This is a genomic window from Clostridium punense (assembly GCF_017874425.1).
Lineage (GTDB): Bacteria > Bacillota > Clostridia > Clostridiales > Clostridiaceae > Clostridium_J > Clostridium_J punense.
Genome location: NZ_JAGGLL010000002.1, coordinates 1 through 57,671, shown reverse-complemented (window position 1 = coordinate 57,671; position 57,671 = coordinate 1). Strand labels below are relative to the sequence as shown.

43 protein-coding genes and 1 riboswitch (1 of these 44 running past the window's edge) are annotated in these 57,671 nt (G+C 31.0%); of the genes, 34 read left to right on the top strand and 9 right to left on the bottom strand.

The window, feature by feature from the left end; genetic code table 11:
• The 6 genes from J2Z44_RS01480 to J2Z44_RS01455 all read left to right on the top strand — a co-directional run.
• A protein-coding gene (locus tag J2Z44_RS01480; protein WP_021284776.1) for an ABC transporter permease crosses the window boundary here: on the top strand, positions 1 to 1,190 show its 3' end. 1,327 nt of this gene lie to the left of the window's left edge; the window shows 1,190 of its 2,517 coding nt (coding positions 1,328-2,517); the start codon falls outside the window, past its left edge; its stop codon occupies positions 1,188 to 1,190.
• 243 nt (positions 1,191 to 1,433) lie between these two features.
• Positions 1,434 to 2,129 carry a response regulator transcription factor gene (locus tag J2Z44_RS01475; RefSeq protein WP_021284775.1) on the top strand — a complete coding sequence of 232 codons (696 nt, stop codon included), beginning with the start codon at positions 1,434 to 1,436 and terminating at the stop codon, positions 2,127 to 2,129.
• Positions 2,126 to 3,367 (top strand): HAMP domain-containing sensor histidine kinase, encoded by a 1,242-nt coding sequence (locus J2Z44_RS01470; RefSeq protein ID WP_021284774.1) that lies wholly within the window; start codon positions 2,126 to 2,128, stop codon positions 3,365 to 3,367. Before J2Z44_RS01475 ends, J2Z44_RS01470 begins: the two co-directional genes overlap by 4 nt.
• A 183-nt stretch (positions 3,368 to 3,550) precedes the next feature.
• Positions 3,551 to 4,531 (top strand): metallophosphoesterase family protein, encoded by a 981-nt coding sequence (locus tag J2Z44_RS01465; RefSeq protein ID WP_082206975.1) that lies wholly within the window; start codon positions 3,551 to 3,553, stop codon positions 4,529 to 4,531.
• A 382-nt stretch (positions 4,532 to 4,913) separates the two neighbouring features.
• Complete coding sequence (locus J2Z44_RS01460; RefSeq protein ID WP_021284772.1) at positions 4,914 to 5,747, top strand: sulfurtransferase; 834 nt, start codon at positions 4,914 to 4,916, stop codon at positions 5,745 to 5,747.
• Between the two features lie 595 nt (positions 5,748 to 6,342).
• Entirely contained in the window at positions 6,343 to 8,958 is a 2,616-nt protein-coding gene (locus J2Z44_RS01455; RefSeq protein ID WP_021284771.1) for a cation-translocating P-type ATPase, read from the top strand.
• Between the two features lie 215 nt (positions 8,959 to 9,173).
• Here J2Z44_RS01455 and J2Z44_RS01450 read toward each other — a convergent pair whose 3' ends face one another.
• Entirely contained in the window at positions 9,174 to 9,905 is a 732-nt protein-coding gene (locus J2Z44_RS01450; RefSeq protein WP_021284770.1) for a polysaccharide deacetylase family protein, read from the bottom strand.
• Between the two features lie 614 nt (positions 9,906 to 10,519).
• On the opposite strand from J2Z44_RS01450, the gene J2Z44_RS01445 reads away from it, so the two are divergent.
• The 6 genes from J2Z44_RS01445 to J2Z44_RS01420 all read left to right on the top strand — a co-directional run bounded on the left by J2Z44_RS01445 (position 10,520) and on the right by J2Z44_RS01420 (position 16,967).
• Positions 10,520 to 11,893, top strand: coding sequence for an MATE family efflux transporter (locus J2Z44_RS01445; protein WP_021284769.1), 1,374 nt, complete (start codon positions 10,520 to 10,522; stop codon positions 11,891 to 11,893).
• Positions 11,894 to 12,119: 226 nt separating this feature from the next.
• A complete protein-coding gene (locus J2Z44_RS01440) occupies positions 12,120 to 12,905 on the top strand; it encodes a hypothetical protein (protein WP_152513286.1) in 786 nt (261 codons plus the stop codon).
• Between the two features lie 400 nt (positions 12,906 to 13,305).
• Entirely contained in the window at positions 13,306 to 14,145 is an 840-nt protein-coding gene (locus J2Z44_RS01435; RefSeq protein WP_021284767.1) for a CsxC family protein, read from the top strand.
• Between the two features lie 126 nt (positions 14,146 to 14,271).
• Positions 14,272 to 14,880 carry a DUF4489 domain-containing protein gene (locus J2Z44_RS01430; RefSeq protein WP_021284766.1) on the top strand — a complete coding sequence of 203 codons (609 nt, stop codon included), beginning with the start codon at positions 14,272 to 14,274 and terminating at the stop codon, positions 14,878 to 14,880.
• 381 nt (positions 14,881 to 15,261) lie between these two features.
• On the top strand, positions 15,262 to 16,215 hold the full coding sequence (locus J2Z44_RS01425) for a hypothetical protein (RefSeq protein ID WP_021284765.1): 954 nt from the start codon (positions 15,262 to 15,264) through the stop codon (positions 16,213 to 16,215).
• Positions 16,216 to 16,559: 344 nt separating this feature from the next.
• On the top strand, positions 16,560 to 16,967 hold the full coding sequence (locus J2Z44_RS01420) for a bacteriohemerythrin (RefSeq protein WP_209649288.1): 408 nt from the start codon (positions 16,560 to 16,562) through the stop codon (positions 16,965 to 16,967).
• A gap of 152 nt (positions 16,968 to 17,119) precedes the next feature.
• On the opposite strand, the gene J2Z44_RS01415 is transcribed toward J2Z44_RS01420, so the two are convergent.
• Entirely contained in the window at positions 17,120 to 19,588 is a 2,469-nt protein-coding gene (locus J2Z44_RS01415) for an ABC transporter substrate-binding protein (RefSeq protein ID WP_021284762.1), read from the bottom strand.
• A 710-nt stretch (positions 19,589 to 20,298) separates the two neighbouring features.
• Here J2Z44_RS01415 and J2Z44_RS01410 point away from each other — a divergent pair.
• The 3 genes from J2Z44_RS01410 to J2Z44_RS01400 all read left to right on the top strand — a co-directional run bounded on the left by J2Z44_RS01410 (position 20,299) and on the right by J2Z44_RS01400 (position 23,809).
• Positions 20,299 to 20,808: a hypothetical protein gene (locus J2Z44_RS01410; RefSeq protein ID WP_021284761.1), complete on the top strand. Its 510-nt coding sequence runs from the start codon at positions 20,299 to 20,301 to the stop codon at positions 20,806 to 20,808.
• 299 nt (positions 20,809 to 21,107) lie between these two features.
• A complete protein-coding gene (locus J2Z44_RS01405; RefSeq protein ID WP_021281558.1) occupies positions 21,108 to 22,535 on the top strand; it encodes a TldD/PmbA family protein in 1,428 nt (475 codons plus the stop codon).
• Positions 22,535 to 23,809, top strand: coding sequence for a metallopeptidase TldD-related protein (locus J2Z44_RS01400; protein ID WP_021281559.1), 1,275 nt, complete (start codon positions 22,535 to 22,537; stop codon positions 23,807 to 23,809). The genes J2Z44_RS01405 and J2Z44_RS01400 overlap by 1 nt, the downstream gene beginning before the upstream one ends.
• 57 nt (positions 23,810 to 23,866) lie before the next feature.
• Here the strand turns inward: J2Z44_RS01400 and pdxR are convergent, their stop codons facing one another.
• Positions 23,867 to 25,372, bottom strand: coding sequence for a MocR-like pyridoxine biosynthesis transcription factor PdxR (gene pdxR / locus J2Z44_RS01395; protein ID WP_021281560.1), 1,506 nt, complete (start codon positions 25,370 to 25,372; stop codon positions 23,867 to 23,869).
• Positions 25,373 to 25,512: 140 nt separating this feature from the next.
• On the opposite strand from pdxR, the gene pdxS reads away from it, so the two are divergent.
• The 6 genes from pdxS to J2Z44_RS01365 all read left to right on the top strand — a co-directional run bounded on the left by pdxS (position 25,513) and on the right by J2Z44_RS01365 (position 31,272).
• Positions 25,513 to 26,391: a pyridoxal 5'-phosphate synthase lyase subunit PdxS gene (gene pdxS, locus J2Z44_RS01390; RefSeq protein ID WP_031270916.1), complete on the top strand. Its 879-nt coding sequence runs from the start codon at positions 25,513 to 25,515 to the stop codon at positions 26,389 to 26,391.
• Complete coding sequence (gene pdxT, locus J2Z44_RS01385) at positions 26,372 to 26,986, top strand: pyridoxal 5'-phosphate synthase glutaminase subunit PdxT (RefSeq protein ID WP_021281562.1); 615 nt, start codon at positions 26,372 to 26,374, stop codon at positions 26,984 to 26,986. The genes pdxS and pdxT overlap by 20 nt, the downstream gene beginning before the upstream one ends.
• 598 nt (positions 26,987 to 27,584) lie before the next feature.
• The gene (locus J2Z44_RS01380; protein WP_021281563.1) at positions 27,585 to 28,547 is read left to right on the top strand and encodes a CobW family GTP-binding protein; all 963 of its coding nucleotides are present in this window, start codon (positions 27,585 to 27,587) and stop codon (positions 28,545 to 28,547) included.
• A gap of 14 nt (positions 28,548 to 28,561) precedes the next feature.
• Complete coding sequence (locus tag J2Z44_RS01375; protein ID WP_021281564.1) at positions 28,562 to 29,191, top strand: GTP-binding protein; 630 nt, start codon at positions 28,562 to 28,564, stop codon at positions 29,189 to 29,191.
• Between the two features lie 255 nt (positions 29,192 to 29,446).
• Positions 29,447 to 30,487 (top strand): permease, encoded by a 1,041-nt coding sequence (locus J2Z44_RS01370; RefSeq protein WP_021281565.1) that lies wholly within the window; start codon positions 29,447 to 29,449, stop codon positions 30,485 to 30,487.
• Positions 30,484 to 31,272, top strand: a complete 789-nt coding sequence (locus tag J2Z44_RS01365) for a TIGR03943 family putative permease subunit (protein WP_021281566.1) — start codon at positions 30,484 to 30,486, stop codon at positions 31,270 to 31,272. The genes J2Z44_RS01370 and J2Z44_RS01365 overlap by 4 nt, the downstream gene beginning before the upstream one ends.
• A 132-nt stretch (positions 31,273 to 31,404) precedes the next feature.
• Here J2Z44_RS01365 and J2Z44_RS01360 read toward each other — a convergent pair whose 3' ends face one another.
• Entirely contained in the window at positions 31,405 to 31,722 is a 318-nt protein-coding gene (locus J2Z44_RS01360; protein ID WP_021281567.1) for a hypothetical protein, read from the bottom strand.
• A gap of 62 nt (positions 31,723 to 31,784) precedes the next feature.
• The gene (locus tag J2Z44_RS01355; RefSeq protein WP_021281568.1) at positions 31,785 to 32,921 is read right to left on the bottom strand and encodes an SLC13 family permease; all 1,137 of its coding nucleotides are present in this window, start codon (positions 32,919 to 32,921) and stop codon (positions 31,785 to 31,787) included.
• A gap of 187 nt (positions 32,922 to 33,108) precedes the next feature.
• On the opposite strand from J2Z44_RS01355, the gene J2Z44_RS01350 reads away from it, so the two are divergent.
• The 13 genes from J2Z44_RS01350 (at position 33,109) to J2Z44_RS01290 (ending at position 52,145) form a co-directional block, all read left to right on the top strand.
• Positions 33,109 to 38,031, top strand: a complete 4,923-nt coding sequence (locus tag J2Z44_RS01350) for a nucleotidyl transferase family protein (RefSeq protein ID WP_021281569.1) — start codon at positions 33,109 to 33,111, stop codon at positions 38,029 to 38,031.
• Positions 38,032 to 38,094: 63 nt separating this feature from the next.
• Positions 38,095 to 39,453, top strand: a complete 1,359-nt coding sequence (locus tag J2Z44_RS01345) for a lactate/malate family dehydrogenase (protein ID WP_021281570.1) — start codon at positions 38,095 to 38,097, stop codon at positions 39,451 to 39,453.
• A gap of 197 nt (positions 39,454 to 39,650) precedes the next feature.
• On the top strand, positions 39,651 to 39,794 hold the full coding sequence (locus J2Z44_RS01340) for a hypothetical protein (RefSeq protein ID WP_021281571.1): 144 nt from the start codon (positions 39,651 to 39,653) through the stop codon (positions 39,792 to 39,794).
• A gap of 156 nt (positions 39,795 to 39,950) precedes the next feature.
• Positions 39,951 to 41,003 (top strand): flavodoxin family protein, encoded by a 1,053-nt coding sequence (locus tag J2Z44_RS01335; RefSeq protein WP_021281572.1) that lies wholly within the window; start codon positions 39,951 to 39,953, stop codon positions 41,001 to 41,003.
• A gap of 704 nt (positions 41,004 to 41,707) precedes the next feature.
• Entirely contained in the window at positions 41,708 to 43,222 is a 1,515-nt protein-coding gene (locus tag J2Z44_RS01330) for a SpoIIE family protein phosphatase (protein ID WP_209649287.1), read from the top strand.
• Between the two features lie 17 nt (positions 43,223 to 43,239).
• Positions 43,240 to 43,626 carry an ATP-binding protein gene (locus J2Z44_RS01325; RefSeq protein WP_021281575.1) on the top strand — a complete coding sequence of 129 codons (387 nt, stop codon included), beginning with the start codon at positions 43,240 to 43,242 and terminating at the stop codon, positions 43,624 to 43,626.
• Between the two features lie 207 nt (positions 43,627 to 43,833).
• Positions 43,834 to 45,840: a methyl-accepting chemotaxis protein gene (locus tag J2Z44_RS01320; protein WP_021281576.1), complete on the top strand. Its 2,007-nt coding sequence runs from the start codon at positions 43,834 to 43,836 to the stop codon at positions 45,838 to 45,840.
• Between the two features lies 1 nt (position 45,841).
• On the top strand, positions 45,842 to 46,117 hold the full coding sequence (locus J2Z44_RS01315; protein ID WP_021281577.1) for an STAS domain-containing protein: 276 nt from the start codon (positions 45,842 to 45,844) through the stop codon (positions 46,115 to 46,117).
• A 391-nt stretch (positions 46,118 to 46,508) separates the two neighbouring features.
• Entirely contained in the window at positions 46,509 to 48,521 is a 2,013-nt protein-coding gene (locus tag J2Z44_RS01310) for a methyl-accepting chemotaxis protein (RefSeq protein WP_021281578.1), read from the top strand.
• A gap of 318 nt (positions 48,522 to 48,839) precedes the next feature.
• The gene (locus J2Z44_RS01305; protein ID WP_021281579.1) at positions 48,840 to 49,091 is read left to right on the top strand and encodes a hypothetical protein; all 252 of its coding nucleotides are present in this window, start codon (positions 48,840 to 48,842) and stop codon (positions 49,089 to 49,091) included.
• A gap of 292 nt (positions 49,092 to 49,383) precedes the next feature.
• Entirely contained in the window at positions 49,384 to 50,205 is an 822-nt protein-coding gene (locus J2Z44_RS01300; RefSeq protein ID WP_021281580.1) for a CAP domain-containing protein, read from the top strand.
• A 153-nt stretch (positions 50,206 to 50,358) separates the two neighbouring features.
• Positions 50,359 to 51,348 carry a sodium:calcium antiporter gene (locus J2Z44_RS01295; RefSeq protein WP_021281581.1) on the top strand — a complete coding sequence of 330 codons (990 nt, stop codon included), beginning with the start codon at positions 50,359 to 50,361 and terminating at the stop codon, positions 51,346 to 51,348.
• 263 nt (positions 51,349 to 51,611) lie between these two features.
• Positions 51,612 to 52,145 (top strand): transporter substrate-binding domain-containing protein, encoded by a 534-nt coding sequence (locus J2Z44_RS01290; protein ID WP_209649286.1) that lies wholly within the window; start codon positions 51,612 to 51,614, stop codon positions 52,143 to 52,145.
• A 127-nt stretch (positions 52,146 to 52,272) separates the two neighbouring features.
• Here J2Z44_RS01290 and J2Z44_RS01285 read toward each other — a convergent pair whose 3' ends face one another.
• The 4 genes from J2Z44_RS01285 to J2Z44_RS01270 form a co-directional block, all read right to left on the bottom strand.
• On the bottom strand, positions 52,273 to 53,529 hold the full coding sequence (locus J2Z44_RS01285; RefSeq protein WP_021281583.1) for a homoserine dehydrogenase: 1,257 nt from the start codon (positions 53,527 to 53,529) through the stop codon (positions 52,273 to 52,275).
• 122 nt (positions 53,530 to 53,651) lie between these two features.
• The gene (locus J2Z44_RS01280; RefSeq protein WP_021281584.1) at positions 53,652 to 54,527 is read right to left on the bottom strand and encodes a homoserine O-acetyltransferase/O-succinyltransferase family protein; all 876 of its coding nucleotides are present in this window, start codon (positions 54,525 to 54,527) and stop codon (positions 53,652 to 53,654) included.
• A gap of 16 nt (positions 54,528 to 54,543) precedes the next feature.
• Positions 54,544 to 55,824, bottom strand: coding sequence for an O-acetylhomoserine aminocarboxypropyltransferase/cysteine synthase family protein (locus tag J2Z44_RS01275; RefSeq protein WP_021281585.1), 1,281 nt, complete (start codon positions 55,822 to 55,824; stop codon positions 54,544 to 54,546).
• Between the two features lie 470 nt (positions 55,825 to 56,294).
• A riboswitch (SAM riboswitch) is annotated at positions 56,295 to 56,406 on the bottom strand.
• Between the two features lie 541 nt (positions 56,407 to 56,947).
• Positions 56,948 to 57,457, bottom strand: a complete 510-nt coding sequence (locus J2Z44_RS01270; RefSeq protein ID WP_021281587.1) for a ferritin — start codon at positions 57,455 to 57,457, stop codon at positions 56,948 to 56,950.
• Between the last annotated feature and the right edge of the window lie 214 nt (positions 57,458 to 57,671).

The window sequence follows — 57,671 nt, the reverse complement described above, 5'->3', positions numbered from 1 at the left end:
ATGAATCACAGAACATTCATTTTACAGTATCTCCTCAGTACATTAATGAGGGTAAAAGAGTATTCATCGAAGATAAGTTAGTTGAGGATATAAAAAATGTTGCCATGGTGGAAAAAGTATACAAAAGTTATGAGATGAATTATCTAAAGGCAGCTATAAACAGTGAAGGAAAAGTTAAAGAAGTAAATAATATTGAAAATGTGTACAAATCAACAAACTTAGGCAACAACAAAACTGGAATAAATAGTAATGTTGCAATTTATGATGATAATGCTTTAGAAGTTTCTAAAGGGTATATAGAAAGTGGAAATATAGACAAGGAGGCACTAAATAAAGAAAATGGTGTAATTCTTATTAAAAAGAATAGAATTTTTAATGAAAAAACTAAAAATGTGTACTACGGTGAAATTGCATCTCTAAAGGTTGGAGATGAAATAGAGTTAGAAGCTTATGGTGATCTTAATGAAAGAGAAAATATGTCATCAGAAAATTCATTGCAGTTTAATAAAGGTAGTATTAAAAAAGTAAAGATTATGGCTATTTTAAAAGCAGAACCATTTTACTTTTATGGACCAGAAAAGTCTTTAAATTTTATTAGTACTAAAGAAGTTGTAGAGGGCTTGGTTGGGAAAGGTGAACTTAAACCTATAAGCTTGGATATTCAAATTAAAGATCAAAAAGAAGAAATTCAAGCAAAAGAAAAAATTGAAGAACAAATAAAATCAAACCCAGCCTTAATGTTAACTAATAATATTGATGATAATAGGAAAAACAAATCAGCTATATTAATGGTACAAATATTATTATACGGTTTCGTAACTGTAGTATCTTTAATTGGTAGTGTAAATATTATTAATACCTTAACTACTAATATAATTTTAAGAAAAAAAGAGTTTTCAACCTTAAAATCTATAGGACTAACTCAAAAGGGATTAAAGAAGATTATTGTATTAGAAGGACTTTTATATGGAGTAGTAGGAAGTATATATGGTGGTATTATTGGAACGGGCTTATCCTACCTAATGGGTGGAGGAATGAATGCAGCAAGGGAGTTTAAATGGGCAATTCCTTGGAATGCTATAGGAATTGCAACAGTGGCAGCACTAATAATTGGGTATCTTTCAGTTTTGGCACCACTTAAAAGAATTGGTAATGAGAATTTAATTGAAGGTATAAGGGAAGACTTTTAAAGATTTAGAAATTAAAGTGTAGGAGAAAGAGTCGGTGGTAACTGACTCTTTTTCTATGAAATAGAATATTTAACATGTATACTATGGTAGTTACTCATTATCTTTTTCATATGTAAGATTATCTATTAAGAATATAAATATTACTTGTCCTGTGAAATTTTGTAAGTAAAAGTTTATTAGTATAATTAAATAAAGGTTTATACCTAATAATGTTTAGGGTAAAATTATTGATGAGGTGAGTTTATGAATAAATTATTATTAATTGAAGATGATGAAGCACTAGCATTAGGAATAGAATTTACCCTTAAAGATGAAGGCTACGAAGTATTCAGAGGCGCTACTATAGCTGAAGGAAAAAGTTTACTAGAAAAAGAAGAGTTTGATTTAATATTACTTGATATAAATTTACCAGATGGTAATGGCTACGATTTATGTAAATACATAAGAAGAACAAGTGAGGTTCCAATTATATTTTTAACTGCATTAGATGATGAAGTTAATATAGTCTTAGGGCTAGAAATTGGTGGAGATGACTATATTACAAAACCTTTTAGAGTGAGAGAACTTTTATCAAGAATTAAAGCTTTAATTAGAAGAAGTAATAAAGGACAAACTTATGGTAATAAGCTAAGAAGTGGTGATTTGGAGATAAACACTTTAGAAACCACTGTTAAAAAGCGAGGGCAAGAGTTAATCTTAACTGCTCAGGAATATAAGCTGTTATTAATTTTTATGAGTAATCCAAATATACTGATGAAGAGGGATGAAATACTAGGAAGGCTTATTGAAGGGGACGAGGTTTTCTTTGATGAAAATACTCTTTCAGTTTACATAAAAAGAATTAGGGAAAAGATAGAAGATAATCCTAGAGAGCCCCAGTATATAATTACTCAAAGAGGCTTAGGGTATAAGTGGAATGTAGAGGTTGTGAGAATATGAGAAGATATTTTATCAACCCAGAGCTTAAGAGAAGTTCTATTTTTATTGTCATCTTAATGAGTGTTTTTTTCGCTGGGACAGTTTTCATTTTAAAACTACAACAGGAAGCTTTGAAGAATTCTTATATAAAGGTTCTAGGAGCAACAGCAGCAAAAATTGTTGAGAAGGAGCCTAATTTAGAAAAGGATATCATTCCAATAGTATTAGGAAGAGCCACAGCGGAAGAAGAAGCTAAGGGTGAAAATTTCTTAAAACAATATGGGGTTACTAAAGAGCTAGATACTATTATTTTTCCCTATGTTAACCAAACCTCATTAGAAAATTTTTATCTATTAGGATTTGTTTTTCTTTCAATGCTTATAATACTTTTTATTATGAACTATTTGCATCATATATTCTTCTATAAAAGAATAAGAAGACTAACTACAGCTGCTAAAAAGGTTGTTGAAGGGGAATACCAAATAGCAATTAGTGAGGATAAGGAAGGAGATTTTTCAAAGCTTGCAATATCTTTCAATTCTATGAGAGAGATTATAAGAAGCAATTTACATGAACTAAATAGAGAAAAGAAGTTTTTAGTAGATTTGCTATCAGACATATCTCATCAATTAAAAACTCCTTTAGCTTCCATGATTTTATATAATGAAATTATGCTAAGTAAAGACTTGGAAAAAGAGCAAAGAACTACATTTTTAGTAAATAATCAAAATCAGCTGCATAGGATGGAATGGCTTATAAAGAGTATGTTAAAACTAGCTAAAATAGATGCTAAGGCTATAGAGTTTCATAAGGAGAACTGTAGCTTAAATGAAACCATACATGAATCTATTGAAGTCTTAGAAAGTATGGCAAATGTAAAGGGCATTAAGGTAAAGATTCATGAGAAAGAGAATATAATATTTAATCATGATACTCTTTGGCTTCAGGAAGCGTTAATTAATATTATAAAAAATGCAATAGAGCATAGCGAAGTAAATACAGAAGTTTATGTAAGTCTAATAGAAAACCCTGTATATAGAAGAGTTACTATTGAAGATCAAGGGGAAGGTATTAGTGAGGAGGATTTACCTAATATCTTTAAAAGATTCTACAAAGCTAAGGGGGCTAAAAATACTAACTCAGTGGGAATAGGCTTAGCACTAGCCAAATCTATAGTAGAAGCTCATGGTGGTATGATAGAAGCCCATAGCGACTTAGGTATAGGCACTAGATTTATTATAACTTTTTTAAAATACTAAGGTTACTAAAGAACATATGTACAAATGGGGGTACATAAACAGTAGCCTAATTTAAAAAATATAAATTTTATATCGTGCTATTTATGAGTAATGCAGATTAAAGCATCTCAATTTTATCATAGTAAGGCCTTATAAATTTCTTTTTTAAGCACAAAATAACCTATAACTTTAGTTGGAGGTGTTATGTTGAAGAAGTTTATAAGGCTTATCTTATTTCTTATAATTATTTTAGCAGGTTTTCCTATTGTATCCTTTGCTTCTAAAGAAAAAGGAGAAGTCCCCATTTTGCAGATACCTGTAATAAGTGATGTTCATATTGGAGATGGAAAAGCTGAGGATAAAACAACAAAGGTGCTAAAAGACTACAAAACCCTGGCACCAGGTTATAGGGCAATAGCCATAGTAGGAGATATGACAGATTGTGGGTTAGAAGAACAGTATGATAAGTTTAATAAGCTTCTTGAAGAAAATATGAGCCAAGGAGCTGAAAAAATTATTACCATTGGGAATCATGAATTTTTCGAGGGTAGATTTTTCAAGAAGCCTGGACTTACAGATGAAATTTTAACAGATAGATTTATAAGAAAAACACAAATGCCAGGAGTTTATTATGATAAGTGGATAGAAGGATATCACTGTATAGTCCTTGGAGGAGAAAAATCTAACTTATCTGATGAAACTATTGGAGATAAAGCTATAATTTCAGAAGAGCAATATAAGTGGTTGGAGAAAGTCTTACAAAAAAAGGTCAGACCAGATAAACCAATCTTTATATTTTTACATCAACCTATAGATAATACGGTTTATGGAAGTACACAGTGGGGTGGGGGATTAAGTGATGGTAGATTATACAATTTACTTAGAGAGTATCCACAAGCTATATTATTTACAGCACACTCCCACTACCCGCTAAATCATCCTAAAACCTTATATCAAAATAACTTTACCATGGTAAATACAGGAGCAATAAGATATATATTAGGGGAGGATGGGACAGTAAGGTCAGGAGATATGCAGGGACTACTAGTCAATGTTTATAAAAATCGAGTTGAAATTAAAGCTAGGGATTTTGCTAAGGATATATGGATAAATCAATCTACTATTAATTTGCCAGGCAAGCAGTCTTTTATTGATAAAATTAAGAGGAATATTTTAAATAGATAAGTTTAGGGAAACTTAATATGCATTACTCATTAAGGGAGTTTTACATCTGATTTACAAAGAATAAAATACCTTACTAAACCTATGATAAAGCCAAGGCTTAATTAAGCTTGTAGTGGAATTATAACTATGAAATTTATTGAAATGTAAAGCAATAAGGTGATTTTTTATTTTTTCACCTTATTGCTTTTTATGGAAAAATAATTTTTGATAGTATACAGCTTTCACCATTAAGTAGATTTAAATTCTATTAACTAAAGTCTGCTTATAAAATGAGATAAGTGGATTTTTAACGCCTTAAGTGCTATTATAATTATAACTGGGCATATTGTAAATATTATACATGTTAAAACATAATGTGTAAGGAAAAAAAGGAGTTGCTTATATGAAAAATATAGTTGATATAAATTGGTTAAAAGAACATATTAAGGATGAAAGCCTTGTAATTATTGATTGTAGGTTTAGTCTTCAAGATCCAACCTATGGAGAGAAAGCCTACCAGGAAGCACATATACCAAAGGCTGCATCCGTCAATCTTGATAAAGACTTAGCAGGAGAAAAGAGGGAACATGGAGGAAGACACCCGCTTCCAAATATAAAGGAATTTGTTAGTTTTATGGAAAGCTTAGGAGTATCAAACCATTCTAAAGTTTTAATCTATGATGATGGAGACTTAGCTGCACCTTCAAGACTATGGTGGATGCTTAAATATATAGGACTTGACACAATATATATACTAGAAGGAGGCATAAATGCTTGGTTATCTTCAGGGGGAGAAGTTACTAAGGAAGAATATAGAGGAAAAGAACCAGGTAAAATAGAAGTGAACTTAAGGGAAGAAATGCAATGTCCTATGGAATATGTAAAAGCAAACCTTAACAATGAGGATATAGTAATTATTGACTCAAGAGCAAGAGAAAGATATTTAGGTCTTGTAGAGCCAATGGATAAGAAAGCTGGTCATATTCCAGGAGCTAAGAATTATGATTGGACTCTAAATTTTAAAGATGGAAAGGTGCGTCCAATAGAAGAACTTAGAGAAAGATTTGATAAAGTAAATGATTATAAAGAAGTAATAGTTCATTGTGGTTCTGGCGTAACAGGTTGTGCCAATGTACTTTTTCTTGAAGAAGTGGGCATTTCTTCAAAGCTATATGTAGGAAGCTGGAGTGATTGGTCAAGTTACGATGAAAATCCAATATCAACAGAAGAACAGTAGAATGTTAAATGTAGATTAAGAATTGATTGCTATTGTTGACAAAAGGTTATGAATATCATATTATGTTTAATATAAATTAGTATTTAAGACATATTTACTTAGAAAAATATTAAAATACAAAGAAGTATATTTTGGTTTTCTTAAGTTAAAACGTGATAATTATATATGTGTAGAGGGAGTAACTTTATGTTACTTATGAACAAGATTTGATAAAAATAATTTGAGTCAATAAAGATTGTTCATTAGTAACTGAAATCAAAGTCGTCACTGCGGATAACATCCCGGCTTTGATAACTTATTTAGTTTAGTGAGACTCTGCAGCTAGTATTATACTAGCTGTAGGGTCTTTTTTATTTCTTTTTATAAAAGATTAAAGGAGTTAATTACTATAAAAGCGTACTTTTAAATTAAATCAAAATATTAAGGAAAGGAAAATCAATTACTATGGGTTACTTAGGTACATTAAACTTCTACAAATTTATTGAAGCAAAAAGGTCTAAGGTTTTTACTAGAGAATCATAACTTGTATTTTATAAATACTAATTTATAGTCTAATAAAGAAAGATATTATTGAAGTAAGGATGGAATAAATGATATGAATAATTTCTATAACAAAACTGCTGATGAAGCCTTAAAGGCTATTAATGTAACTTCTGGGGGATTAAGTAGTGATCAAGTTAATAAAAGAAGAGAAGTGCATGGATATAACGAATTAATTGAAGGGAGAAAGAAAACAGCTTTTCAGGTGTTCTTTGAACAATTCAAAGATTTTTTAGTCATAATTTTAATAGCTGCTGCTTTAATATCGGCTTTCCTTGGAAAGTTTGAGAGCACAGTAGTAATTTTAGTAGTTGTTATAGTTAACTCAATTTTGGGAACAGTACAACATTTAAAGGCTGAACAATCTTTAAACAGTCTTAAGGCTCTTTCATCACCCAATGCAAAAGTTCTTAGAAATGGAGAAAAAATAGAAATACCGTCAAGAGAATTGATAATTGGTGATATTATGTACCTAGATGCAGGAGATTATATTAGCGCTGATGCTAGGATAATTGAAAGTCATAGTTTGCAGGTTAATGAAAGCTCACTAACGGGAGAATCAGAAGGCGTTAATAAAATAACTGAAGTTATAAAGGAAGAAAATGTAGCAATAGGTGATAGAAAAAATATGGTATTTTCAGGAAGTTTTGTCACCTATGGTAGAGGAATAGTTTTAGTTACTGACATTGGAATGAATACGGAAGTGGGTAAAATAGCCAATCTTTTAGAAACTGCTAAGGAAAGGAAAACTCCACTGCAGATAGGGTTAGATAGCTTTGGAAAGAAATTAGCTATCATAATATTAGCCATTTCTGCAGTGATATTTGGATTAAATATTTTTAGAGGAGAGCCAATTATTGATGCTTTTATGTTTGCAGTATCTTTAGCAGTAGCTGCTATACCTGAGGCTTTAAGCTCTATAGTTACTGTTGTTCTCGCTTTAGGAACTCAAAAGATGGCAAAAGAAAATGCCATTGTAAGAAAGCTTCATGCTGTTGAAAGTTTAGGTAGCATTTCTATTATTTGTTCAGATAAGACAGGAACTCTAACGCAAAATAAGATGACAGTACAAAAGGTTTTTGTGGATGGGAAAATTATTGATCATGATGAGTTAGATCATAACACAGAAATAGAAAAACAATTAGTTTTGATGTCATTATTGTGTAATGATGCTGTTACCATAGAGAATAGGGAAATTGGAGATCCAACAGAAATTGCCCTTGTTAACTTAGGTGAAATCTATGGTTTAGATGAGTTAAAAATAAGAAAAGAGTATGGAAGATTACAAGAGTTGCCCTTTGATTCTGATAGAAAACTTATGAGTACTATGCACAAAATTTCAGGGAAAAATTTAATGATTACTAAAGGGGCCCTAGATGTTCTCTTGGATAGATCTGTTAAAGTAGAAAATTCAAAAGGGATAGCATCATTGACAGAAGAAATAAAAGAGAAAATACAACACACTAATATAGAGTTTTCTAAAAATGGGCTTAGAGTTTTAGCCTTTGCCTTTAAAGAAATAGATGAAAATAGAAAGCTTGAATTGGAGGATGAGAAGGACTTAACTTTTGTAGGACTAATTGCAATGATAGATCCACCAAGAGTAGAGTCAACTGAGGCTGTGGAAAACTGTATTAAAGCAGGAATTAAACCAATAATGATTACAGGTGACCATAAAATAACAGCTTCAGCCATAGCAAAGCAAATAGGAATATTAAAAAATCAGTCGGAAGCTATGGAAGGATATGAACTTGATTCTATTACTGACGAAGAGTTGAAAAATAAAGTTGAAAATATCTCTGTTTATGCAAGAGTATCCCCAGAACATAAGATAAGAATTGTGAGGGCTTGGCAAGAGAAGGGAAATGTAGTCGCTATGACTGGAGATGGAGTTAATGATGCTCCAGCTTTAAAGCAAGCAGATATAGGAATTGCCATGGGAATTACAGGAACAGAAGTAGCAAAAGACGCAGCTTCCATGGTGCTAACTGATGACAACTTCTCTACGATTGTAAAAGCTATTTCTCATGGAAGAAGTATCTATGAAAATATAAGAAACTCTATAAAGTTCTTATTATCAGGTAATACTGCAGGGATTTTATCAGTACTTTATGCTTCTATATGGGCACTACCAGTTCCTTTTGCTCCAGTACATTTACTCTTTATAAATCTAGTTACAGATAGTCTACCTGCAATTGCAATTGGCTTGGAACCCCATAACCCTAATATAATGCAGGAAAAACCAAGAGGAGCTGACTCACCTATACTAGACAAGGCGTTCAATTTAGAAGTGGTTTTTGAAGGTTTGTTAATTGCCCTAGTAACCATGATAGCTTTCCATATGGGGCTTAAAACCGCAGATACTATTACTGCTAGCACCATGGCTTTTTCTACTCTATGTCTAGCTAGGTTGCTTCATGGGTTTAACTGTAGGTCAAAGGAATCTATATTAAGAGTAGGAGTTTTTTCAAATAAATACCTATGGTTTGCCGTTATATTAGGTTACTTCTTATTAATTTTAGTACTGAACTTTAGACCGATTATGGGGATTTTTGAGGTGACTACTCTTAATTTTAATCAGTATTCAATAGTTTATGGATTATCCTTTATGCCACTACTGTTAGTGCAAGTTTATAAATTGATTTTTGTAAAATATACAAAAGAAGTTTAAAATGGTAAATTTATTTAAAAAAGAACTAAAAGTACAGTATGAAATGTAAGAAATTCACTTCAGGATAGCGTAGAATCTAGAGGACTAAGAAAAAGTAGACTCCAAGGTTTATAAGAAACTTATGAAATTTATAAGGTATAGATTACAAGATTAAAATAGTTATAAGAAAATTAAAAGGTATGTTGAAATGTAAAAATTTCAACATACCTTTATCTTTATACTTGTTTTTTCAGTGGAAAGTAGTGTTCAGGGGTATTTTCATCAATAACTCTAAACTCATACCCTTTATCCTTATAAAACTTTATTACTTCAGGGAGGGCTATACAAGTATTTTTATGAGTATAATCACAATGCATTAACAAAATTACTGGTTCTTCAGAATCCACAGATTTAGTTGCTTCTCTATACAGCTTGTAAGGAGGTGTCTTACAATTGATACCGTCGGACATAAAAAGATTCCAGTCATAGACTTTAAAGTTATGTTTATGAAGGTTGTTTAAGAAATTTTCACTTAATTTTCTGTTACTTCCAAAGGGAAATCTTATAATGTTAGTATTTGACCCAGTAAGCTCATTTATAATTTTTTGAGTAGTTAACATTTCAGCAATGAATCTATCCTGGCTAGAATAAATTTTTTGATAATTATGAGTATAAGTGTGCAACCCAATACTATGACCTTCATCATGTATTCTTTTCACCACTTTTTCTTGACCTTTTATTTGATTACCTATAAGAAAAAAGGTGCCTTTAACTTCATATTTCTTTAGAATATCTAAAATTTCACTGGTTAAAACACTAGGACCATCATCAAAGGTTAGGTAAATTATCTTATCATTAACTCCAGGATCCAGAGTATCTCCTTTTGCGGTGTAACAAGGTATAAAGTTAAATAAAAAACACATAGATAATATAGCCACTAAGTAAGTTTTAAAAGATTTTAGTTTCATACTATACCTCCATCTTAAAATAAATATTAAATGTATAAATTTTTATATATAATATAACTAAGGTTATACAGTTATAAATACCACTTCGCAACATATTTGAAAAAGTATTATTATAGTGTAACTAATAGTAAATGCTTTATCAAAAATGGACATACATATCGGAAGATTATGTACAACTAATATTAAAACAAAGCATTTTGTGGATGAGTTTATAGTGCGTAATACTTATTATTTCTAAAATGAATATTAATATCCGAAGCACTTTCTACCATATAAAACAATTTAGTGGACAATCTTATTCAAACAAAATACAATATACTTGTGTAATAAAATTGTAAGTTTAAATATATAAATAAAATAGTGTTTATACATAATAAAAAACAAAAAAACTACAAAAAAATATTATATTATGAATTTTTTTTATAGTCTTAGAAGTAAAAAATAGATGGGTAATCATGGAACTTTGCGAATGCTCTCATTAATTCCTTATTTAAATTAAAATGGCTAGGATATTTGGAGTATAAACATTATTTCCATTAGAAGGTTTAAAGATGAGCTAAATAAATGTATTATTGAAGAAGGTAAGAATTAAAATAAAAGGATGGAGATGAAATATGGAAAAAAGAATAAACTTAGTAGAAGGCCATATATTTGGAAGTCTTATTAAGCTAGCTATTCCAATTATGGGAACTTCTTTTATACAGATGGCCTATAACATGACGGATATGATATGGATTGGAAGAGTTGGAAGCAGTGCCGTTGCTGCTGTGGGGACTGCTGGGTTTTTCACTTGGCTTGCCATGGCATTTATAATGATTTCAAAAATTGGAGCAGAAGTTAAGGTTGCTCAAAGTCTTGGAAGAGGAGATTATAGTGAGGCAAGAAATTATATCACAAGTTCAGTGCAAATCAATATAGTTTTAGCTTTAGTATATGGATTAGTATTATTTATATTTAGAAAACCCCTTCTAGGATTTTTTAAGTTAGGAGATCCAAACATTGTTAATATGGCAGAGATTTATCTTGTAGTAATGATTATAGGTATGGGTTTTTATTTTATAAATCCAGTTTTCACCTCAATTTTTAATGGAGCAGGAAATAGTAGAACACCGTTTCTTATAAATACCATTGGCTTAGTTTTTAATATGGTATTCGACCCAGTATTAATTTTAGGAATTGGACCTTTTCCAAGAATGGAAGTATTGGGAGCAGCTATTGCTACTATTTTAGCTCAGATGGTGGTAACTTTATGCTTTATAATTGTAATAATAAGAAGTAAGGAACAATATTTAAAATTTAATATATTTGACAAGCCTAATAAAGAACATATTATAACTATTTGTAAGCTAGGACTGCCAGTAGGAGGACAAAGCGGGCTATTTACTATATTCTCCATACTGATTGCTAGAGTAATTGCTAATTTTGGTCCCATACCTATTGCGGTTCAAAAGGTAGGTTCTCAAATTGAAGCGATTTCTTGGATGACTGCAGGAGGATTTTCAACAGCCTTAGGAACTTTTGTAGGACAAAACTATGGAGCTAAAAAATATCATAGAGTTAAAGAAGGGTATAATGCTACTTTAGTTATGGCTATAATAGTTGGTATTTTCGCTACTTTACTTTTAACTTTAGGAGGAAGACTTGTATTTTCACTATTTATTCCTGAGGAAGAGGCAATAAAGTACGGAGTGGTATACTTAAAAATTTTAGGCTATTCTCAGCTATTTATGTGCATAGAAATTACGGTAAGTGGTGCCTTTAATGGACTTGGAAGAACTATGATTCCATCCTTTATTAGTGTAATATTTACTGGACTTAGGGTTCCTGCAGCATATCTTTTATCTTCAGAAAGCCTATTAGGTTTGAATGGAGTTTGGTGGAGCATTAGCATGAGTAGCGTTATTAAGGGAGTTTTATTATTTGGAGTTTTTACCATTTTACTAAGAAGAAATAAACTATTTAAAGAAGATGTTGAGTTAGTAGCTTAGAAAATTAAATACAAAGCTTGAAATGTTACTTTTCCCTATACTTCTGAAGCAGAAGCATAGGGGATTTTTTTATGAATAACATGCAAATCAAGTATTTATTTCATAATAGTTTTAGTAGCAATTTTAAAAGGCATGAATATTATATACTGTAAAAAAGATATGGTGACATATTCTATCTATTAGATTCGTAGGAGAATTTGTGGTGATGAGAAAGGGGAGTAAGTATATGAAAAATGATAATAAAAATAATAATGATATGTCACGCTGCAATATTCACTGTGAATCAGAAGTATTAGAGTGTAATACAATTATAAAATGTCATAGTAAACAATATAACAAAGCAGAAGAAAATGTGATAATAGCAAAGGTGCCCATAGTATTATCTCAGGTGGAGTTGGAAGTAAATATAGAGCATGAATTAGAATTGGAAATAAAAACAAACTATACATCATCTGAAAGCAAACATACTGTAATTAAGGAATGTAATATTGTACCTTCAACAAATAACTTATTTGTTGAAGGTTACGTGGAGAAATACATTGAGTATTCAGAGAGAGAAAGCATTGAATCTTTAAGTAGTGGTAAATTAAAACACATGACCATAAGGCTACCTTTTAAGGTTGTAACCCAGGTGCCCTTTGAGATAGAACCAAGGTATGGAAAAGTCACTAAGAAATCAGTAGAAGTACTTAAAAGTATTGGTTTAAATAAAGAAGTTAAGGAGCAGTCTTGGGTTTACTATAATAAACCTGAGGAAAAAGTCTATTGTGAACTTGATTGGGTTAAAATTTTGGAAACAAATATTATTAATATCCTAGATTGTAAGGATAAAGTTGTTAAAAAGAATCAGTTGGGTGAAAAAGTAATTATGAAAATGGCACTTCATATAGGTTTAAAAGTGCTACAAAATCAGTCGGTATTCATCTCAAACTTAGGAGATTGCATAGCTTTGAATAAAGAAAATATGAGTTCTAATAAAGGTCATTCACCAGAGCTAGAACATAAAGAGTAAATACTATAAAAGTTGGTTTAGAAGTGAACTATGATAGGCTCACTTCTTTTTTAGTGAAAAGTATGTTGATAAAGCCTCGATACTACGGTGTTTTATAGTGGAAATGAAAAATAACGGATATACAAATAACATTAACTGTGTGTAAGAGGTCATATGAATATGGTCTAATTTCTCTAGTAAATTCATTTTAAATACATAGTTTTGTCGAAAAAAACAATTTAAAAGTTGTTCTAAATTTTTCTGACAAGCTGTAACAACTTTTATTCTCCAGAATAGTATATTATTAGATATGAAACTTAAGAGTTGAGCAGCAAACACAAACAATCTAAAGATTAAAAATTAGTTAAATAAGATAATCTTAAGTTTTCATATACTTGTAGATGAAAATGGAGATGAAATCGTGTTTAAGAATCATGCAACCTTTAATAATTGTAATTGCGGAGATTGTCCACCAATTGCAGTTGATCCAGTAAATGTAGGAGAATGTAGCAACGAGCATTATCATCCATATGGATATGCAGGTCCAATGGTGGTAAAGGTTCCAGTAGTTCTATCTGAAGTTAAAGTTCAAATAGATTTAGAAAAAGAAGTAGTTTTAGATGAACCAGCTTTTGATATCAAAACAATTGATAAAAAAGTATGCATAACACAATGTCATTTAGTACCATATACAAATAAATTATTCTTAGCAGGATATGTTCAAAAGAATATACAATATTCCACATCTGACACAGAAAATCCAACTAGCTTCAGTGGAAGTATAAGACATCAGGTTATTAATGCTGACTTTAGATGTGTTACAGCAGTAAAATTTGTTAGACAACCTGATTTTGGCAATTCCTATAAATCAAAATCAAACGTTTTAGATCAAAATATGGTATGTCAAGATGAGGGAGAAGACAACTGGATGCACTACAATAAATACTTTGAACCAATCTTCTGTGAAGTAGAATGGACAAAAATTCTAGAGACTGATATTTACAATCGTAACAATCAAGTTTTAGATCAATTCCCAGGAGTAAATTTTTTCACAAACTTTATTGAAAAGATGGTTGTTTATATAGATCTTAAAGTTTTACAAACTCAACAGGTTTTCATTCCAGAACCTGAATGTGAAGTGCAAGTAGAAAGACATTGTGAAGAACAGTATAATTCTTGTGATTGTTATAATGATGTAGAAGTAAGCTGCATACCAGGAAAAGGTATGGTTGCAAGGCCCATTAGAAGAGACAGATATTAGGACAAGCCTTATAAAAGACTTTAAGCAATTAACAAAATTACCTTTTCATTATTAAGAATTTTAGAGAGAGTAACTCTTTTATATAAATAGAATTAATAAATTAGATTAAAAAGGAGATTTTATAATATGAAACTAAATTACAATGGACCAGAAGACCATAAATATGAAGATAAAAAATGTGATAGATGCGATTACCATGAGCCATGCTGTGAAGATCATAAATATGCTCACTGCTATCCAAAGAGCCCATGTGCTTATGGAATATTGTTTGAGTGCAATAATGGAACTATGGCTAAAATACCATCAACAACAACTGCAACTGGAGCACCAATAAACTGGGTACCAAGATCCTTAGGTTGTGTTTCAATTGATACAAGTTGTTTAAAAATGCCAACAGTAAAATTTGATTTCAACTGTATAATTCAATATAGAACAATAGCTGCATCTACAGTTCCATCAACTTTAACTTTTGGATTATTTAAAGTTTGCGATAATAATGGAGAAGAAATTCCATGCGGAACTTGGGAATATAGAGTAAACTTTGTTGATACACCAGTTGAAGAGCTAACAACCTCTTTCTGCTTTAGTTACTGTGAATGTGCTAGCTGTCCAAACTGCTGCACTTACTATGTAAGAATTATTGAAGCTAATAACCCAGCAGTAGGTGGCGGAATTTCTAATATTCTTGATGTAATGGCTCCATCACTTTCAGTTATGGCTAAATCAAGCTGCTAATCAGCTTAAAATAAACTTTGGAAACCCTTCGGGGTTTCCTTCTCAAACAAATAACATCAGTTATTCAATGACTTTGGCTGAGATAATTAATCTTCAACCAAAGTTTATTTTTAGTCAAACCTTAAATTTAAAATTTGTTAAAATCCTAATGAATGTAATACAATTTTTCCTTTAAAATTTCAAGTAGTTTATAGGGGTGCATGGTAAAACTTGTTTTGTTGATTTTCAAAAAGCATTAAAAGAATGATCATAAAATTAGTAAAAGAATTAAGTATTAATTCTATTTTCCTATATAATATGCAATAAGTATAGAACTTAATTTTATAAAGAAGGTAATTATTTACCCTAGTTTTCTAGTAATAATTATAAGGAGCATTATAAATGACAGAAAAGAATAATATTACCTTAGCATTAGAACATATAGCTAAAACTGTACCAAAGGAAAAACAGCCACAGGCAATTAGGTTACTATTTGACATTGCAAGAAAAAAGGCACGAGAAAAAAATAAAGAAAAAAAGGATGAAGTAGTTGAAGTAGACAAACTAGAGGGAATTGGAGAAGCAAAAACTATGAAAATAGACTCAGAAAACATAGATAAGGAAGATAAAGAGAAAAATTATAAAGGAGGAGAACAGTCAGAAAAAAATAGTGTTACCCCAAAGGATCAGTTTCAGACCATTACAAATATAAAGCAATGCATCAGTGAGGCTATGGAGATTAATATGAAACCTGAAACTGTAGTAGGTGTATTTCCAGTGGTATTATCAGCAATGGATATAGAAATTGCCTTAGAAGCGGTTACTAAGTTTTCAGAACAAATTTTTAGCATAGAAGATGTGGATAAAAAATTAATCATAACTTCTAGTGATTTAGTTCCATATTCAAATAAGATGTTTCTAGAGGGAGTTATTGAAAAACAAGTTAAATATACTACAGCTGAAGAGATAAAAATAAATAAAGTAATTGGTAGTATTAAAAAAGTTATACTAAAGCAACCCTTTAAGTGCGTTGTAGAATTAAACTTTTCTAGAGAACCTAAGTTAGGTGAAAAGAGTGGTGATAAAATACTTCCAATTAAGGTGTTTAATTCTACAGAGTTAGATAATACCATGGAAGGTAAAGGCACTTCACAGCAATTTAGCGATGAAATATACTGCAATCTAGAAGATATGAAAATAAGTGAGTTTAATAGAAAACTTGAAGCCACAATTGTGAAAAACTCTCCAGAGAAATTTTCTACCTTTGATACAATAAAAGAAAATACAGTAATAAATATAACTCTTACTATATTGCAAAGACAGCAGGTGTTTGTAGGAAAGCCCTGTGAGGTATAAAATCTCCTGAAAGCGCTGTATAACAGTTAACTTTGGATACCTTAAAGATTTGTATAAATGCAAATCTTTATTAAATTTTGTCATAGTTATATATTACATGGTTTTAATAAGATGATTATCTAGTTTTGAGGAAAGAATTAATGTATAAAATTGATTTTATACAGGATTTAATAATAATCCTTAACAAAATAAGATGCTTTCTTCCAAAATAAAAAATTAGTGAAATAAGAAACAAAAACAGAACATTAATTAAAATGTAACATAGATTACTGAATTTATATGAAAAAAGTGTTATAATAATGTATTATGAACTTATGCTATATATTTTGCTAGGAGGAATAATTATGTTTCAATGGAAGGAAGAGTACAAACTAGGTGTTGATTTTGTAGATGAACAACATAAAAAATTGTTTGAGATAAGTAGTAGAGCTTATGAACTTTTAAATAATAGTTTAGCAATTGATAAGTATGATAGAATAATGGAAATAATATCAGAACTAAAAGACTACACTGTTTTTCATTTTTCTCAAGAGGAAGAATATCTCATAAAGAATAATTATAAAAAGCTCCTATCTCATAAGATTGAACATGATGCTTTTATAAGAAAATTCGCAGAGATTGATTTAAATAAGGTTGAATACCAGCAGGACGCTTATATTTTAGATATACTTGAATTTTTATCAAAATGGATTATTGATCATATTTTAATTAGAGATAAGCATTATTCTGAAACTATTAAAAAAGAAGCTTAGGAAATAACTTTCCCAAGCTTCTTTTTAAAAATTATACATATATAGACTTCCATAACGGAATTTAATTTTATTTATGTTTAATAGTATTAAGAAACCCAAGATAAGTTTCACGTATAAGTCAAGTCTTCACTTTGGTCTCTCTGTATATATAGTTAAGATATAATTACATCATCATAATTATATGCACCAGTAATACTTTGTCTTAAGCCAAGCACTTCTTTTTTGTGAACAAATGCCTTTTGTGGGTGATATAAGAAAATCCACGGAGCATCGTCTACAACTATGTTTTGAATTTGCTTATACATTTCTAATCTCTTCTGAGGATTAATAACCTTTTTAGCAAGGTCCAGTAATTCCATAACTTCTTTGCTATTGTATCTAGTAAAGTTAGTAGGGTTTTCATAATTAAAGATCGGTTGAAGGAAGTTATCCAAATCACCAGTATCTGCAATCCACCTACTCATGAAACCATCACAGTTTTTAATCACATCGGCTTTCATGTATTCACTAGCTTTAACTAACTTAATATCACACTTTATACCGATGGAGTTTAAGTCTTCCACGATAAGTTTAAATACTTTTCCATTGGTAGTATCTTCAGTGTCTGTATCACGCAAGTTAATTTTAAAAGTTTTATTTGTAAGTCCTTCCTTTTGAAGAATACTTTTTGCAAGTGATGGATTATAATCATAACCTTTGCCAGTAGTTCCATTTAACATAGCAGGTGGAATTGGGCCTTTTGAAGCAATCCCTAGTCTTCCAAGAACTTCTTTAACTATCCTATCTTTATTAATTGCTAAGTTAATTGCTTTTCTAGCTTCTTTGCTATGAACAAGAGGGGATGAGCTCTCTAAATTTAAGGCAAAGTAAGCGGAACCAAGCACCCCAGCGACTTTAGGCTCTAAACCTGTTTTAGATTTAATTTCACTAATTGCATTATCAGTATCAGCAACTATAAAATCGTAATCACCGTTTATAAACTTATTAATAGAATCTGAAGTATTAAAGTTAATTTCAACTTTATCTACATAAGGAGTACCCCCATAATAATCTTTAAAGGCTTCTAAAATACATATGTTATCAGTAAACTCTTTAATAACGAAGGCACCGCAACCAGTTATATTTCCTTTTAAAGAATCATCTTTACACATTATAGAAGTAGCAACTTGTCCTAAATTTAGTAAAAATCCCATATAAGGAGACATTAATTTTAATTTTACTCTATACTTGTCTAGGGCTTTAATACCTGAAACGGAAGAAGCTTGCCTTGATATAAATTCATGAGCACCTTCTAAGAAGTCTAGGTACCAAGCATTATCAGCTTTTAAATTAGGATCTAATAATCTTTGTAATGAGTATACAACATCTTCAGAAGTTACTTCTTTTCCATTGTGAAACTTTATACCTTTTCTTAAGTTGAATATCCATGTAAGACCATCTTCTTCTACATACCAGCTTTTAGCAATTCCAGGAAGGATATTTCCTTCAGGGGAAAGAGAAATTAGCCCACTATGAACATTAGATAGTATTTGGTTACCATCCATATCAATGCAATTAGCAGGGTCAATACTAAGTGGTTTTCCCTGGCATGTACGAAGCACAGTTTCCTTTTTTTCTTCACTAATTTTTATTTCATTTAACAATTCATTAGTAAGAATTTGCATATCTTTTGATACATCATCTAATGCAATTAATGAGGTTTTGGTATATGCAGTGTTAAGGGATGCATATTGAGCCATTTGCTCTAAGTGAGCAGCAACCTTTGTCATATCTTCAGTAGCATACATAATTTTTTCTAAAACGTTAGTTTGAGAAGCTGTAGCATTACTAATTTCTTTAACAACTTCAGTAGTGCTAGTTACAGCCTCAGTGATTTCGTCAAAAACCTGAAGAGTATTATGGGCTATTTCTGTACCCTCATTTACTTTCGAAGAACTTACTTTCATTGCATCAAGGGTTTGTGCAACGCTATTATTTATTTCCACTATATTTTTAGATATGTGTTCAGCAGACTCAGCACTCATTTCGGCTAACTTTTTTACTTCTGTAGCAACTACTGTAAAGCCTTTTCCTGCTTCGCCAGCTCTTGCTGCTTCGATGGCAGCATTTAGTGCAAGTAGGTTTGTCTGCTTTGATATACTTTTAATAATCTCTAGCATGTCATTAATTTGAGTTGCTTTATGACTTAAATTATTTACCAAGGAACTTACATTATCTACAGAAGACTTGATTTCATCCATAGCATCGATTGATTTATGTACAGCTTCAGTTCCTTTTCTTGCAGTAACAAGAGTCTCTTCTGCAATAGATCTAGTATTGTCAGTGTTAGCCATAACTTCTTCTGCAAAAGCACTATACTCTCTAACACCGTCAGACACCTTTTCAATAGATTCCATTTGTACCTCAACTTGACTTGCAATATCATTTATCATAGAAATAAGATTTTCAGTAACAGAAGTAGCATCTTCAACCTTATTAACTATTCTTTGAGAAATGCATTGTTGATTATACTTCAGCATAGGCAAATTACTGCCAGTAGAATTAATCTCTGTTATACTATCAAAAGCTATAGATGAGTTCATATCTTCTGAAGCAACAGTTTTTTTCTTTTTCCCAAACATATTGTACCTCCATAAAGTATTATCTATAAAAAGCTAAATGTTAAAATTAACATAGCTTAATTTTAATTATTAATGAGACTTCCAATTTCATTTCCTATGACTTTTAAGTTTTTAGGGAATAAAAATAAAGCTATAGATAAGGAAATTCTTTTACTCAAATCCTTAGGGACATATTGATGGAAGTGCTTTGCTTCTTCATAACCCTATAACTTAGGTAAACTATAAGGTTGAGGCAAAATAAAATTATTATGTAAATATTTGTTGAAAAACTAAACTTTTCCAAGTTTTCAACAACTAATTATATAACTATAGTTTAATTAAATCAATAATCAATTAAAAAAGTTATCCTATTATGTATAATTATAAGAAAAAATGATGTTAACTATACTATTATCGTTTATAAGTTACAATACTAAATAGAAGAATGTAAGATTTAGAACTTCATATTTTTAATTATTTATAAAGTATAATTTGATGATTGTAATTATATAATCTAATCTGAGTTTTTTTTATAATCTTATACAGAAAGCACAAATATTCATGGTATAATCATAGTAAAGGTTTAGCAACATTTTCGAAGGTTAAGTCTGCCATATTCTTTAAGCAGTTGGTGGTCAGATTAGGTAAGTTGACTTGGTGGTATTCTAAATTTGCTTCAGAAGTTGCTGAACAAAGGGAATTTGTCAATTATTTAATAAAGGGGGAAAAGTATGGAAGGGTTTACAATGGATAATGTTATTATACTTCTAGTTGCACTTGGCTTATTAATTTTAGCAATAAAGTTTGTAAAAGGAATAATAAAAACCATTATATCTTTAGTGTTAATTTTAACTTTAGGAGTAAGTGCCTATAATATTTTTATTGCTAAAAAACCTATAACTTATGAAATTAACAGATATAAAACAGATTTTGCTTATGTAAAGGCAATGAAGAATTTAACTTCAGAAGCTTCAAAAGCTATTGAGGAAATTAAAGAAAATAAAAGTGTAAATGAAAATGTAAGTAAGTTAATGGAGATTAAAGAGAAAGCAGAGAAAGTTGAACATAGTGAAGAAGCAACATTTATTCATAATAAATACATGAATGGCTTTGAGGCAGTAATTGCTGGAGCTAAAGGATATGAGGCTGCGAAAGGAGCACAAGCTCAAGTAGCAAAACTAGACCAACTTTCAAAGGAGCTTAATGTAAGCTTTATGGATGTGATTCTTTCAAAAAAATAGATGATTGTTTAAAGCCTTTGAAGGATATTTATTCTGTTCATTGGCTTTTTTATTATATTGTAAACTAGAGAATTACTCTAGTTTACAATATAATGAATTTACTTTTTTACTATTTTAAAGTTGTTCACGTATATTTAATATATTGAGTTAGAATTGTTAAGAGCATAGCAGAATAAGTATAAATGAAATAGGATTTTATTGTAATTTTGGGTAAAAAGAGGTACCATAATTATAAGATACTGAATATTTCGAACTTATATCATAATTTATGTACAGTTCATGTAAAAGGGGGGCATCACATGGAACTAAAATATAGTAGTTATCTTACAGATATAAAAGAAGATTTAAAAGTATTGATAGAGAATCTTTCTAAAGATTTTAATTTTGTATCAGTACTAGCTACAGACTGCACAGGAAAGGTTTATGCTGTTTCTAGAAGAACTTCAGCTATTTCAGCAAATGGCAGCAATGAAAGAGGTTTTGTTGTAAGAGTGCACAATAGAGTAAACTACGCAGAGTATTCCTTTAATGAAATATCAAAAGATAATATAGAAGAAATTGCTTCTACTATAAGAAAAGATCTAGTTCAAATGACAAATAAGGCTAAAGAAGTTTTGGAATTAAACCAATATGAAGTAATTCAGGAAGAGGAAATTAAGAAAGTTTTTGAAAAACCTGTAAAGGTAAATCCAAGAGCTTTAAATGATGAAGAGGTAATAAAAAGACTTACAGGCATAATGAATAGAGGTTTAAGCCAAGATGAAGCTATAGTAGATTACAGAGTTAGATTTGAATATCTTCATGTAAATAAGCTATATCTTTCTAACAACAAAGAATTAGAGCAAAGCTATATGTGGGCAAATGGAGCTAATATTTGTATTGCTTCAAAAGATGATAAAACAAAGTATTCTTATAAAGGTTTTTCAGGCTTAAAGGGTGGAGAGCTTTTAGATGAGATAGAAGCTTCTGTAGAAATAGTTGTTAATAATACCCTTGTGTTATTAGATGCAGAGCCAATGCCACCAGGGGAATATGAAGTTATTTGTGATCCAGATGTGACAGGACTTATTGCTCATGAAGCTTTTGGACATGGAGTAGAGATGGATATGTTCCTAAAAGACAGGGCTAAATCCAAGGAGTATTTAGGTGAATATGTGGCTTCAGAGTTAACTGTTATGCATGATGGAGCTAAGGGCGTTGAAGAGACATCTTCTTATAGCTTTGATGATGAGGGTGTACTAGCTCAGGACACCATAATTATACAGAATGGTATTTTAAAGCAAGGTATTGCTGATAGCCTTTCAGCTCTAAGTCTTGGAGTTGCGCCTACTGGAAATGGAAAAAGAGAATCTTACGAAAGAAAGGCTTACACAAGAATGACAAACACTTATTTCTCACCAGGAAAACACAAGCTAGAAGATATGATAGCTTCAGTTGAATACGGCTTTCTACTTGAGCAATCAGCAAGTGGAATGGAAGACCCTAAGAACTGGGGAATTCAGTGTATGGTTAATGTGGCTAAGGAAATAAAGAATGGGAAGTTAACAGGGAAAATTTATTCTCCTGTAATTCTTACTGGCTATGTTCCAGATCTTTTAAAATCTATATCTATGGTCTCAGAGGATTTAGAAATGGGTGGAGCAGGCTTCTGTGGAAAAGGATATAAGGAATGGGTTAAAGTATCTTGCGGAGGGCCATATATTAAGGCGAGAGTGAGGTTAGGATAATGGTTGAAAGAATTATAAATGAATTAATAAAAGTTAATATAAATATATATAAAATAAATATTGAAACATCAGAAAGTGTAGAGCTATTTTTTATTAAAAAAGCCCTAGATATGAATAGAAAAAAGAAGGTTACAAATTATAAAGTAACAGTTTATAAGGATTTCGAAGAAAATGGAGAGACTTATAGGGGTTCTTCAGAAGTGGACATATATCCCACTATGAAGGATGAAGAGATAGGGAATATACTAAAAGACGGTTTATATGCAGCAGGGTTTGTGAAAAATAAATTTTATCCATTAGTAAAAGGAGAAAAGTGTGGGGAAATAACCCTTCCATCAAAATTTAATGGATATAGCTTAGAAGAGGGGGCACTTGCCATACAAAAGGCCTTATATAAAAATGATATTTATGAAAAGGGAGGCATAAACTCTTCAGAAATATTCCTAAATAAAACTACAAAAAGAATAGTTAACTCTGAGGGTGTTGATGTGACTTTTGTGAAATTTTCTTCTGAAGTTGAATGTATTACTCAATGGATTGAAGAGCAAGACGTAGAGCTTTTTAATGTGTTTAGATATAGTGATTTAGATGAAGAATTAATTGCTGATAGTGTTAAAGATGCCATAGAGCTTACTAAATGGAGAGTTAAAGCAAAAAATGCAGTAAAAACGGGGAACTACAGAGTTCTTTTAAGAAAATCATCCCTAAAGAGTATGTTCTCTTATTACACTGACAAGGCAAGTGTTGGAGCAGTTTATAATAATCTTTCAAATTTTAAGCCTGGCGAAGGAGTCCAAGGAGAAGAAATTAAGGGAGATAAGGTGACTATAACTCTAAAAGGTTCTGCACCTTATGATAATGATGGACTTAAGCTTCAAGAAGTAACTATTATCGAAGAGGGAGTTTTAAAAACTTATCATGGAAATACAAGATTTTCTCATTACTTAGAGGTAATACCTACAGGTAATCTAGATGAGACTGTAGTTAAATGTGGGGAAAAGTCTATAGAGGAAATGACAAGGGAACCATATTTAGAATTGGTTGCTTTTTCAGACTTCCAAATGGACTCTTTAACAGGAGACTTTGCTGGAGAGATTAGACTTGGTTTCTACTATGACGGAGAAAAAATAACTCCAGTAACTGGAGGTTCAATGTCTGGTAATATTAAAAATTTACAAAATAACATGTTCTTATCTAAAGAGGTTTATAAAGATGGAAGCTTTACAGGACCTAAGATGTTAGAACTTATAAATGTAAATATTGCTGGAGAATAAAATAGAACAGGGAATTCTGCATAAAGCTTGAATTCCCTGTTGTTTTTTTCAATATGACTAGATCATAGGGCTCATATAAGTTCGACTTTTAGATTTATTTAGTAATTTAATAATAGAGTATTCAAGCACTTTCATTCCTGCTTTTATTTCTTCTAGATTTGTAGCTGCATAGCTCAATCTTATAGTATTGTCATTATTTCTATAATTGTTCACATAAAAGATTTTACAAGGTACTATAAGTACATCTTCTTTTACACATTCAAGATAAAGTTTTGTAGCCTCAACACCTTGGGGAAGAGTAATCCAAAAGTTAAGCCCGCCCTTAGGCTCAGTAAAATTTATTCCATATTTTTTTAGCTCATTTAGGTATTTTAACATAGCTTCATATTTTTCTTTGTAAATATCCTTCATATAATTTATATGATCTTCCCAGTGGCCCTTTTCAAAGTATAAATGAAGTGCTCTTTGTATCAATCCAGAGGAAGAAATATCCGTTGAATGCTTTGCCTTAAGAAGTTCGCTAGAAAGATTTTCAGGAGATATTATGAAGCCTATTCTAAGACCAGGCATTAAAAGCTTAGAAAAGCTTTTGATATAAATTACTTTATCCTTTGTGTCAAGTGATTTTAGGGAAGGACTTTCATCAAAGTTTTCAAAAGAAAGCCCCGCAAGAGAATCATCTTCTACTAGGTATACTCCGTATTTTTCAGAAAGCTTCAGTAAACCTTGAAGATTTTCCTTAGAGTAGGAAATTGTAGTAGGACTTTGAAATCTAGTCATTACATAAATTAGTTTAGGGTTATACCTAATTATTTGTCTTTCTAGAACCTTCAAATCTATACCACTTTCATTAATAGGAACTCCTACAATTTGCGCTCCTCTAGATTTAAAAACAGAAACTGCTCCTGTATAAGTTGGGTTTTCCGTAATAACATAATCACCTGGATTTAAAAGCGTCTTCCCAATAATATCTATACCTTGCTGAGCACCAGACACTATTTGAATATATTCTTTTTTTACAGTTATATTAGTATAAACCTCAAGAAAGCTACAAAGAGATTCTCTTAAGGGTTCGAAACCATTACTTTCTTGATAGCCAAAAGCATAGCCCTTATCCCTATCTAGTACTTCATTTAAACAATTTTTAAAAGCCTCAATAGGGAAAATACTAGGATCGGGAGTGGTACTGGCAAAGTTAATGGTGTTAGAAGAAATTTCTATTTGACCATTTGACATAAGTTTTATATCTTCATGCTCTAAAAATTCATCTTCCTCTAGGTTTGTCATAGAAGAAGCTTTCTCAGTAGGCTTATCTTCTAGATTTAGTACATAATATCCACTTCCTTTAATGGCTTTTATATAACCATTTGCTTCTAACTGTTTGTAAGCATTTACTACTGTCACATTATTAACGCCTAAATCATTAGCAAGTTTTCTTATAGGAGGAAGTTTTTCTTTGGGTTTTATTTTCCCACTTTTTATTAGATTACCTATGGAGCTTGAAAGCTGAAGATACATAGGTGTAGTTATATCTTTATTTAATTGTATCGATACATTAACCATAATTTTCTTTTTCCTTTCTAATTGTATTGACTTAAAAAAGAGTGTATGTAATAATTGGGTGAATTTAACCGTGCATACAATAATTGTAACGGTACAGTTATTATATAATACCATTATATATTTGTAAAGGAGTGTATATTATCATGGAAAGATATGAATTAAACAAAAACCTTGCTCAGATGTTAAAAGGTGGAGTAATAATGGATGTAGTTAACGCAAAAGAGGCAGAAATTGCACAAAAGGCTGGAGCAGTGGCAGTTATGGCCCTGGAGCGTGTCCCATCAGATATTAGAAAGCAAGGGGGAGTTGCTAGAATGTCTGATCCTAAGATGATTAAAGAAATACAAAGTGCTGTAAGTATTCCTGTTATGGCAAAGGTTAGAATTGGACATTTTGTAGAGGCTCAAATTTTAGAAGCACTAAATGTGGATTATATAGATGAAAGTGAGGTTCTAACACCAGCAGATGAGGTTTTTCATATAGACAAAAAAGCTTTTAAGGTTCCTTTTGTTTGTGGAGCTAGAAATCTAGGAGAAGCTCTTAGAAGAATTGGGGAAGGAGCATCCATGATAAGAACAAAAGGAGAAGCAGGAACGGGAAATGTAGTTGAAGCTGTAAGACACATGAGAACTATGATTTCAGACGTAAGAAAAGTTCAACTTGCATCACAGGAGGAATTGATGACCATTGCAAAGGAAATGGGAGCACCCTATGAGCTGATTTTATATGTAAAAGAGCACGGAAAGTTACCGGTAGTAAACTTTGCAGCAGGAGGAATTGCAACTCCAGCGGACGCAGCATTAATGATGCAGCTAGGAAGTGATGGGGTATTTGTTGGTTCAGGTATATTTAAGTCCTCAAACCCTGAAAAAAGAGCGCAAGCTATAGTTAAAGCTACCACTTACTATAATAATCCTGAAGTTCTTGCAGAGGTGTCTGAGGAGCTTGGAGAAGCAATGAGCAGCTTAGATATAAGAGAAATTCCAGAAGGTAATTTATATGCAAATAGAGGATGGTAAGGAGAATTCTATGGTTACAGTTGGGGTGCTAGGAATTCAAGGGGCAGTTAAAGAGCACTTAGAAAAGCTCAGGCTCATACCAAATGTGGAGGCTATTACAGTTAAAACTCATCAGGAGCTTAATAAGGTTCAAGGGATAATAATTCCGGGGGGAGAAAGTACCGCAATTGGAAAACTCTTAAAGGAGTTCTCACTGATGGAGCCACTTAAGCAGAGAATAGAGCAGGGACTTCCAGTTTGGGGAACCTGTGCAGGGATGATACTTCTTGCTAAGGAAATATGTAAAGAGCCAACTGGTCATCTAGAAGTAATGAATATAGCAGTTAAAAGAAATGCCTATGGAAGTCAATTAAACAGTTTCAGTACTACAAAAATTATAGAAGAAATTTTAGAAAATCCTATACCTTTAGTATTTATTCGTGCTCCCTATGTAGAAAGGTTTTGGGGAGAAGCACGAGTTATAGCTGAAGTAGAAGGTAACATTGTAGCTTGTAGGGAAAATAATATGTTAGCAACGTCTTTTCATCCAGAATTGACTGAGGACTTAAGCTTTCACAGATACTTTGTGGAGCGGATGATTTTGGGTAAAGAATAGATGCTTGTGAAGGTTAGAATCTAATAGACATCCTATGGGAAAAAATATAAGAAGAAAGAAGTAAATGCAAATTATTTGCATTTACTTCTTTTTGGTTGTATTATGGTATAGAAAAGAGTTTTGGATAAATTAGGTGACATTGTCTTATAGAAAATAAAAGAGAAGAATCAATATATTTAGGAAGTCTATCCAATTTTCCTCAAACCTTTTGTATATATAAGGTCTAATTAACTTTCTACATCCAAGCAGTTGTCAAATATAGAGGACTCTAAAGGTTATAATGTAGTTTATTTATTAGAACATATATATTAATAAAATAAGATTTTATCATTGAAGTTCATAATATCCTATCTTATGAATAAATGTAGCTTAGCAGAAATATAAATTAGAGGAGACAAACTTGCTTTTATCAGAGTTATATAGGTGAGCTTTTATAAAAGTTAATATAACTAGTCTAGTTAGACATGTAGATCTTATAAATTTTATAAACAAATATTAAATTAACATCTACATAACTAGCTCTATTAGTTTAAAACTGAGATTTTTAAAATCAAATAAAAAAGAAATAAAATAAAAGTTAAACATGGAGGAGATGAACTTGAAAACAAAAATAGATATTTTCTCAGGATTTTTAGGAGCAGGGAAAACCATGCTCATTAAAAAACTAATAAAGGAAAAATTACAGGGGGAAAACCTTGTTATTATTGAAAATGAGTTTGGAGAAGTAGGTATTGATGGTAGTATTTTAAAGGACTCTAATGTTCAAGTAAAAGAAATAAATGCAGGGTGCATTTGTTGTACTGTTACTTCCGATTTTAATAAATCCATTAAAGAAGTTATAGAAAGATTTAAGCCTACTAGAATAATAATTGAACCTTCGGGAGTAGGAAAGCTTTCTGATATATTAAAGGTTTGTAGAGGAGAGGATATAAGAAAGCTGGCAGAGATTAATATGGTAATCACAGTGGTAGATGGAATGAAATATCACACCTATATAAAAAATTTTAGTGAGTTTTACAAAAATCAAATTCAACATGCTAATACTTTAGTAATCAGTAGAAGTCAAAAATTATCCTTATACAAGCTCATAGAAGTAGTAGAGAACTTACAAAAAATTAATGGTAAAGCAAATATAATTACAACTCCTTGGGATAGTATAACTGGGGAAAAAATAATTGCCCTTGGAGAAGGCAAGGAAAAGGATAACTTAGAAGTGGTAAATTTAGTGAAAAAGCCAGTAGCGTTAGTTGGCGTAAGAACCACTGTAAACCATAAGGCAAATGAAGTTTTCCAAACAGTAGGCATCGAAACACCAAAGACTTTCAGTAAAAAATCCCTTGAGAATTTCTTGAAGATTATGGAAAAGAATTCAGCATATGGAACAGTTTTAAGAGCAAAAGGAATTGTAGAAACTGAAGATAAAAAGTGGGTACAGTTTGATTATGTACCAGATGAATTTCAAATTAGAGAAAGTCATGCGGAATATACAGGAAGAGTATGTATTATTGGTAGTGGATTAAATAAAGAAGCAATAAAAAAGCTATTTCTTAACTCAAAATAGGAGTAGTGATTATTATGAAAACAGATATTGAGATTGTTACAGGTTTTATAGGTTCAGGAAAAACTAAGTTTATTAATGCCCTTCTAGAAAGTACATTAAGTAAAAATGAAAAGGTTATTGTAGTACAGCTTGAAACAGGGGAAACAGAAATAGAAAGAAAGTTCAAAGAAGATAACAGGGTAAGATTCACAACTTTAACTTATGGAGAGTTTTCAGAAAAAAGATTTAGTCACATACTGCAAAGAGTTACACCTCATAGAGTCATAATTGAATTTAATGGCACCGAAGATATTAATGAATTATTGGAATTAATTCATTGTAAAGAAATAAAGAAATTTTCAAAGTTAACTTCCACTTATTTTATATCAGAAGCAGCAACTCTTCAGCCATATTTAAGTAATATGGGAAGATTTTTAATGCCTTGTATGCAGTTAAGCAATTTAGTAGTTATAAATAATACAAAGTACATGGAAGACAACTCTGTAGCAAGGTTAAAAGAATTTATAAAGGAATATAAAGAATTTGTTCCAGTTTTAGAGGTTAAAGATATAGAAAATATAAAAGAAATAGTAAAATATAGCAAGCTATTTCATAGGGGAACTCTAAAAAATTGGGATGTATTTTTAAAAGATTTATTTAAATAAGAGCTTTCAGCGTTTTATCTATAGAAATTAAAAGCAACACTTGACTTATATATGAAATTTATATTGATTATGTTAGGGTTTTGAGTATAAATAAATCAAGATTACAAGATAAAATCTTGTATAGACAGCCACAGTGAAAACTAATATTATCCAACAATTTACTTTGAATAATTATTAATTGAAAAGTAATTGTGATAGTAGGGATTCAGTGTAAATATGTCTATATAGTAAATGAAAAATTAAAGGAGAAGAGTAGTGGAGAATAGAGTAATTTATGAAAAAAGATATGAACTCTTTATTTACGCAGCTATAGTGGGAATTATTGCTATTAGTTTACTAAAGCTAAAAACACTAGAAATTATAGATGGAGCCACACTTCAAAACTTTGCAGCTATATTTATAAGTATTATTCTAGAAGGAATTCCTTTTATTTTATTGGGAGCTTTAATTTCAGCTTTAATTCAAGTGTTTGTGTCAGAAGAGGCTATAGCTAAAATTATCCCCAAGAATAAAATTTTAGGATTTCTAGGAGCCTCCCTTTTGGGATTTATTTTCCCAGTCTGTGAATGTGCTGTAATTCCAATAGCTAGAAGATTAATTAAAAAAGGCCTTCCTTTAGGTTTAGGGGTAACCTTTATGTTAGCAGTGCCAATAGTAAATCCAGTGGTACTACTATCAACTTATTATGCTTTTTATGACAAACCCTCTATGGTATTAATGAGAGGTGGCTTTGGAATTCTGGCAGCAATAACTATTGGGCTTTTAGTGTCACTAACTGAAGATGGGAAATCATCACCCTTGAAAAACAAGGGATATAGAGAGGAATATGGCTGTTACTGTGGTTGCGATAGTAATGATGTCTTAAACAAGTATAAATCTAAACTTAATATAATTTTGGAACATAGCATTAGAGAATTTTTGTCTATAAGCAAGTATTTAATCTTTGGAGCTTTTATATCAGCAGTTTTCCAAACCTTAGTTCCAAGGGAACTAATATCATCATTAGGTAATAAGCCTATGGCTTCCATTGGTATAATGATGGCACTTGCTTTTCTTTTATCAATTTGTTCAGAGGCAGATGCCTTTATTGGAAGAACCTTTTTGTCACAATTTACTACGGGATCAGTATTAGGATTTTTGCTTCTTGGACCAATGTTAGATATAAAAAACACCTTTATGCTTTTAGGTAATTTTAAAGGGAAAGTAGCTGGTAAACTTGTAGTTTATATTGGATTAATAATTTTTATAATAGCTGCTTATACAAATGTTCTAACTGGTTTTGGGGTGATTAAATGAAGAAGTTTAATTTTGAAGAATTTTTAATATTTATAATACTATTGGGATTTTCAACTCTTTTTTACTTTTTATTATTTACAGGAAAAATAAATAATTTTATCAGTCCCAAAATGATAAAATATATAATTTTTGCTTTGGTGGTATTTACCATACTAACCTTCTACCAAGGAAATAAGGTTTTTATCCCTAAAACCGTTAAACCAATTAACAAGAGTTTTACCATACTTCTTCTAACTATATTTATAGGCTTTGCGGCAGCTGAAAAAGGAGTGAATCTATCTATATCAAATAATAAAAGTGTAAATCTGCCAAGCTATGTTAAAGGTGATAAGTTTAAAAATTCAGCTTTAGAAAAAAATAATAAGACTACAGAAGATAAGTTAAAGGAAACCCTATTTTCAACTGATGGAAACACTATAGTAATAGAACATAATAATTTTTATAAGGCAGTTAATGATATAGGAATGAATATAGAAAAATATAGAGGAAAAAAAGTAATCCTTAGTGGGTTTGTGTTCAAAAGAGAAGATTTTAAGCCAGACCAATTTGTTGTAGGTAGGATGTCCATGGCTTGTTGTGCAGCTGATGCTCAGGTGATGGGCTTAATGTCAAAATGGACTGAAACTCCTAATTTAGAAAAGGATACTTGGGTTAAGGTGGAAGGAATTATTGGAAGCACAGAGGAGAAGAGCGCAGAAAGTGAAGGAACTTTAATACTACCTTTAGTAGAGATTGTAAATATAGAAAAAATAGAAACACCAGAAAATATATACGTTTATCCATAGAATTAGAGTGTAAGTTTTAGTGGGTTTTATAATCTCTAGAATTTTAGAAATAATGTTTAAACATAACCCCTAAATGCAAATAAAGGACTAAAGGTAGAGCAATATGTTCTATTTTTAGTCCTTGTGATATTATTAGCCCCAAAATTCAGGTTTTTCTTGGTGATCTGCACGAAGAGCCTTTTGAAGTATTGTAAGACTAATTTTATTATCCTTTCTATCAATAGAACAAGGATAGGTAGAACCACAATCCTTGCAAATTAGGTACTCTTTTTCATTAATCTGTTCTCTATTATCAAATAAATAAGGAGTTTCTTTAGTCTCCTTAATATCGGAAACCATATCAGGTGGATTTACTTCATAAGTATACACATAAGTGGCTTCACGCTTCATTTCAAAGTGACTAGAGTTACATTTTGGGCATACTAAGGATTCATCTATAGTTAATTTCATTTATAAAACATCCTTTCTAGCATTTCTCTAACCTTATTATCTCTTAAATGAAGCACTAATATTCAGTGGACTATTAGTAGAAAATAAATTATAGATGTAAATAATAGTAAACCTATTAAATTATATACTGTAAAGACTTTTAGATATTTATTGTTTTCATCCGAATATTCATTTATATAAAGTTTGTATGAAATTACACTAGCTAAAGATGCAATAAGAGTACCCATACCCCCAATGTTTACCCCAAGTAAAAGTTCTTTATAATAGAGGGTAAACTTAGATAGCAGCATAGTTGCAGGTACATTGCTGATAATTTGACTCAGGACAATCCCACTAAAGTAAGAAGAGGGCTTATTATTTAATAATGCAGACATATAAGATTTAACTTCCTCTAGATTGGATATATTTCCAATAAAAATAAAAAAGCCCACAAAAGTAAGAAGTAAACTATAATCAACCCTAGAAAATAGATTTTTATTTAAAATTAAAACTGTTAGCAAGGTTATAATAAAGGTAGTTTTGTAGTCAACTATATGAAATACTGAGAGAATAATTAAAAAGAATAAAATAGAGAAAATAATAGTATGGGTGGTATTTTTTATAGCAACATTCTCTAATTTAAAAGTTAAATCTCTATTTTTCTCTAAAAGTATTAATACAAGAAGAAATAGAATACCTAAAATCATTAAAGGTATTGTTGTTTTAAAAAATTCCAAGGGCTTAACAGTGTAGAAAGAATATATATATAAATTTTGTGGATTTCCCATAGGAGTTAAACTACTCCCAAGATTTGCACCTAAGGTTTGAAAAACTATTAATTTCATTACATTAATCTTTGTCTTTTTTCCAATGATTAAAGTTAGAGGAACGAAGGTGATGAGAGCTACATCATTGGTTACAAGCATGGAAGTGAAAAATGTCATAAAGATTAAACCTAAACTGATATATTTGTAGCTTGTACTTTTATTTAATATGTAAGTGGCCATAGCATCTAAAACCTTTAAATCTTTATAGGCTTCAACTACTACCATTAAGTTAAACAGTAAAATTAGAACTTTATAATCAATATATTCCAATTTAGGCACGTTCCAAAGTGAAGATAATAGTGCGAGGGTTAGTGCAAGGATAAGCACTAGTTCTTTTTTTATAAATTGTACTAAAAGGTTGCTTTTATTTAAATAATTTATAGTAAGTCTCATAATAAATTGCTCCTTTTTACTTAATTCACCACCATATTATAAATCAAAACTAGTTTTTAATCTATACATTAAAAATACAATAAGATACACCCTATAAATAAGAAGATTAGAAGGGTATAATTTAAAATATAATACAGGTAAAAGAGTTGCATTAAAAACTCATAAAGATTTTATTAGGAGGGTAGCGATGGAAAACTTAAGCTTTAAGGAACTCAATCAAAAGATATCGAAAAAACTTTTGACTTCAAGGTATCTAAGAGTAAGTAATATTTCAAAGGCGTTAATTGGAGAATTCTTAAAAAGCGATTCATATATAGAAAATTTAATTGCTATGTCAGAAGAAAAGGACTTTACCTGCAGGAAGACCCTTTACTTATGTGAAGGTCTAATGAAAAATATACTAGATAGTGTTAAGTCGAAAAAAGATTATGTGCTTAAAGAAGAAGAATTTAATTTAGATATCAACTTCAAAGATGAAAATAATGAAAAGCAGTGGCTAAGTTATTTGTACAATTATTCCCTAAAAAAGGCTTTTCCTGATGCAATATCAATTAAGCTAAATTCAGATTATGATGCTATTTGTGAGGCTTACCTTAAGGTTTTAAGAGTAGTATGTGAGTTTCAAAAGATCACAGAGGATAATACTTGGCAAAGCTTATATCCAATGAAGTTTTTGACTGAAGGAGAAATACAAGGGCTTGAAAGTGATGAAGAATATATTAGATTTCTTAAAGCTTTTAAGAGAGATTATATTTATGAAACCATGAAGCTTAATGGTGAGGTCTTTGGATATAATACCTTAGATCATATTTGTGGGGTTCATCATTTATCCTTATATATTGGAAGACAGGCAAAACTCAAGAACCTTCCAGTGGATTTAGGAAGAGTTTCAGGAGCTGCAGCAGGTCATGACATCGGTAAGTATGGCTGCAAGGGGGAAGAACTAAGAAGAGTTCCTCATCTACATTATTATTATACAGACCAATGGTTTAAAAAGCATAATATAAACTATATTAGAAATATAGCTATAAATCACTCTACTTGGGATTTGGAACTTGAAAATCTTTCCCTTGAAAATTTGATTTTAATATATTCAGACTTTAGAGTGAAAAATATTGAAACAGATAAAGGTGTGAAAATGCACATTTTTTCCCTTGCAGATTCCTTTAAGGTAATTTTAGATAAGTTAGAAAATATAGATGAAAAAAAGGAAAAAAGATATAGAAGAGTTTATGCAAAGCTAAAGGATTTCGAAGATTATTTAGTGAGCATTGGAGTTAATACTACCCTTGAAGAAACTCAAAATCTAACTCTTAATGAAAGACCTATCTATTCCTTAATGCATGGAAAAGAAGTAGTTCAGAATTTAAGGTACCTTTCAATAAACCACAACATAAAGCTTATGTATGCTCTTCGTGATGAGTACTCTATTGAAGAGATTTTTGAGCAAGCAAGAAGTGAAGAACATTGGAAAAATTTAAGGCAATATATAAGAGTTTTTGAGGAGTATTCCACTTATTTAACTCAGAAACAAAAAATTCAAACTATGAGATTCTTATATGATAATTTAATTCATCCAGAAGATGATATTAGACGTCATTGCGCTGAACTTATAGGAGTCTTAATAGGGATTTTTGATGAGGACTATAATAAGGAAATCCCTAAAAAGGTAATTTTAGATAGACCAGAAATAAATAGTGGGCAGCTTTTTAAAGAGTATTTAGACCTACTTCTTAATCCAAGTCATAAAATAATACCAGGACATAGAACTTGGATAGGTTATAGCACTAGAATAATGGTAAATTCGCTTTTTAAAAATTGTAGAAAAACCATGATAACAACATATAGAAATATACTTATGGATTATTATAGGACAACAGGTGTTTTAAGTAATGAAACTCAGTTATTTCTTATTGAAACTGTAAAGTATATTCCTATGGAGCCCTTTGATGAAAGTTTAACAGTGGTATTCAAATATATAATTTCTATGGCTAAAAAGAGAAATGCTAGTTTAAGACTAGCAGCCTTAGAAGCTATTGGAGATGTACTAGAAAAAATACCTAACAACAGCCTAATTAGAGAAATCACTAGTGAATATTTGAATGTTACAAATACTAGGAGTAAAATTCCTACAGAGAACTTAATGAAATTAAATTTAGCCAACCTAATGGATTTAGAAGAAAAAATCTGTTTGTTTCAAAGATTTTGTGATCTTGATTCTGTAAGAATTCCAGAAATTTTTCTAAGCAACTTAAAGTCAGCCACGGATTGGGTAAAGAAAAAACACCAAATTCAACTGCTTTTAGAGTATACCTTGAGAAATGTAGAGCTAACTGGACTGCATACAGCTATTCATTTTTGCAATTTATTGAAGGTAAGTGCAGTTGAAACTGTAAGAAAAAGGGCTGGTTTTGCTATTTTGAGGATTATGCCTCGGTTAACCTTAGCAGAAAGAAATGAAGTGGCTGTAGAACTTTTAAGAGCATTAGAAATAGATGAGCATAGATTTACAGAATATATCCCACCACTACTTGGAGAAGTACTTCTTTGGTTAGAGCCAAAGGAACTAAATGAAGTAATTGATGATTTTAAAATTAAAATAAAGGCATCAGAAGAAAATATACAACCTTTAATCTTAAAAACTATTGGAATCTGTGTTGCAGGCTATGGGAAATATAAAGATAGATTTAGTGAAAAGAAGGAATCCAATAGTAGCAGACTTGTAAGTATGATAGGCATATTATTAAATGGTCTTGGTGATTATAAAATTAGAGTGAAACAGGCAGCAATAAGCACTTTAGGTAAGGATATTTTTGGAGCGAAAACCCTATCCTTAGAAGAAAAATATGATATTTTTAAACTTATTGGTAAGAAGGTACTAACCTTAATTACTGATGATGAGAGAGACAGAATTATTTTCCTTACTAACTCAGCAGCCCTAAATCACATATATAGATTTATTTCTGATTATAGCTTTTTCAAAGGGGAAATTGATATACCTACATGTTCTAAAGTAGCCTTTTTTCCTGGAACCTTTGACCCCTTCTCCTTAAGTCATAAAATAATTGCAAGGGCAATTAGGGACATGGGCTTTGAAGTCTATCTAGCAGTAGATGAGTTTTCCTGGTCAAAGAAAACCTTGCCTAACATACTAAGGAAAATTCTAATAAATATGTCCATTGCAGATGAATTAAATATATTTATTTATCCAGAAGTATTCCAAACCAATATATCGAATTCAGAGGATTTAAGAAAGCTCAGAGAAAACTTTAGTCATTCACAAGTTTATTTTGTAGCTGGTAGTGACGTTGTACTAAATGCTTCTTGTTATAAAAAGTCTCAAAGCGAAAATTCTATCCATACTTTTCCACATATTATTTTTGAAAGAGGAAAAAGTAAATATTTAGAGGATGTTAAACAGAAAATTAATGAGGAAGTAATGGTTTTAAATCTTCCTCCAAGCTATGCAACTATTAGTTCAAGTCAAATTAGAGACTACATTGATAGAAATCGTGACATATCAAGTTTAATAGACCCGTTAGTTCAGCAGTATGTATATGAGAGAGGCTTCTATCAAAGGGAACCTTTAGAAAAAACATCTTTGACCTCTTCTAATATAGATGTTGAATTTGCGGAGGAAATTACAGAGGATTTAATTAAAAGTGTTAGTATTTCTTCCAAGCACAAGGAATTAGTTAAGGTGTTTTTAAAAGAACACTCAGAAAAGACTGCTGCAAAGCTAGTTATAATTAAAAATACAGAAACTCATGAAATTATAGGTTTTTCAGCGCTGCATTGGGTGCGTTCCAATGACCTTTACAGGGAAGTTCTCTGTGATAAAGTTGCTAGATTTATCCGTGAAAGTGGAACAGGGAGGCTTATCCTTATTGATGCAATTTATTTAAATAATAAAGATAAGAATAAGGCTATGGAAGAAATATTAATCACAGAAACCTTAGCTTATGCTATATCTAAAGATTATGAGTATGCTTTATTTAAACCAAGGCAAGATGAGTTTTACACAGATGCTATATTACAAGGTTTATCTTTGTGTGGGTTTAAAGAACTAGATACAATCAATGATAGAATCCCTGTTCTAGGTGTTGATATGAGCAATCCTTGTGTACTGAACTTAGATATTGAAAATGTACTAAAGGAACCTTTTAGAAGTAGCAGTAGAGTGAAAACAGTGGTTTCCTCTACAAGAAGGAGGTTACAGGAGGCTTTAACTGGACTATATCCAGGAGAGCTAATACTTCCTTTTGAAACAGATGTTCTTCATCAAAAAATGATTAAAAAAATATGTGAGGAAAATGGAGTATCCACAAAGGTAAGTCATAATAAGGAATATGGAGAAACTATGTGTGTTCCATATGGGGATATTCTTGATAGATATGTGGTGCCAAACACAGTAACAAAGTCACTTCATACAGAAAAATATTATAGTCCAGATATGAAGAGCTTTTTTATAGGAGAATCACCTTATTATTTGAATCTAGAAAATCAAATGAAAACGATAAAGTCCTTTAATAGGCCAGTGATTCTTGTTGATAATATACTTCATAAAGGTTACAGGATGAAAGCTTTAGACCCACTTTTAAAAAAGGAAGGGGTTGAGGTAAAGAAAATTATTGCTGGAATCCTTTCAGGAAGAGGAAAAGATTTAATGGATATGCAAGAACGGGAAGTAGATGCAGTATACTTTATTCCAAAGCTAAAGGTTTGGTTTAATGAAAACTCTATGTATCCCTTCATCGGAGGAGATGCCCTGTGGAGAGGAGCTTATCCAAGGAGAAATCTAATTCCATCAGTGACCTCGATACTTCCCTATACTTATCCAATTTTTATAAGAAATGCAGATAAAAACAAGATTTTTGAGTTATCTAAGGTTTGTATAGAAAATTCCATTGAAATACTAAGAGCCTTAGAAAATGAGTACCACATATTATATACTCGAAATCTAACCTTAGGCTCTTTAGGGGAAGTATTAACCACTCCACGTAGGCCTGATATTGGAAAGGATATGTACTATGATTTAACTATAGCTCCATCTCATTATCTTCAAAATGATCTAGAGCAATTAAGAAGACTGGAGAATATGTTTTTTTAGATTAACATTTAAGTATTAGCCAAATAATTGACTACTAAAAATTATTACTAAGAGGAGAAACCTATGTTTTATTATAAATACAAAGATAAATTAATTATTTCAAAGAAAAAGTATGAAGAATATGCTTCAAATATTCCTGAGGAACATAATATAAAAAGTGAGATTAATACTAATTTGCTAACCTCAAGCAGTTTTGAGGATTTTCATGAGATTTCGCAGGATGAAGGAGAAGAATATGACGGGACAATTTATGCACTTAATTTATTAAATCCTAAATATTCAAGAAGAAGCTTTGTTGTAAGTCATAAGGAACATTTATTTATAGAGGAAGAAACTCTAGACTTACTTAAGAAACCCCAAAAAATAGAAGAAGAAAAAAGCTTAAATGGAGCTAATCCAGCAATTCCCCAGTGGGTAGCTGATGCTATTGAGGAAAAAAGGATAATTTCCTTAAATATAGGTTACGAAAACTGGAAAGATGTAATTGAATACAAGGAACCCGAAAAGTGGAAAATAAATGTCGTTGGGTTAGGAGATGTAGGTGGAACCCTACTAACAGGACTTAAATTACTAGGATGTGAAAAGGTATCGCAGTTAGGTCTTTATGATAGAGATGAAAATAAGACTAATCGTTGGAAGTTAGAGTTAGGGCAAATTCTTTCTCCCAATATGGTGGAAAGAGATATAAATATTGTAAGGCTTAAAGAAGGGGATATTTTTAACTGTGATCTATTTGTATTCTGTGTATCTGTTGGAGTTCCTGAGGTTGGGAAAGAAGTTCAGGATGTAAGACTTATTCAATTTAAAGGCAACTCTAAAATAATAAGTTCTTATGCAAAGATGGCCAGAGAATGTGGATTCAAGGGAATATTTGCAGTGATCTCTGACCCTGTAGATTTGCTATGCAAGGTAGCTTTTGAAGAGAGTAATAAAGACCAAAGTGGAATAGTGGACTTTAAAGGACTAGCTCCAGAGCAAATAAGGGGTTATGGGTTAGGTGTTATGAACGCAAGAGCCTGTTATTATGCTATGGAAAATAAACAAACTGAAAATTATCCGCTAGAAGGTAGAGCTTTTGGTCCTCACGGAGAAGGACTTATAATAGCAAATAGTATTGAGAATTATAGGGAAGATTTATCTAAGGAATTAACACAAAAAACAAAAACTGCCAATTTAGAAGTTCGTGGTACTGGATTTAAGCCCTATATAGCACCAGCATTATCCTCAGGAAGTTTAGCGTTACTTAGTACAATTAATTCTCAGTGGCACTATAGCGCTAACTTTATTGGTGGAACATTTATGGGATGCAAGAATAGATTTTTAAAGGGATGTACGGAAGTTGAAACCTTAGAATTCCCATTACAGCTATTTGAAGAACTTCAACATACCTATAAACTGTTGGACGAACTTTACAACAGTTGAGAATTTAGAGTTTACAATAGGTTTTCTTAGTGAAATTTAATTCATTTATCCTCAAAAGAACTTAAGGGAAGAAGGTAGTTTTAATTTACGAATTAAGTGTTGAATTTGATTATCCAAAGTTAACAACTTGAATAAATTATTTCCAAAAGCTTTAGAACTATGATAAAGATAATGTATAGGTTAGGAGGAGCTAATCTTTGGAAGAAAAACAAATAATACTTAATCCTAGTTGTCCTTGTACAAGAAAATGTAAAAGGCATGGAAACTGTAAGGAATGTAAAGAAAACCATAAGGATAAGAAATTACCTACATGGTGTAAAAGGGAAGAAAAATTAAAATAAATCTTAGTAATGTGGAGACTTAAGAGATGAAAATTATTTTTATCATCATTAATTGAATTATGATGAATAAATCAATCTTAAAAAGATTTAAAAGAATCAAGCTGGACTTCATATATCAATTAAGTCTTCACTCAGATTCCATATAAGGAGGGTTCTATGGAAATTCTATATGTAATATCACCAAATCCTAATAGGAGCGAAACCATAGAAAATATGGTTCAGGCAGCTTTAGGGAATAGCAACTATACTCTAGTAACTAGCATTGAATTTACTCCTAATTTGCAAAATAAGAAATTATTATTTATTAGTGAAGTTAATGAATTAGGGACAGACTTATATATGATAGAGTACTTATTACGGATGATAAAAAGGGGGAGAGATTGCCTCAAAGGCTCAATAGGTGCCCTTTTAGTTCATAGCGAAACAGAACATGGAACAAAAAGAACTGCTCAAGATATTATATTTGCTGCTAACAGCCTAGGTTGCAGCTTTATTGGTCATCCTTTGGTTGAGGCAATAAACAGTTTAAAGAATCTTCTTACCTGGCAAAAAACTCTAGATTTGTCTCTCGAAGAAATTTGCTATAAAAATTGTAAAGATTTAATTGGGAGATTAATGAGCTATAATTTAGAAGTATTGGAAAATCCTAAAATTTTAGCACTCTACTCGAGTCCTCACAAGACTTCAAATACCCTAGACTTATGGCATCTGGTTTCAAAGCATTTAAAGGGATATGATTTAAGAGAATTGTTAATTGAAGCTGGAGAAGTAAAGGATTGCCATGGATGCTCTTTTAAGTTATGTACTCACTATGGTAAGAATAATAGATGTTTTTATGGAGGAATAATGGCTGAAGAAGTTCTTCCAGCTATTGCTGAATCAGATGCAATTGTATGGTTGTGCCCAAATTACAATGATGCAGTTGCAGCAAACCTAACAGCAGTTATAAATAGACTTACTGTACTATATAGACAAATGTCTTTTCATGAAAAAAGTGTTTTTGCAGTTATAGTGTCAGGTAATTCTGGTAGTGACTCAATTGCTAAGCAATTGATTGGAGCACTAAACATAAATAAAGGCTTTAGACTTCCACCTTACTTCTCTATCATGGCAATAGCAAACGATCCAAAAGCAATCTTCGAAGTGGAAGGAATTGAAGAAAAAAGCAAAGACTTTGCACAAAATATAAAACTGCAAATTAAATGTTAATAACTCTCATGGTGAAAAATCATAGTGTTATATTAAACCTATTATAGAACTTTGGTGAAATAATGTATAAAGTAAAGAACCAAACTAATTACTTAAGTGTGGCCCACAGTAGTTAAAGATACAGTGGGCTTTTAAATTTTAATACTAGTAGAGTTAGTAAAGTTTTATAATTCACAAAATGCTAAAATATTTAAATGTAAAATAGATATTTTATATGATACCTTAGTTAGATTATGAAACATATTTACTCTGTCCGTAAAGATAGAGTAAAATCATATAGAGTTTTACAAAGATTCAAAAGAAGAATTTTAATCATATTCATAAAAATAAAAATATGCTAAGCCTTAACCATCCATTAATTAACAAAGATAAATAATGGATGGATTTTATTCGACTATGTGAAAAATTAACAAGTTTATTTACAAAACCTAGTAGTTGCTGTATAATCTTAGGAAGATATAAGCGAAATAAAGGTGGATTTGTCATATTTTGAAATATAATATAAAATATAAGGTATTTGTTTTTTATTAGTGAACTATGTTATAAGCCTAATAAAAAGCTAAGGATTCTTAAAACTGAAAGATAATTTATTTATTATGATCCAGATTTTAAGTTAGAGTTTCAAATTAATTTTGCCCGGGAAATAAGTTCAGAAAATTCCATTTATAATGAAAATATTCATTTCATAACAGGGAGAAAGTTTTATGGAAAATCACACAAAAGATCCATGCTTGATTAGCATGGAGAAAACAAAAGACAAAGATATTAAAAGTTACTATTCACTCAATAAGGGAATTATAGATGAAAATGAATTAATAAAATCGAAGATTTTTGATGCTGTTTTTAAAGGTATAACAGATATTATTGGTGTGTACAAGCCTGACGGCACAATCATGTTTTATAATGAGGTAGGATATGAGTTTTTTAAGAAAACTCCTTCCCAAATGGAAGGAAAGAAGTGCTATGAAATGCTTGGTAGATGTACAAGATGTAGCAACTGTACAACCATGGAAGTGTTAAACACAAAAACTATGATGAAACTTGAAAAATATATGCCTGAGATTGATAGATATATGGATGTAACATGCAACCCTGTATTTGATGAAGAGGGGAATATAGTACTTGTAGTTGAACAGTTAAGAGACATTACCAAGGAAAAAAAGTTGCAACAGGAACTTATAGAAAGTGAAGAACGCTATAGAAGAATTATTGACTTATCACCAGATGCTATTGTTGTCTTAGTAGATGGAAAAATTGTTTTAGCCAATAAAGAGGCAGCAAGGATAGCAGATACAACTAAAGAAAAACTTATAGGACTATCAATTGAAACTTTTGTATCTATTGAGTACCATAGTTTAATACAAGCAAGGATTGAGTACATATTAAGAGAAAAGGTATCGAGTCCACTGTTTGATTATAAATTAATTACTCTTCATAGTAATGTTATTGATGTGCAAGTATCTTCTAAATATGTAATTTATGGAGGTAGGCCTGCAATTCAATGTGTTATAAGAGATATTACAGAGTATAAAAAATCATTAAATACAGCCTTAAAGGAACAGATAAAATCTCTTGAAAAAATTTTTCCAATTAAAAGTAAGGCTGTTTTAGAAACTTTGTATATACCCTCCAAGATCCTGAGTGGAGATTACTACATAATAAAAAAAATAAGTGAAGACCTAGTATTAGGAGTGCTATTCGATGTTAGCGGAAAAGGGGTTAGTGCTGCTATGAGTATTTCCGCTTTTCGTGTACTCTTTCAAGAAGCAATGAATGTCTTTACAAATCCGAAAGAGTTACTTGATGAACTAAATAAAAAGGTTTCTGATTATCTTGATGAAAGCTATATAGCAGCTTGCTGCTTTAGTTTTAATTTTAAGGAGAACCAGTTAAAGGTTGTAGGTGCAGGTATAAATAGATTCATGTACCAAAGTGAACATATTATCGAAGAAAAAATTGTTAAAGGTCCTTTTTTGGGGATGTTTCCTAATAGTTTATTTGATGAAGAAGTTATTCAAGTTAACAAGGGAGATAGGATTTTCTTTTTTACTGATGGACTAGATATAGTTTTTGATGATGAAAAGATAACTAGTGAAGTTGTTAACCTTCAAAACGTAGGTATAACTAAGGATTATATATATAGCCGCTTTATGGATAAAACTTTAGATGTAAATGTCTTAGTAGATGATAGCACATTATTAATAGTAGAAATTTTATAGATAATGGGGGATATGTTATGAAAACTGTAGAAGGTAAGTGCACCTTATATGGATTGAAAAATTATGACTCAGTAATTAATAAAATTGTTGAGGAGTTAGGGCTTATGGAAAGTTTATTTGATATCAAATTAATACTTACAGAAGCCCTTACGAATGCATATAAGCATGGTAATAATGAAGATAGAAATAAACCTATTATTGTAAATTACTCTTTTGATGGTACAAATTTAACTTTTCACATAGTAGACTGTGGTGTGAGTGAAGAAATTCTTTCTGTTCCAGAAGAATTGAAGGATGAAGACATATTAAAGGAGGGGGGGAAAGGGCTGTTTTTATTAAAGTGTCTTTGTGATAAAGTGGAGTTTTTCAAAAATACCTTGGTAATAAAAAAGGTATTTGCTTAAGTAATTAAAATAATAATACTTAGTGGATAAAGAGGGTTAACAAAGGTTTAGGGCAATTACTATATTAATAAACTATTTCCGACTTCAAAGAGCTTGCAACTATAAGGTAATAGTAATTTAACATGTGTATTCGTTAATATATGTATAGTAAAGTTAATTTTTGTGATAATTTAAGAATGACTTAATTTGTAAATAGGAGAGACATAAATGAAGAAAAGTTTGAAAGCTAAGCTAATTATAATGTTTGTAATTTTTATATCTGTACCTTTAATTGCATCGGGAGTATTTTCATATATTTCTGCTTCAACTGCAATGGAAAAGTCTACAGAGGGAAATTTAGTAGAAATTACAAATAAAACTGGACAAATAGTTCAAAGTACTGTTAGTTCAGTAGAAAAGTACATACAATTAATGACTATGAATAAAGACATACCAACCGCTTTAAAGACTAATAGCACAGAAGATAAGAAAAATGCATTTGATTACATAGCAGCAGTTCAAAGTGCATATAGCAAGGAAATTGAGCAAATTGTTATCGTAGATTTATCAAGCAAAGGAATTATTTCTAATGCTAACATGAATGAAAATATTGATTTAAGCGATAGAGATTATATTAAAACAGCTCTAAGTGGAATAGCAGGCAAAAGTGGCGTAATAGAATCAAAAACTACGGGCAAAAGAGTTATTGCTATTGCTTATCCTCTTACATATGAAAATAAGGTGGTAGGTGCAATACTAGCATCTATAAAATTAGAAACAATAACAGAACATCTTGATAAGGTTAAAATCGGAAAAGGTGGCTATGCCTTTATGCTTAATAAGGATGGTCTTATGCTCCATCACCCAGTGGGAGACAAAATCCTTAAAGAAAAGGTATTTGAAACTACAAGTCCTAGCTTAAAAGCATTAACCGAAATTATGAAAACTGGAAAGTCAGGCTCAGGGGAATATAACTATGAAGGTGTAGAAAAATATATGGCCTTTGTTCCTGTAGGAGATTGGATTGTAGCAGTTACGGCTAATTATAATGAATATATGGACGCAGCTTTTAAAATAAGAACTAATACCTTGGTGTTAACTATAATATCCTTAATATTGGCTATTGGTGCTGCTTATGGAATGACTACAAGAAATATTATAAAACCAATAAAACAACTTGAAGATCTTATGATTCAAGCAGGACAAGGGGATTTAACTGTTTTATCCAATATAAAAACAAGAGATGAAATACAAACTCTTGGAGAGAAGTTTAATGACATGATACAAAGTCAAGGTGACATCATAAATAATGTAAGAAAAAGTGCAGAAGAATTAGCAGCTTCCTCGGAAGAAATGGCTTCTTCTACAGAAATTATAGGTGCAGCATCTGAAGAGATTACTAATAGTATACAAGGTGTGGCCGCAGACGCAGAAGAGCAAAATAATGCAGTGGTAGAAGCATCTAAAGTCTTAGTAGAACTATCTAGCTTAGTTCAAATAGCTCAAAATAAATCCTCAACAGCTAAAGGTAACTCTGATACTTGTTTACAAGTAGCTCAAGGAGGAAGGACCTACCTTAAACAAACTGTACAAGCTATGGACGGTATAAGTGAAGTGTCTACGGAAACTTCTGAGACCCTTAAGGCTTTAGAGCAGCTTTCTAATAAGGTGGGAGTAATTGTCACAACCATAAACGGTATTGCTGAGCAAACCAACTTACTAGCATTAAATGCCGCTATTGAAGCTGCAAGAGCTGGTGAACAGGGAAGAGGCTTTGCTGTAGTTGCTGATGAAGTAAGAAAACTTTCAGAGGAATCTACAAAAGGAGCTAATGAAATAACAACTTTAGTAGGAGAAATGGTTCATCAAATTAGCTTAGCCGTAAAATCCATGGAATATGGAATGAATGCAGTGAATGAAGGAGTAGCAGTGGTTTCTCAAACTGATGAGGCTTTCCTAAGCATAATTGGTTCAGTAGAACAAATCGTTAAGGATATTAAACAGATAGATGAGATAACTAAGAGTGAAGTAGCAAGTTCAGAACAAATTATAAAACTAATTGATTCTGTAGCTACAAGGACTGAGGGGACAGCAGCAAGTAGTGAGCAGGTTTCGGCTTCTACAGAAGAGCAGGTGGCTACAATTCAAAATTTATCTTCTGTAGCAGAAGAAGTCAGTGCTATGGCTAATGAGTTAAATATTTTAGTTGAAAGATTCAGGATAAGAGGTGAATAAGATGATAAATACAGTCATGATACCAAGGAACTTTGCTATAGACGAGGCTACTGAATTAAGAGAAAAACTTATTGATATGATTGAAAATAATAAGTATGATTTTCTTCTTGATTTTAGTAACTGTACTTTCATAGATAGTACAGGATTAGGGGTTTTGGTTTCTGTTTATAAGAGAATCAACGAACATAAGGGAAGTTTAAAACTTGTTAAGTTAAATGATAATGTGATGAAAGTGTTTAAGCTAACTCGTTTAGATAAGGTATTTGAAATAAATTAGGTTTTAATAAAAGGCTGTTCACAAAAAGAGTGAACAGCCTTTTAGGTTTTAAAGCATTTTAGTGTAAGTGATTTAAAAGATACCATCATGAATTTTATTGATAATATTTCAAATCATAAATGAAAATAGTAGGTCCTAAATTATAAAAGAAAGAAATGGTAGGTATTTAGTATATTATCAAAGTAATGAAGAATTTTATTCTTTATATAGTTTATTTAGATATACTATTATTTAGGTGAGAGCATAGTATTAGCTACGTTAAATGAAAAATAAATTATATTTAAAATAATGAAAAATCTCAATAATTACTAAGAAATAATTGTAATAAAATAACACTATATGTTACAATATGTAAGAATATGCTAAAAGTAATATTTAGGAGGAATTATAATTGAAGAATAAAAGAATGAAAATGAATATTAGGACAAAACTAATGTTCAGTTTTATGGCTATGTGTTTAATACCTTTAATTGCACTTGGGAGCTCAACTTATATTAATTCTCAAGCAATTCTTAGCAAAAAACTTGAGGTTACTAGTTCGCAAACCCTACTAGAGGTTAATAGAGGACTTAGTAACTATTTTAATGCAATGGCCAATCAGATAACAACTTTAGCAGGAAATTTTGACTTTGTAAATGTGGATGACAATCCAACATATATAGATTTTGCAAAATCATTGCTTAAAGATGTTCAGGGCAGTACTGATGACATATCAAATGTATACTTTGGAACAGAATCAGGAAAATTTGCGATTTATCCTGAAGCAGATATGGGGAAGGACTACAACCATAAAACTAGGGACTGGTATACTCTTGCAGCTGCAAAAAAAGGACAAGTAGTAATCACAAATCCTTTTAAAAGCGCGTCTACAGGTAAGTATGTAGTATCTATTGCAAAAGGGGTTATGAAAGATGAAAAACTTATTGGGGTAGTAGCAATGAATGTAAATCTAGAGAAACTATCGGGTGAGTTAGCTCAAATTAGAGTTGGAGATAGTGGATACGTTTTTGTAGCTGATAGCAATGGGAAAATGATAGCCCATAAGGATCCATCACTTATTGGAGGGGATTCACCAACTACTATAGCAATATGGGATGAAGCCAAAGCTAATACAAGAGGTTTTGGACATTATGAGTTCCAAGGAAAGAATAAATTTGCATCATATGATACCAATGAAGCTACAGGATGGAAGTTAATAGCACCTATGGATGAAATGGAACTTATAAAAGATACAAATAGCATAAGAAATATGATGTTATTAACTGTATTAATTGTAATTGTGATATCTGCAATAGTCTCCTATATTATAAGTCAAGGGATGGCTTCTAATATAAATAAAGTGAGAAAAGCATTCAAGAAGGCATCTGATGGTGATTTAACTGTTTCGGTACATATTAAATCTAGGGATGAAATACGAGCATTAGGTGAAGAGTTCAATTCAATGATGGTAAATATATCAAGTTCATTAAAAAGTGTAGAAGCTTCATCAAAGGTAGTTTTAGACACTGCTACAAATGTTGCAGCAATGTCAGAAGAAACATCAGCAGCTATAACTCAAGTTTCACAAGCTGTAGACGAGATTTCTTCAGGAGCAACAAAGCAAGCTCAGAGTTCTTTAGAAGCACTTTCAAGTATGGAGGAGTTTTCTGAAAAACTTGAGAAAGTAACTGAATCAGCTCAAGAAATGGGCGGAATTTCAACCTCGACTCAAGAGTTAAGTTCTAATGGATTAACAATGGTAAAGGAACTAACAGAAAAATCTAAGGAAACTAAAGTGTCTACTACAGAAGTAAGTGAAATTGTAGAAGATGTAAATAGCAGTATGGCTCAAATTAATTCAATATCAGATACTATCGCTCAAATTACTGAGCAAACAAATCTCCTATCTTTAAATGCATCTATAGAAGCAGCAAGAGCAGGAGAATCGGGTAGAGGATTTGCAGTAGTTGCAGATGAAATTAGAAAGCTAGCAGAACAATCTAAGAATTCTACTGAAGAAATAAGAAGAATTGTAGAAACTATTCAAAGTAAGTCTCAAAAAGCAGTAAAAGCAATTAATAAAGCTGAGAATACAGTTTTAGAACAAGAAAATTCAGTAAATAAAACCGAGGAAATATTTAATAACATTATAGATGGAATCTTTATTTTAACAGATAAGGTAGAAGAAATAAAACAAGCCACTCTAGAAATAAATAATAAAAAGGATTCTATACTTCAAGAAATTGAAAGTGTTTCTTCTATTTCTGAAGAAACTGCTTCATCTACAGAAGAGGTGGCAGCATCTACAGAAGAAGTTAGTGCGTCAATGACTGAGTTTACTAACTATGCGGAGGAGTTACAGGGACTTTCCCAAAAATTACAAGATGAAGTTAGTAAATTTAAATTATCAGAATCAGACAGCTAAATATAATACTAAGAACAGCTAGCAAGAATAGTAATTCTTGCTAGCTTTTGGACTTATTAGAGATAATTAAGGCATTCTATCACTAATAATATGCAGAGTTTCCAATAGTTTCAGTATAAATTAAATAGTCTATTAGTACGAAGATTAACTTGGAGAAGCAGTAAGAGTTTGAATCTCAATAATATTGGCATGGCTAGTATGTATGTTACATAAAAATTACTGCATAAATTGAGTTTTGCTTAATTAGTAATTTATAGTTGACTATTATGACAAAAAATTCTCTGAAATTAATATTTAGGGATGAAAGGCGGGGGGATTATGAGAACCATACAAGAAGCATCAAAGCATTCAATTTACAATAAAAAAAAGGTTGAGAAAAGTTCCATATGCGGGTGTTATCATTGCTTAAACATTTTTAAACCTGAAGAAATTAACTCATGGATGGATGAAGGCAGGACAGCGAAATGTCCCAAATGTGATATGGATAGTGTTTTAGGTGATATATCCGGTTATGAAATCAACTCTCAAACGTTACAAGTATTAAATGAATACTGGTTTGAAATTGAGTAGAATGTTCAATGATTTGCAAGTTTTAATGCTTAATTATGAATTTCACTTATTAATAAATTGAGAGAAAAATATAGTTTTCAGAATTATAAAAAAAGGTTGTTTAAACCATTATGGGTTATTGTGGGTTAAGTATGAAACTACTGGAAAGGGGTTGTTTTTGGTACAAGCCTCATGTTATCATGTATTCATCAGCAAGGAACTGAAGAAATAAAAGCTTCCAATTCTCAGTTGGGGTAATAGGTTATACCTCAAGGAAGTAAAAGCAAAATAAAAAATAAGGAGTTGTTGATCAATGATAACAAATAAAATTTTAGCATTAATCTTATCACTTTGTACAATAGGGGGAGCAACTGCAGGAACTGTTGCAAATAACAGTCAATTTATTAAACTCCCACTTGATTCAATTGTGCAAAAGATAAATCAAGGTAACATTAATAATGGACAAATTATTGAAATTCCTATAAATAATCAAAGTCCAACAGATAATCAAACAGGAGGACAAGCTCCTTCTACTGAAGCACCAAAACCAGAAGCTCCAACAAATGTAGTAACAAAGCCAGAGCAACCAAAAACTGAGACTCCAGGAACTGTAACTACAAAGCCAGAAGCACCAAAACCAGAGCAACCTGCTACAAACCCAGCTACATCTACTCCAAGTGGGTTGCCAGCTAATCCAAATAATAAGAGCTTTAAATATTTAGAGGCAGTTGAAAAAGAAATATTAACTTATGTTAATCAGGAGAGAACAAAGGCTGGACTTAAACCATTAGCGTGGGAAGAAGCTATGAGACCTATAGCTAGATATAAATCAAACAATATGCTTCAATATAACTACTTTGAGCATAATACACCATCTTTAAACAATGCTAGCCCAATGGATTTAGCAACTAAATACTTTAAGTATAATACCAATGGATATGGTGAAAATATATTTTATAGCATGGGTTATCCAGAAGCTACAACTACTGCAAAATATCTAGTTGATCAATGGATGAACTCACCAGGACATAGAGCAAATATTTTAAATTCAAACTGGACTAAGATGGGTGCTGGAGTTGTGTTTAGCAGCCAAGGAAACTATGTTTATGCAACACAGCATTTCTCAACAAGATAGTGGAGAAAATATGCAAACTAAATAACCTTGTTGATTACTTTAGGGTGTAGGGAATTTTATTTCTCTACATTCTTTTATTTTTTTATTCATTTTTTTAGTACAAGTCCTATATATATTAGGTAATGAAGTTTTTCAAGAGGGAGTTTGATTTATATGTGGACTTTTGTACTTTTAATAGTAGTTAATATCGCTCTTATTTTATTCTTTTGTCATATGTTTTCTAATAGTGTAGAAAATTTAGGAAAGAAATTAAATTTAGGAGATGGGGTAGTAGGTAGTGTTTTATCTGCTGTGGGTACAGCACTGCCTGAAACTATGATTCCCATTATTGCGGTTATTAGTAATAAACCTTCAGGAAATGGAATAAGCACCGGTGCAATTTTAGGTGCTCCTTTTATGCTGTCTACTTTAGGTTTTCTTGTTACTGGATTTGCTGTGTTTTTTTATTCTTCAGTTAATAAAAGAACAATAATGCTACATGTGGACAAAGGGATATTTTCGCGAGACTTTTTCTTTTTTATCATTTCATATATAGCTACAATTTTAATTTCTATTACTAAAAATAAATCTATTTTTTATTCTGGAGCAATGTTTTTAGTGCTACTCTATTTTATTTACATAGTAAGTACTCTTAAACATCAAGGAGGAAAAGAAGAGGCTGCACCAACTCTTATGCTAAGTAGAATTACTAGAAGTAGTGGAATGATTGTTATACTACTTCAATTAGCTTTATCTTTAATAGGGATAATTTTAGCTAGTGAGGAATTTGTGGACAACATAAATAGAATGTCTACTACTTTGGGGATATCTTCCTTTGTGTTATCCATGATAATTTCACCTATAATTACGGAGCTACCGGAAAAGTTTAACTCTATAATGTGGATAAGGAGTAGAAAGGATAATCTAGCTCTAGGAAATATTACAGGAGCAATGGTTTTTCAAAGTACCATACCAGTTGCTTTTGGGCTTGCAGCTACTAATTGGAACTTAAATACTACTTCGCTTTTCATAATGACTCTTACGCTAATTTCAGCATTAGTGCAATATCTTTATCTAGAAACAAAAGAAACTATTAGCCCTTTTGTTTTGACATTAAGTGGTTTGCTATATGGTGTTTTTATTTATGTAATTCTTGTACCATAACTAGCATTTATTCTTTAATCATATAATTCCAACTATATAAATAAAAATTATATAACAATAATTTAAATAACGTCTGGTGATAGTTATGAGAAAAACCTATTTGCAGATACAATAGATGAACATAATCATATAAATAAAACAAATAACTAAATCATAAATATTATGATAATATTTATTGTGGGATAAAACTTAAGAATATAATAAATAAGTTGCAGAGATTTTATCATATTACAACATAGAACATGAACCAAAGGAGAAAAAACATGAATTTTAATTTTAGAAAAATTATTTCATTAATTGTATTATCTTTCATCACTATTGTGTTACTTAGTGGTTGTGAAGTAAAAGCTGATAAGAATTTAAATGAAGAAGTTGCTAATAATAAGAAGGAAATAACTGTAGGTTTTATAAGTAGCAGTGATAGTTGTTGTACAACCCCAGTGGATAAAAATCAAGGCTTTCAAACAGCTCTATGGGAAGAAGTTGGAAAGCATACTGACTATAAAATAAATTTTAAATCTGCTGATAAAGATTCCATTATAGATTTATATAAATCAGGTAAAATAGACACCATAGTATATAAGTTTGATCAAGGGGAAAAATCTCAATTTAATTATGAATTAACGGTACCTATTGTTGATGTACCAATAACTACAATAAATCAATTCCCTTTTAAGGATGATTCAAGAGGCAAAGATTTGCTTAAGGTTGTAAACGAATCCTTAAAGGGAATGGAGGAGAAAGGAACTATAAAACAATTAAAAGATAAGTGGTTCAATGAGAATTTGGAAAAATAATTTTGTTATTAACCATTGATTATAATTTGCAAATTAGATACACCCATAGACTAGTGTGAAGCTAGCATGGGTGTTCTTTTGCATTTGGGTATAATTAACTAAGTTTTTAATTACAATTGTTTAAAGTCTAATTTGGGTGCTTAATTTGAATATTTTCATCTAACCTTATAAAAGAATAGTCTTTAACAATGCAACTAAGGTTATTAAGTTTTTTTTCAAGGTCTGAACTAGAAAGTTTCTTGGTGAAAACAACTATATTGTCTTCGCATTCTATAGTTTTACATACCCAAGGGGCTTTTTGTAGAAGTTTAATTAGTGTACTCTTTTCATCCTCAATTATAGGGGTAAGTCTTACATAGTATTCCCCAGAGATGAAGTGAACTGTTTCGGTAGAAATTATGCTCTTTGATGAAAGATTATCCGAACTATAGGAACCGTTAATAATATCTATAAGATCACATATTATTGCATTGGAAGTAGGATTTTTTCCTGCGCCCTCTCCAATAAAATGAAGTTCACCAACTATACTACCATTCACAGAAATTATATTACAGGCATTTTTTATACTGGATAAAGTAGAACTGTTGCTAACTAAAACGGGTTCTACAGAAGCAGAAAGCCTGTTGTTATGATTTGAAGCTGTTCCTATTAATTTAACTGTGCAATTTAAGTTTTTAAATATTTTTATATCCAAAGAATTTATAGAGCGGATTCCACGGCAAGGAATTAAATCCTCTGTTATTACTTTCTTAAAAGCAATAGTAGATAATATAGCAAGCTTTCTGCTAACATCATATCCATCCACATCATCTGAAGAATTTATTTCAGCATAGCCTAACTTCTGCGCTAGAACTAAAGCTTCTTCAAAGGATAAGTTGTTGTCTTTCATTTGGGTTAATATAAAATTGCTAGTACCATTAAGAATTCCTCTAATTTCATTAATTTTATTAAAAACAGAGTGGTGCTTTAAGGGTTTAATGATAGGAATTCCCCCACCTACACTAGCTTCAAAAAGAAAAGCTTTATTCTTTTTTTCAGCAAGGTTTAATAATTCTTTAAGATGTCTAGCTACAACAGCTTTATTCGCAGTAATTACATGTTTCCCATTACTTAAACTTTTAAGTAAATAAGAATAAGCGGGACTAAAGCCATTAATAGCTTCTATTATAATATTTATTTTAGGGTCATTTAATATATCATTAAAATCATTAGTAAATAACTCTTCAGGAACATTTGGATCACGTTTTTTATTAAGATTTTTAACTAATATTTTGCTAACTGCAATATCTTCATTTATACAACTACTAATAGACTGATATTTCGTGAGCAATTCATAAACCCCAGAGCCTACAGTTCCAAATCCAAGCAAACCAATATTTATCATACAAAAACTCCTTTCAGATATAACTTATTTCATTGTTTCGTTTATTTAATTTAGAATATATAATAGATAGATAAAAAATATGGTAACCATACTAATTGCTATTTTAAAAAGCTAAGCAAGGTTTACTGATTACTGATTATGCTAAGCCAGTTAATAAAAAACTTTATAGCATCTTCTAACCAATTATATTTTGGTAAGTTGGCACAAGAATAATTTTCAGGGAACTTAGAATTCAAACCCATTAACATATCTCTTTTATACTCATCTAACAAAGTGTAACTATCATACTCCCAGTGACCAGTCAAAAATATTTGTTTATAATCACTAGAAGAGATGCAATGTACCCCTGAGATTTCAGAAGATATTAATACTCTAAGCGGTTCTATTTTATCTATAGAGTTTTTATCTATATAAAAGAATCTAGATTGAGGAATCCAAAGATTTTCGTTTAAACCAGCTAGTAAATTCGAGTTGTTATTTTCAATATGATTTGAATATAGGCCGAAGATTTTTTCCCTTACTAGAATTTTACTTATATTATAATGATAGTAAAGACCAGCACAAGCAGCCCAACATATATGGATAGTAGATTTAACCTTTAGCTTTGAAAATTCCATTATAGCTTTTAGTTCAGTCCAATAGTCTACAGATTTAAAATCTATTTTTTCTAAGGGTGCACCGGTTATTATTAATCCATGAAAGTTATAATCCATAACATCATAAAAGGTCTTATAAGCTGTTGATAAATAGTCCCTGGAAGTAGTTTTAAAGCTATGAGTAATAGGATATAAAAATACCACTTCTACTACAAAATTGGGATTATTAAGTAACTTTAAAATTTGAGTTTCTGCAGTAATCTTATTGGGCATGAGATTTAAAATAGCTATTTTAAGAGTATTAACAGGAATTTCTACAATATCTTCCTTATATAATAAACTTACATTTTCCTTTAGTAGTGCCTCACAGGAAAGTAAATTTTTACTTAATATAATAGGCAAGTTATCACTCCTAGCATTATTTAAGTTTATTCAATGCCTTATCGAAATCATTTATAAGGTCTTCAATATGCTCAATTCCTACTGAAACTCTAATTAGGTCAGATGATACTCCAGAAGCTTCTAGTTCTTCATCACTTAATTGCCTGTGAGTTGTACTTGCAGGGTGAATTACAGAGGTTCTCACATCTCCAAGGTGAACCACTAATGCGGCCAAGGTTAGGTTCTTTATGAATTCTTTAGCTGTAACTCTTCCACCTTTTATTCCAAAAGTTAAAATACCACTACCTCCTAAGGGAAGATATTTTTTTGAAAGGCCATAACTTGGGCCTCCAGGAAGATTAGGATAATTAACCCACCCAACCTTAGGATGGCTAGATAAGAATGTTGCTAAAGCCAAAGCATTTTCACTATGTCTTTCCATCCTAACACTTAGGGTATCTAAACCTAAGTTTAATAAAAATCCATTGAAGGGGCTCAGAGTGGTACCTAAATCACGAAGGAGATGTACTCTAGCTTTAGTTATATAAGCTAATTCTTTGAACTCCTTCACATAGGAGATTCCATGGTAACTTGGGTCAGGCTCTGTTAATTGAGGAAATTTACCATTGGACCAGTCAAAATTTCCACCATCCACTACTATGCCACCAAGGCTGCACCCATGACCGTCAATATACTTTGTGGCTGAGTGAATAACTATGTTAGCACCATGATCAAAAGGGTTGCAGAGAATAGGGGTAGGAAAAGTATTATCAACAATAAAAGGAACATCTAAAGTTTTAGCTATTTTTGAAAATTTTTCAAAATCCAATATATTTAAACTAGGATTACTAATAGTTTCAGCAAAGATAGCTTTCGTATTTTCAGTGCCATAAGTTAATATTTCTTCTACTGATAGATTAGGATCAACAAAAGTTACGTGTATCCCAAACTTTTTTAAGGAGGAAGAAAATAAAGTAAAAGTTCCTCCATAAAGAGTGGAGGTAGACAGAATATGATCCCCCGAACTACAAATATTTAGTATGGATATAAGAGTTGCTGACTGACCAGAAGCGGTTGCTAATGCACCAACTCCCTTCTCTAATAAGGATATTTTTTCTTCGAGAGCTGAAATTGTAGGATTGCTTATTCTTGAATACATATGCCCTGAAGCTTTTAAATCAAAAATTTCAGCTAAGTGATCTGGATCCTCATATTTGTACGTTGTACTTTGAACTATAGGTGAGATTCTAGGTTCTCCAACCTTAGGAGCATAACCCCCTTGAACACATAAAGTTTCTTTTTTCCATAAATTACTCATTTATATTACCTCCTTGTAAATTATTAATAAGTTTAATACTTTTTTATTAATTGATACTCTCAAAGTTTCAGGCTCTTAAATCAGCTTAAAGTTATCAATATAAGAAACTAAGATTAAGCCTTAGCTTATACAGGGAATCTATCCTAGCTCCCAGAAGATTTTTGGGAATGAATTAAGGAAACTTTAAGTTTAGGCATCTTCAAAAAATAAATAAGTCAATCTGCTCGTCTATTTTGTGATATATTGCGTCAACAAAACCCTTAGATAGCCCCACTATCTGCGGAACCTGTTTCCTTGTCGGCACAAGCTTGCTTGTGAACACAAAATAGCCTTCACGTCTTGGACTAGTTATTTATTTTCAGATGCCCTAAGAACCTTTATTAAGATAAATTTTTAATAAATAAAATTTAAAACAAAAAACCGCTTCTTAAGTATAAGAAGCGGTTTTAATTACAAAAAATGAAAACCAATTCTTATCTCTCAGCTTTTAAGCTGCAGGATTTAGCACATTCCTATATAAATAATTTATATAGGTGTTGCTGGGTTTCATAGGGCCAGTCCCTCCACCACTCTTAATAAGAATGAAAATATGAAATTTTATTTTTGAAATAATATTCTACTAATGAAAATAAATTTTAATCATAATGACCTAATCTCAAATTTTAACTAGACCACTATGAATTTTATTAAATAATGAACAAGTTCATTTTGTCTAACAACTTTGGAAGCAGATTTTCACTGTAGCCAAAGCATATTTTATAAGCTGAGCAACTGCAAGTCTGCCAAGTAGACACCTTAGAAGATGGCAGACTTGAAGCTTCCAAAATGTTGTTAAAACATACTGTTGCAAATTTCTAGTTTTTAAGTCCTAATCTTAGCCGGCAAAAATTAAAACATAATAAAAAGTCTTCCTAACAGAGTTAAGAAGACTTATATTACTAAAATATAATAAGTTTCCTCTTATCGCTGTTAGCTGAACCACCTTACTATTGTAGGTTGGTATAGGGTCAACGAGCTAACTCTCTACCCTAACTCAAAATAAGAATTAAATTTTATTTATTATAACAATAGTATCATGGGAAAAACTTCATGTCAATACTATTTATGTAAGTTTATATTTCAATTATGGAGCTACTGGTGGTACAAAAGTTCTTGTAGCTAGTTCAGAATCCAAAGTATAAAGGGCATGCGGATCATTTTCTATTCTTTGAAGTTTTTTAATTATATTGCCTACAGTAGACATTTCTTCAACTTGCTCATCTATAAACCATTTCAAGAAACTGATAGTTGCGTGTTCTCTTTCTTCTGTAGCAATATCCATTAAATTATATATTCTATCAGTAACTGATTTTTCATGCTCTAAAGTAACATTAAAAGCATCTAGAACTGAATCGTATTCATTCCTTGGTTCTCCAATAGACTCAAAGTTAATTCTTCCGTCCATTTCTTTTATAAAATTAAAGAACTTCATAGCATGAAATTTTTCTTCTTCAGCTTGAACAGTAAAGAAGTTAGTGAAACCGTCTAGGTCCTGTGATGCACAATATCCAGCTAATGCTAGATAGACATGAGATGAATAAAATTCATAGTTCATCTGTTTATTCAGTTCATTAAATAATCTTTCGCTTATCATTATAGAATCCTCCTTGTATAAAAACTTTCTTTGTACTCTTTATGTAGTATACACATTCAATAATAGGCATAAACCAATTTTATAGGTTTAATTTAAAGTAAAAATATGTATGAATTAATCTTTGTACAAAGTTATTTTACTATATAATACCATAAAATTAATATTATTCAAGTAATAATAATTATTATTTAGCATTATTATTTAGCATTATTAT

Excerpts from the sequence above, each read along its gene's own strand:
- J2Z44_RS01420 (WP_209649288.1), top strand. The coding sequence starts at position 16,560 with ATGTTTCAATGGAAGGAAGAGTACAAACTAGGTGTTGATTTTGTAGAT.
- J2Z44_RS01415 (WP_021284762.1), bottom strand. The coding sequence starts at position 19,588 with ATGTTTGGGAAAAAGAAAAAAACTGTTGCTTCAGAAGATATGAACTCA.
- J2Z44_RS01410 (WP_021284761.1), top strand. The coding sequence starts at position 20,299 with ATGGAAGGGTTTACAATGGATAATGTTATTATACTTCTAGTTGCACTT.
- J2Z44_RS01355 (WP_021281568.1), bottom strand. The coding sequence starts at position 32,921 with ATGAGACTTACTATAAATTATTTAAATAAAAGCAACCTTTTAGTACAA.
- J2Z44_RS01330 (WP_209649287.1), top strand. The coding sequence starts at position 41,708 with ATGGAAAATCACACAAAAGATCCATGCTTGATTAGCATGGAGAAAACA.
- J2Z44_RS01350 (WP_021281569.1), top strand. The coding sequence starts at position 33,109 with ATGGAAAACTTAAGCTTTAAGGAACTCAATCAAAAGATATCGAAAAAA.
- J2Z44_RS01360 (WP_021281567.1), bottom strand. The coding sequence starts at position 31,722 with ATGAAATTAACTATAGATGAATCCTTAGTATGCCCAAAATGTAACTCT.
- J2Z44_RS01315 (WP_021281577.1), top strand. The coding sequence starts at position 45,842 with ATGATAAATACAGTCATGATACCAAGGAACTTTGCTATAGACGAGGCT.
- J2Z44_RS01425 (WP_021284765.1), top strand. The coding sequence starts at position 15,262 with ATGACAGAAAAGAATAATATTACCTTAGCATTAGAACATATAGCTAAA.
- J2Z44_RS01305 (WP_021281579.1), top strand. The coding sequence starts at position 48,840 with ATGAGAACCATACAAGAAGCATCAAAGCATTCAATTTACAATAAAAAA.
- pdxT (WP_021281562.1), top strand. The coding sequence starts at position 26,372 with ATGCAAATAGAGGATGGTAAGGAGAATTCTATGGTTACAGTTGGGGTG.
- J2Z44_RS01470 (WP_021284774.1), top strand. The coding sequence starts at position 2,126 with ATGAGAAGATATTTTATCAACCCAGAGCTTAAGAGAAGTTCTATTTTT.
- J2Z44_RS01430 (WP_021284766.1), top strand. The coding sequence starts at position 14,272 with ATGAAACTAAATTACAATGGACCAGAAGACCATAAATATGAAGATAAA.
- J2Z44_RS01405 (WP_021281558.1), top strand. The coding sequence starts at position 21,108 with ATGGAACTAAAATATAGTAGTTATCTTACAGATATAAAAGAAGATTTA.
- J2Z44_RS01440 (WP_152513286.1), top strand. The coding sequence starts at position 12,120 with ATGAAAAATGATAATAAAAATAATAATGATATGTCACGCTGCAATATT.
- J2Z44_RS01365 (WP_021281566.1), top strand. The coding sequence starts at position 30,484 with ATGAAGAAGTTTAATTTTGAAGAATTTTTAATATTTATAATACTATTG.
- J2Z44_RS01295 (WP_021281581.1), top strand. The coding sequence starts at position 50,359 with ATGTGGACTTTTGTACTTTTAATAGTAGTTAATATCGCTCTTATTTTA.
- J2Z44_RS01455 (WP_021284771.1), top strand. The coding sequence starts at position 6,343 with ATGAATAATTTCTATAACAAAACTGCTGATGAAGCCTTAAAGGCTATT.
- J2Z44_RS01275 (WP_021281585.1), bottom strand. The coding sequence starts at position 55,824 with ATGAGTAATTTATGGAAAAAAGAAACTTTATGTGTTCAAGGGGGTTAT.
- J2Z44_RS01400 (WP_021281559.1), top strand. The coding sequence starts at position 22,535 with ATGGTTGAAAGAATTATAAATGAATTAATAAAAGTTAATATAAATATA.
- J2Z44_RS01445 (WP_021284769.1), top strand. The coding sequence starts at position 10,520 with ATGGAAAAAAGAATAAACTTAGTAGAAGGCCATATATTTGGAAGTCTT.
- pdxR (WP_021281560.1), bottom strand. The coding sequence starts at position 25,372 with ATGGTTAATGTATCGATACAATTAAATAAAGATATAACTACACCTATG.
- J2Z44_RS01285 (WP_021281583.1), bottom strand. The coding sequence starts at position 53,529 with ATGATAAATATTGGTTTGCTTGGATTTGGAACTGTAGGCTCTGGGGTT.
- J2Z44_RS01460 (WP_021284772.1), top strand. The coding sequence starts at position 4,914 with ATGAAAAATATAGTTGATATAAATTGGTTAAAAGAACATATTAAGGAT.
- J2Z44_RS01465 (WP_082206975.1), top strand. The coding sequence starts at position 3,551 with ATGTTGAAGAAGTTTATAAGGCTTATCTTATTTCTTATAATTATTTTA.
- J2Z44_RS01450 (WP_021284770.1), bottom strand. The coding sequence starts at position 9,905 with ATGAAACTAAAATCTTTTAAAACTTACTTAGTGGCTATATTATCTATG.
- J2Z44_RS01335 (WP_021281572.1), top strand. The coding sequence starts at position 39,951 with ATGGAAATTCTATATGTAATATCACCAAATCCTAATAGGAGCGAAACC.
- J2Z44_RS01345 (WP_021281570.1), top strand. The coding sequence starts at position 38,095 with ATGTTTTATTATAAATACAAAGATAAATTAATTATTTCAAAGAAAAAG.
- J2Z44_RS01325 (WP_021281575.1), top strand. The coding sequence starts at position 43,240 with ATGAAAACTGTAGAAGGTAAGTGCACCTTATATGGATTGAAAAATTAT.
- J2Z44_RS01300 (WP_021281580.1), top strand. The coding sequence starts at position 49,384 with ATGATAACAAATAAAATTTTAGCATTAATCTTATCACTTTGTACAATA.
- J2Z44_RS01375 (WP_021281564.1), top strand. The coding sequence starts at position 28,562 with ATGAAAACAGATATTGAGATTGTTACAGGTTTTATAGGTTCAGGAAAA.
- J2Z44_RS01320 (WP_021281576.1), top strand. The coding sequence starts at position 43,834 with ATGAAGAAAAGTTTGAAAGCTAAGCTAATTATAATGTTTGTAATTTTT.
- J2Z44_RS01270 (WP_021281587.1), bottom strand. The coding sequence starts at position 57,457 with ATGATAAGCGAAAGATTATTTAATGAACTGAATAAACAGATGAACTAT.
- J2Z44_RS01290 (WP_209649286.1), top strand. The coding sequence starts at position 51,612 with ATGAATTTTAATTTTAGAAAAATTATTTCATTAATTGTATTATCTTTC.
- J2Z44_RS01475 (WP_021284775.1), top strand. The coding sequence starts at position 1,434 with ATGAATAAATTATTATTAATTGAAGATGATGAAGCACTAGCATTAGGA.